Raw genomic sequence first — 57,671 nt, 5'->3', positions numbered from 1 at the left:
TATAGAGCAACAAACTGGATATAGCTTTTTTTATAAAAATGCTGATATTCAAGGAAAAGAATTGTCCTCACTGAACTTGACCAAACAACCGTTAAAAGCCGCCCTTACACAAATACTTAGTCAGCAGGGATTAGCTTTTGTTATTAAGAAGAAAACGATTTTTGTCCGCCGGGAGTTCAAGCGTCCATCTCAAAATGAAGTTGTTACGCCGGAAGTGCCACAGCAAACAACTTTAAAAGGGCATGTAACGGATAGAGCTGGCGTCGCGTTAAATGGCGTTGCTATCCTGGTAAAAGGAACCGGGAAAGGCGCAATTACGGACGGGGCAGGTAATTTTCCATACAGCTGCAAAACCCCAAAACGGCAGTTTTAGTCGTTAGTTTTATAGGGTACGTAACCAGGGAGATTTCTGTTGGTGATCAAACGGAAATTACGATCCAGTTGACTGAACAACCCCATCAGATGAATGATATCGTCGTCACCGCCCTGGGGATTAAAAGCCAGGAAAAGGCACTTGGATATGCCGTTCAGAAAGTAGGCGGTGATGAGGTTCAGACGGTAAAAGGGGTGGATATCGGGACATCACTGACCGGCCATGTTGCAGGGTTAGTTGTTCGCAACTCCACGGAGTTCAATCAGACGCCCAATATTCAATTAAGAGGAGAGAGCCCTCTTTTGGTAATTGATGGGGTGCCTTATGGAAATGTGTCTCTTAGGGATATCCCAGCTGATGATATTGCAGAAATGAGTGTGTTAAAAGGGTCCACTGCTGCTGCCTTATACGGTTCCAGAGGGTCTAACGGCGCGATTATGATCACCACTAAAAAAGGTACAAAAAATGGCGGCTTATCAGTAACGATCAACAGCAATACAATGTTTAATTTGGGTTACCTTGCCATCCCTAAAGTGCAGACATCTTATGCCCATGGCCAAAATGGCAAGATATCCACAGATTATGTGTGGGGGCCAAAACTGGATATTGGTGATTCTGCCATCCAGTGGAATCCAAAGACTAAACAGGAAGAAATGATGCCACTTGTATCAAGTGGAAAAAATAACCTGCAGAATTTTATGCAGACAGGTATAGTCACCAGTAATAATATCAGTGTTACCAAAAGCGGAGAAAATGGCTATTTTAGAGCCGGACTTAACCATGTTTATAACAAGGGACAGTTTCCTAATGAGAATTTGAATATCATTAATTATACGATGAGCGGCCAGATCAAAATGGGCGACAAATTTGATTTAGAAGGACATATGGGATATACCCGTCAGACCGCTCCGCAGATTTGGGGAAGGGGCTATAATGCGCAAGGCTATTTATACCAGATACTCGTCTGGACGGGTCCTGATTACGATATAAGAGATTACAAGGATTATTGGGTTACACCAAATGTTAAGCAGAATTGGTTGTATAAGGCCTGGTATGATAATCCATATTTGATTGCCAATGAAAAGCTCGATGGACTGGAGCAAAATAAGCTCAATGCAAGTCTGGTGGCCAACTATCATTTTACCAAGGACCTTAAATTGATGCTTCGTAATGGGTATGATTATTACAGCAACGAAGAAACCGTACGTAATCCGGCAGGGATTAATTCCACCAGAGGGGGTTCCAGTGGCGGATCGTTTTCCTGGAGTTGGAATGGCAAAGGGATGTATGGCATGAATGAAATGTGGGGATATAGTCTCAACAGTGATCTGATCCTGACCTACAATAAGAAATTCGGCGATTTTGGACTGGACGCCTTGGGTGGTGGTAGTATCTATTATTATAAGGATAGAGAATTTGGCGCTAAAACGGCCAATGGACTGCAGGAACCGGGTTGGTACTCATTGGCCAACGCTATTCCTTCTACTGCAGTCGGGGTAAACTCCATTACCAATTACTATGGAACCTGGAAAAAACAGGTGAATAGTTTGTATGGGAAAGCCTCTGTAAACTGGAAAAGTGCTGCTTTTGTTGATTTGACTGCCAGAGAGGACTGGAGCTCCACACAACCCGCTTCAGAACGATCCTATTTTTATCCTTCGGTTTCCTCCAGCCTTATTCTTTCAGAATTTTTTCATCTGCCAAGGGTGGTAAATATGTGGAAACTCCGGGGATCCTGGGCGGTAGATAAGGACATGGCAGGCGTTTATGCGACCAACCGTTTATATGGAATTGGTTCTTCTTGGGGGTTGACCAGTTCCAGCTATCCCAACTCTTTGCTTCCTTCAGATTTATTGCCCTCCTCTACCAGAACCTGGGAGTTTGGGACGGCAGCCTATTTGTTGAATAACAGACTGCACTTTGATGTTGCCTATTATAGCAAACTGTATTATAATAGACAACAATCAGTAGATATTTCACAGGCCTCTGGTTTTGAGACAACGCTGGTCAATACCGATGAGACAGTTGCACGCCGTGGATTGGAAATCACGGTAGATGGGTCAATTATCAAACATCAGAATTTTGAATGGCATTCAACCTTAAACTACTCTAAACAGCATAGATATTATGTACAACTGGATCCTGTTTATTCCTCCGATAACCTTTGGACAAAAAAAGGTGCCAGGGTGGATAGCTACCTAATCTATGACTGGTTAAGGGATCCAAAGGGCAATATCATTCACGAATCTGGATTTCCAGTAGAGAGTGATTATCAGTCTAAAATTGGCTATGGTGACCCTGATTTCTCCTTTGGATGGATCAATGATTTCCAAATAGGGCGCATTTCTATCGGATTGAATATTGATGGCCGTATTGGAGGTATCATGTATGATGATATCTGGGATGATATGTTTGAAACAGGGGCCAGTCCTGAGACCGATACCAAATGGCGTTATGACCAGGTGGTTAACGGAAAGAACAACTACGTGGGACAAGGCGTGAAAATCGTATCCGGCGAAGTGAGTTATGATAAATATGGTCGAATTACCAGTGATACCAGAAAATACGCTAAAAATGACGTAGAAGTAGGTTATCAGGACTATGAGCAATCCCTCTCAGGTGGTGGTAATCATGGTTATTTCGATGAGACCTTTGTTAAAGTAAGAGAACTCTCTATAGGATTTAAAGTCCCTACAGAAAAATGGTTTGGGAAGAAAACCGGCATTAAAAATGCTTCCTTATCCCTTACTGCACAAAACCTGTTTTTATTCACCGGGTTCAAGTACTCCGATCCTGATAATGACGGAGAAGATTTGAACGCCCCATCACAGCGCATGATTGGTGTGAATATCCGTATAGGATTCTAATCCACCATTGCCTGATTGATTATTAAACAAAGTAAAAACACAAGATGAAAACAATATTTAAATACATATCAGAAACGATATTTATATTTTTGGCCGCCGGATTACTGCTGGGTAGCTGTACCAAAAATTTTGATGAAATCAACACCAATCCGGACAAGTCAACCAGTACCAGTGCTGCTGCGCTGGCAACCAGTATGATTGCCTCTATCACGTCCTCTGACATAAGTGGGACTAAGACTTTTATGCAGCCATTTATGATGGATAAATCTATACTTTGGACCGAACAGCAGGAAGGTTCGCAATACAATAAGATTGGGAGAACAGATTTTGACAGACTGGAAGTTTTAAGAAACGTGCCGGTCATGCTGGACTATGCCGCGGATCTGACGGATGGTACACAACCCTCATATGAAGCATTGGGGCATTTTATCCGTGCCTGGGAGTTTTTTTATACGACAATGACTGTTGGAGATATTCCTTATAGCGAGGCCATTAAAGGAGAGTCAGATGGCGTCATTAAGCCGAAATATGATAGTCAGAAGGAGGTCTTTGCCGGCATTTTAAATGAGCTGGACAGTGCGAACATGTTATTTGGGAAAGGCGCTAATTTTGAAGGGGATTTTATTTACGATGGAGATGTTAGTAAGTGGCAGAAACTCACCAATAGTTTTGAACTTTATGTACTGATACAACTCTATAAACATACAGATGATCCGGATTTAAAAGTAAAGGAACGTTTTAAAACAATAGCTACTACCAGAAATCTGATGAGTTCAATTAATGATAACTTTGCAGTGACTTATCAGAATGCAGGTGGACTTTGCTATCCCTGGTCCAATACGCCGGTGCAGGTGAACTCCTTTGTGATTTATCCGGTCATTGGCAGAAATCTGATTGAACCACTGAAAACAACAAAGGATCGGCGTCTTTTTTATTTTGCAGAACCAGCTGCGGCCAAGATAGCAGGCGGGCTGGGCGCAGATGACTATAATGCTTATGTGGGAGTAGAGGCCTCTGATCCAATCAATCAGGTGAAACTTGCACATGATAATGACCTTTTTTGTGATGTCAATAATCGTTACGTGGATCTCTTTAATGCAGAGCCTGTAGGCCTGTTTAATTACTGGCAATTACAATTTGTGCTTGCAGAAGGAGCCGTCAGGGGCTGGTTACCTGCTTCAGATGCCGAAACATATTTTGAAAATGGGATTCGGGCCAACATGAACTTCCTTAAAGCAAATACAGGTGATAAGTATACGCATGGTATGCCAATAACAGATGAATATATCACTAGTTTTTTGCCAACCGTTAAATTGACAGGAACGACTGAACAGCAAATTGAACAGATTATAACCCAGGAATATATCGCTGGTTTTATGCAAGATGCGAATAACAATGGCTGGTTTGAAAACCGGCGTACCGGTTATCCAGTATTTAAACTCAATACGGCTACCAATCAAAATCAGCCAAATACAGGGTTCCCTAAAAGATGGCTGTATCCACAAAATGAACTGGACCATAATGCAGAGAATGTGGCGGCAGCCATTCAGAGTCAGTTTGGTGGCAACGATAATGTAAATAACCTGATGTGGATTTTAAAATAAACTGGCCAGAAGCGCCTTGTTAAAATTGCAGGCAAATTAATGGATAGAATGTATATTGAACGCCTTGTGAAAGCAAGGCGTTTTCTTTAAACATGGCATTTGAATAAAATATTAAAACAAACATGGATACAAGAAGAGAGTTTTTAAAAAAGGCAGGAATGCTGGGGGCGCCATTGGTGTATGGTCGGCACTTCCGGCTTCTATCAAAAGAGCCTTAGAAATAGATCCTGAAAAAGGAAGCACCTTTATGGATGCAGAACATATTGTGTTGCTCATGCAAGAAAATCGTTCTTTTGATCATCTGCTGGGCTCATTGCAGGGCGTTAGGGGTTATAATGATCCCAGAGTGGTCACTACACCTATTGGCAATAAAGTCTGGATGCAAACGGATGAAAAGGGGCAGACCTATGCACCTTTTAGATTGGATATTAAAAAGACAAGATCCACCTGGACGGGCAATTTGCCGCATTCCTGGACCAATCAAACAGATGCCCGCAATAATGGAGGTTTTGATAAATGGCTGATTGCTAAAAGATCGGGAATTAAACAATATCGCAATCTCCCCTTGACCCTTGGGCATTACACCAGAGAGGATATCCCTTTTTATTATGCACTAGCTGATGCCTTTACAGTGTGCGATCAGCATTTTTGTTCCTCCCTTACCGGCACTACGCCCAATCGTTTATTTTTCTTTACCGGCAAATTAAGAGGTGGGAAAAATAATCAGGCCAATGTGGATAATGAAAATGTAGACTACGCAAATGAAGCAGATTGGCAGACTTTCCCTGAAAGATTGGAAGAGGCCGGCATTTCCTGGAAAGTTTACCAAAATGATGTCAGTCTGGATAATGGCATGAATGGGACAGCGGATTTCTGGCTCGGTAACTTTACAGATAACCCACTGGAATGGTTTAAACAGCATGGTATCCGCTATAGCCCCGGTCATTATAACAAAGTATTGCAGGATCTAAAGACTTTGCCTGGTGAAATTGAAAAGGCGAAGGAAAAGTCAAATCAGTTATCAGGGCCTGAATTACAAAAAATGGAAAGGAAGATAGCCCAGATGGAAAGAAGTCTATCCTATGCCAAAGTGGCCGTGGAAAAATACAGCCCAGAAGCATTTAAAAAACTACCCCAAAAGCTTCAAAACCTGCATAATAAAGCCTTTACCATAAATGCTGGTGATCCCTGCTATCACCAGGTGGATACCATCCGATATACAGATAATGAAAGCGGCAAATCTAAACAAATGAAGGCACCTAAGGGAGACGTTTTTTACCAGTTCAGAAAAGATGTGCGCTCCGGGGACTTACCGGCTGTTTCCTGGCTGGTTGCCCCACAGGCATTTTCTGATCATCCCAGCTCACCCTGGTATGGCGCCTGGTATGTATCTGAGGCGATGGATATTCTAACCAGTAACCCAGAAATCTGGAAAAAGACGATTTTTATTCTGACCTATGATGAAAATGACGGGTATTATGACCATGTTCCACCTTTTGTAGCCCCCAATCCCAAAGATAAGACCACCGGCTTGGCCTCAGAAGGACTTGATATCGAAAATGAATTCGTTAGCCTGGAAGAGGATATATTAAGAGTAGGAGAGCGGCGTAAAACTTATGCCAGGCAGAGCCCCGTGGGCTTGGGGTATCGGGTGCCTCTTATGATTGCTTCACCCTGGACAAGAGGTGGTTGGGTGAACTCTCAGATTTTTGATCATACCTCTGTTTTGCAATTAATAGAATCCTGGCTATCCAAAAAGACGGGCAGAGAAATCAAGGAAGAAAATATCGGCAGCTGGCGCAGGGCTATGTGTGGCAATTTGCACTCCGTATTTCGGCCCTTTAACCGCAAAGAGAGTAAACTGCCCTTTATAGAAAGAGATGCGTTTTTAGGGAGTATTCAGCAGGCAAAGGACAAAGAGGTCCCGGACGGGTTTCACCTGATGGGAGATCAGGATATAGTAAAACTAAATCAGGAACCGCAAAGTTCACCCTACCAGCCCAAACAGGAACCTGGGATTCGTAACGCCTGTCCACTTCCCTATGAGTTGTACGCTGACCTTCATTTTAATAGAGAAGAAGGAGCCTTGATTTTAAAGATGCAGGCAGCAGACAGGCTGTTCGGTGATCAATCGGCCGGATCACCATTTGCAGCTTACTGCCAAGGAAGCCCCGAAGATTTTAAAGTACGTAATTATTCTGTAAAAGCGGCCGATCGGTTAACGGATAACTGGTCCTTGGACAACTGGCAAGGGGATCATTTTAATCTCCAGTTACATGGGCCTAACGGCTTTTTAAGGGTCTGGAAAGCAGAAAAAACAAAAGCAGCTTATCTGCCAGAAATCAGTATTGTTTACCTAAATGATGCAAAACCGGGGAAGGGCTTTGATATCAGTATTAAAAATCCAACCGAAGAAACCCTGCATTTGACATTGAAAGACAATAGTTATGGGAATCCAAGCAGACCGTTAACGCTGCTGGCAAAAGATCATGCTGTTATCCACTGGCCCGTTAAAAAGAGCTATGGTTGGTATGATTTCTCCATTCACGATCCCAAATCCGGCATCATTTGTCAGTATGCAGGCAGGGTGGAAGATGGAAAAGCCAGCAAGACAGATCCCTTAATGGGGCAGGCCCTGTAATAATTAGATCAGAAAAGGGGCCAGATTAAACTAAATAAGAAAGTGCGCCAGAAATCCTGAGTTAAGATTTTGGCGCACTTTAATTTAAAGATTATTAGTACAATGGGAAAAAGGGAAGAAGAAAAAGGAAAAAGGAAAAAGAGGAAAGACTATCCGTGAATATGTTCCTTTTTGCCATATGACTGAATCAGAACAGATTCAAACTCAAGCCACTGCTGCCATCTTTTGTCAACATCTATGTCTACGGTATATTTACGGGCAAAATTTAGAAATAAGGTATAATGCCCCGCCTCAGAAACCATCAGGTCATAATAGAACTTTGCTAATTGCGGGTCTTTAATGTTTGTGGAAAGTAATTTAAACCTTTCACAGCTCCTGGCCTCAATCATGGCAGAAAATAAGAGGCGTTCAATAAAAGAAGCATTGCGACTGCCATCTTTTTTACAAAATTTCATCAACTGGCCCACATAATCATCCTTTCTCTCTCTGCCGAGTGTATACCCTCTTTCCCAGATCAGTTGGGTGACCATCTGGAAGTGTTGTAGCTCTTCCATGGCAACCTCCGTTAATGCCTTCACCAGGTCAGGATATTCTGAGTTATTGGCAATCAAAGAAATAGCATTGGTTGCCGCCTTTTGTTCGCACCAGGCGTGGTCCGTTAATATCTCGGAAAGATTGCCTTCTGCAATATTGGCCCATCTGGGATCGGTGGTTAATTTGAGTCCTAACATCGGTTTGTTAAATAATTTGCTGCTGAGAAATGATCATTACAGCCTGCAAAATAATAAATTTTGGGTTGCGGTTAGCACATTAAGAAGCAGGGCTTTAAATCTGGCATTTGCTTAAAAACAATGACGGGTGCTATAAAGCACCCGTCATTGTTTTTAAGCAAATGAACACGACCTTGCCAGCAATGAGCTGGTTCACAAAAAAGCCTTATTGATTATTACAACCGGTAAGGCGATTGTTGCTTTTAAGCCTTTACGACCTTCAGTTTGCGCATTCTCTGATTTTCGCTAACGACAAACAGACCTATAAAAATAGGAATCAATAAGTGAAAATAACCTCCCAAGCCCAAAAGAAGATATCCTACGATCCATAGGATGACCAACATTGTTCCTGTGTTATATAATTTTTTGTACATGAATTTATTTTTTTAAGAAAGGATAAATGGTGATGCCTGCAATCTACTTCTTGCTTATGATGCCTTGATTTGCGTTCAAGTGGAGTAAAGAGAACACGAAGCTAGACTAATGCAGGGGATACGAAACGTTAATTGTGCTTTTGTGTACTATAAAAGCCTCTTATAAGCGCAATTTCAGTTAAATAGTAAGATATGAATCGTTCAACTTAGCTTTGGGCTATTGCGCAGGATGGTTTACTTAGAGAATTCCCAGGTAAAATTGTATTTTTACCTCTGGGTGCCTTAAATTGCGTTAGCTTTTACATTAAACATTCTCTCACCCCCATACCATACCATAGCAATGCATATATCCATTCCCGGAAAATACAATTACTCCAAGCTACTGGCAGCGGGCTGTCTATCCATATTGATGATTGCAGCTGGCTGCAACAACCAAAATAGTCAAACAGCTGATTCCCAGCAAAAAGATGCTAAACAAGTACCACCTCATAAGAAAGGAGAGCGGCAGTGTTATAATTTGATGGAAAGGGGAGATACGATTGTCATTTCTATTAACTGGCTGGATTCCAGCAAATTTACTGGATCAATGCGCTACCAACTGCATGAAAAAGATCGAAATATCGGCACCTTGGAGGGCGTCCTAAAGGATTCAATACTCCTGGCTGATTATCAATTTAGTGCAGAAGGAATGACTAGCAGAAGGGAAGTGGCATTTAAACCAATTGCTGATTATCTGGTGGAAGGTTATGGGGATATTACACCGGATTCAAGTGGTTTTAAGTTTGCGGACCCTTCTTCTTTAAAATATGACCTAAATCTAAAAATACATAAGGTAAACTGCTTATAATCAAGCAGGTATAAGTATTATGGATTGTTTTTTTGATTAATGTGCAGTTCATATATATAATAAGGTAGCTTTTATGTAAATTTGCACCAAGACTTAAAATACAGATATACACAGGTGTGGATATTTTCGAAGCAATATTATTTTGATAAAATTTTGAATTGTTTGAATAATATACCTACCTTTGCAATCCGTAAAAAAAATATTAAGTATTTAGAATGCCTACAATACAACAATTAGTAAGAAAAGGCCGCGAGACAATCAAAGCCAAGAGTAAATCCAGAGCATTAGACGCTTGTCCTCAACGTCGTGGTGTTTGTACACGTGTTTACACCACTACACCTAAAAAGCCGAACTCTGCCCTGCGTAAAGTAGCTAAGGTTCGTCTGACCAATAAAATTGAGGTAATCGCCTATATTCCGGGTGAAGGCCATAACCTGCAGGAGCACTCCATCGTTCTGATTCGTGGTGGAAGGGTAAAAGATCTGCCAGGTGTACGTTATCATATCGTACGCGGTAGTCTGGATACAGCTGGTGTTAAAGGCCGTAAACAGAGCCGTTCTAAATACGGTGCCAAGAAGGAAAAGGTTAAAAAATAATTGAATAACAGCAGATTTTAGATAAATAATGAGAAAATCCCAAGCCAAAAAGCTCCCATTAGCGCCCGACGCTCGTTTTAATGACAAAATGGTTACCCGTTTTGTAAACAACTTAATGTGGAGCGGTAAAAAGAGTACGGCTATCAAAATTTTTTACGATGCTGTAGATAAGGTTTCCAAAACCACTAACGAAGATGGTTATGAAATCTGGAAAAAAGCTTTAGCAAATGTTACCCCATCTGTTGAAGTTCGCAGCCGCAGAATCGGAGGTTCAACCTTCCAGATTCCAATCGAAGTTCGTCCTGATCGTAAAATTTCCCTGAGCATTAAATGGTTAATCCGTTTCAGCCGGGAAAGAAATGGTAAAACCATGGCGGATAAACTGGCCAATGAAATTATTTCTGCCAGTAAGGGTGAAGGTGCTGCTTTCAAAAAGAAAGAAGATACACACCGTATGGCTGACGCAAATAAAGCGTTCTCTCACTTCAGAATCTAATCGGATTCAAAAGTTGACTGAGATTGAACACGGAGTGACTGGATTATAGGATTATAATGAATCAGTTGGTTCTTTAAAATCAATAAGAATCGTGAATCCTTACAGAATTTCAAGACTTCGAATAATTTCAGGTAGTGATTTGTCCAATGAAAGCCTGTCCGATACCTAATATCAGATAGACATAAATAGTCATAGCAAATTAGATTTTAGAGATTAATAATAATATAAATAAGGCCCTCCAATTGGAGGGCCTTATTCATTGTTGAAAATCATTGTTGAAAGTCATTGTTCAAAGTCATTGTTCAAAGTCATCGCCAGAAGTCAGCTTAGGATGGCTTAAATTGGGCAATACGATGATGACTTAACTCAAAGCCTGAGTTTTGCACCGCAGAATTGATTGTTGTGGAAAATTGCCCCTTGTAATACCCGGTATACATTGTAAATTTGTGCCCTAATCGTTAATCATTCTTTTGGCAGCTTATCTCTATAAAAACTGCCGCAAATCAAATCATATGCAAAAAAAAATTCAGTCTGCACTGATTTCCGTTTTCTACAAAGACGGACTGGCTCCGCTTGTTCAGCAGCTGCATGAACAAAATGTCACCATTTATTCCACAGGTGGGACACAGAAATTTATTGAACAGCAAGGTATTGCCTGCGTACCGGTAGAAAACCTGACTCATTTTCCTTCTATTTTGGGTGGCCGTGTCAAGACTTTGCATCCTTGCGTATTTGGCGGCATTCTTGCCAGAAGAGATAATGAACAGGATCTTGCGGAAATGAAGGAATTTAAAATTCCGGAAATCGACTTGGTGATCGTAGACCTGTATCCCTTTGAACAGACACTAAAACAAACTAGTGAGGAAAAGCTGATTATTGAAAAAATTGATATAGGGGGGCCTTCTATGATCCGGGCTGCAGGCAAGAATTATAAGGACTTGGTGGTCATTTCTGACAAAGCAGATTATGCCGGACTGGTTGACCTATTAAAAGCACAGCAAGGTGCCACCACTTTAGAACAGCGTCGATCTTATGCGGCCAAAGCCTTTGAAGTGGCTATGAACTACGATATTGCCATCAATAATTTCTTTAATGGTACCATCCTGCAAACGCTTAATGACAAGCAGGTAATGCGTTATGGAGAGAATCCGCATCAGCAAGGTAGCTTCTATGGTAACCTGGATGAGGTATTTGAACAGTTAAATGGCAAAGCGCTTTCTTATAACAACCTGGTGGATGTTGACGGCGCGGTACAGCTGGCCCTGGAATTTAAAGAGGAAAAAGAACCAGTATTTGCTATTTTTAAGCATACCAATGTCTGTGGAATCGCTATTCGACCCACCTTAAAACAAGCCTGGGACGCTGCACTGGCTGGCGATCCCGAGAGTGCGTTTGGCGGTGTGATCATCACTAACAAAACTGTAGATAAGGCCACCGCAGACGGGATCAGTGAGATTTTCTTTGAAGTTTTGATTGCGCCAGCATTTGAACCGGAGGCGCTGGAAATATTAAAAGCAAAAAAGAACAGGATCATTTTGCAGATTAAGCCGGATGCCCCTTTAGCTAAGACATCCTTTAAATCCATACTCAACGGCACACTCGTACAAGACATCGATAAAGGCAACTTCGACAAATGGGAAGAAGTCGGTGGGCGGGAATGCACGCAGGAGGAAAAAGAAAATCTGGCATTTGCCAATCTGGTATGCAAACACCTGAAAAGCAATGCCATTGCGCTGATTAAAAATAAACAGCTTGTGGGCAAAGGCTGCGGCCAGACCAGCAGGGTAGATGCCCTTCGTCATAGTATTGAAAAAGCGAAACAGTTTGATTTTGACCTGCATGGCGCCGTTCTGGCTTCTGATGCGTTTTTTCCTTTTGATGACTGTGTTAAATTGGCGCATGCAGAAGGTATCGAAGCGATCATTCAACCAGGAGGCTCCATTCGTGATAAAGACAGTATCGCATATTGTAAGGAAAACAATCTGGCCATGGTTCTTACCGGTCAGCGTCACTTCAGGCATTAATAATAACGACCAGTTAGCCTAAGTAACGCCGTTATTTTTTAAGCTATAAGTATATAGAAAAATCCCCTACTTTAACAAGCCCTTATTCAAGGGACTTTATTAAAGTAGGGGATTTTTGTCTTTTTACGGCTTGTTATATGGGACAAATAGGCGTTTAGTCATCTAAGAAGCCACTTCGCCTATAAATGCCCTGTTATGGTTTTACATTTTTCAACATATCCGCAGTCATTTTAGCCAGGTCAAATTCAGGTTCCCAACCCCAGTCTTTTCTGGCTTCACTATCATCAATAGAAGCAGGCCAGCTGTCTGCAATCGCCTGGCGAAAATCCGGTTGGTACTCAATGGTAAATTCAGGCAGATGCTTTTTGATTTCTGCGGCAATTTCGTTGGGAGAGAAGCTGATGGCGCCCAGGTTATAAGACCTGTGGGTTTTAATGTTTTCTAATGGGGCATCCATTAGCTCCAAAGTGGCTCTGATAGCATCCTCCATATACATCATGGGCAGATAGGTATCCTGCTTTAAAAAACTAGTGTAGGTGCCTGTTTTGAGGGCACTGTGGAAGATATCAATCGCATAATCGGTGGTACCCCCTCCTGGCGCTGCCTTGTAGCTTATGATGCCAGGATAGCGGATACTGCGTACATCCACCCCGTATTTTTCAAAATAATAATTGCACCAGGATTCGCCGGCATATTTACTGATTCCATAAACCGTTGTTGGTTCTACGATGGTTTGTTGCGGACAGTTGTCTTTTGGAGAACTGGGTCCAAATACAGCAATGCTACTGGGCCAGTAGACACGTTTTAAATGCTCCTCTTTGGCAATTTCCAGTACATTTAAAAGTGCGGTCATGTTAATATTCCAAGCCATTAAGGGCTGTTTTTCTCCTACGGCCGATAATACAGCAGCCAGATGGTAGATTTGCGTTATACCATGCTCTTTTACAATTTGGTGCATGGCCTCTTTGTTTAAGGCATCCAGCGTGGTAAATGGCCCTGTTCCTTTAATCAGCGGGCTTTCCTCCCTTAAATCGGAGGCCAATACTTGCGCACCACCAAATTTCTTTCTCAATGCTAATGTCAGCTCACCGCCAATCTGTCCACCGGCTCCAATAACCAGTATCTTTTCGGTATCTATATCCATATACGAAGGTATTTTATTTTCGAACCACAAAGAAAACAAAACTTTGACGTAAGTTCGCATATCTGAACAAAATAAAACAAACGTTTGATATGGTAAATACAACCTCATTTATGGATAAGCTGGTAAGTGGCCAGCAATATCATCCTGATCATTTCTTTTTAATTGCCGGTCCTTGCGTTGTAGAAGGAGCCTCATTACTCGATGAAGTCGCTTCCAGGGTATCGGCGGTTTGCAAGCGACTGGAAATCCCCTATATTTTTAAAGCCAGCTATAGGAAGGCTAATCGCACCAGCGCAAGCTCTTTTACAGGTATAGGAGATATAGAGGCGCTGACAATGCTTAAAGCAGTATCTGAAAAGTATAAACTACCGACCGTATCTGATATCCATTCAGCGCCCGAAGCCGCTATGGCAGCTGGGTATGTGGATATGTTGCAGATTCCAGCCTTTCTTTGCCGGCAGACGGAACTTTTAGAGGCAGCTGCGAAGACAGGCAAGGTCGTAAATGTTAAAAAAGGCCAGTTTCTAAGCGGCGCTTCCATGAAATTCGCTGTAGAAAAAATTAAAGCGGCGGGCAATGACCAGGTGTTGCTGACAGAAAGAGGTACGACTTTTGGTTATCAGGATCTGGTAGTAGACTATCGTAACATCCCAGTGATGCAGCAAACTGGCGTACCAGTCGTTATGGACTGCACACATAGCTTACAACAACCCAATCAGACTACAGGTGTTACCGGCGGTAATCCGCAGATGATAGAAACCATTGCAAAGGCAGCCATTGCCGCTGGTGCCAATGGCTTATTTATTGAAACCCATCCCAACCCTGCAGTGGCTAAAAGTGATGGTGCCAATATGCTGCAGCTGGACTTATTGGAGCCTTTGCTGGAAAAACTGCTCAGAATCAGAAAAGCAATACTGTAGCATCCCTCAGCTATTGAATACGCATAAAAAAATCGCAGCCAGGAATGATATTTTCCCCGACTGCGATTTTTTTATTGCTAAATAGCGATTTATCGCATTAACTTATGCTTATTTTACTTCCTCGAACTCTGCGTCTGTCACATCATCGCCACCTGTTTGCTGACCTTGATCGGCACCTGCAGCACCCTGAGCAGCGTCAGCTCCCGGAGCTGCACCCGCTTCTTGTTGGGATTTGTAGATATCTTCACTAGCTGCGGTCCAGGCGGTATTCAGTCCTTCCATCGCTGTATTGATGGCGGCAATATCCTGGGTTTTATGTGCTTCTTTCAGGTTGTTCAGCGCCGTTTCAATCGGTGCTTTTTTCTCAGCAGGGATCTTTTCGCCAAACTCTTTTAATTGTTTTTCGGTCTGGAAAATAAGGCTGTCTGCTTTATTGATAGAATCTACCTTTTCACGTTCAGCTTTATCGGCTGCTTCGTTGGCTTTTGCCTCATTTTTCATTTTTTCGATCTCTTCTTTGCTCAGACCGCTACCGGCTTCAATACGGATCTTCTGTTCCTTACCGGTGCCTTTATCCTTCGCGCTGACATGCAGGATACCATTGGCATCTATATCAAAAGTTACTTCGATCTGCGGTACCCCTCTTGGAGCAGGGGGGATGCCGTCCAGGTTAAATACCCCCAGGCTCTTATTGTCCTTGGCCATGGAGCGTTCTCCTTGCAGGATATGGATCTGTACGCCAGGTTGATTGTCGCTGGCAGTGGAGAATACTTCTGTTTTTTTAGAAGGAATCGTAGTATTAGAAGGGATCATAGGCGTCATTACACTACCCATGGTTTCAATACCCAGGGTAAGCGGGGTGACATCTAAAAGTAATACATCTTTCACTTCTCCGGTTAAAACCGCCCCCTGAATAGCAGCACCTACCGCTACAACTTCATCAGGATTTACACCCTTATTGGGTTTTTTGCCAAAGAATTTTTCAACGATTTCCTGTACTTTAGGGATACGCGTAGAACCACCTACCAGGATGACTTCATCCACATCAGCTGCTGTATAACCAGCATCTTTTAAGGCTGCCTGACAAGGTTTCAGGCATCTTTCAAATAAACTGTCACTTAACTGCTCAAATTTGGCACGAGTCAGTTTTTTGACAAGGTGTTTGGGTACGCCATCCACTGCAGTGATATAAGGCAGGTTGATTTCTGTCTCAGAAGAAGAGGATAATTCGACTTTTGCTTTTTCAGCAGCTTCTTTTAAACGTTGCAAAGCCATTGGATCTTTACGAAGGTCGATTGCCTCATCATTTTTAAATTCATCGGCCAACCAGTCCATAATGACTTTGTCAAAGTCATCACCACCCAGGTGGGTATCACCATTGGTAGATTTTACCTCGAAGACACCATCACCCAGATCCAGGATAGAGATATCAAATGTACCACCACCTAAGTCAAATACGGCGATTTTGTGTTCTTTGCCACCTTTGTCCAGGCCATAAGCCAGGGCAGCAGCAGTAGGTTCGTTCACAATACGGCGAACATTCAATCCTGCAATCTCGCCGGCTTCTTTAGTTGCCTGACGTTGTGCGTCATTAAAATAAGCAGGAACAGTGATCACTGCTTCGCTTACTTCCTGACCTAAATAATCTTCGGCAGTCTTTTTCATTTTCTGCAAAATCATGGCAGAGATTTCCTGTGGGGTATATTGACGACCGTCAATATCAACCCTTACCGTATTGTTATCACCCTTGACCACCTTATAGCTGAAGTGAGAGATTTCATTAGAGACTTCATCAAACTTACGTCCCATAAAACGCTTCACACTCATAATTGTATTCTGCGGATTGGTGATTGCCTGGCGTTTTGCCGGATCACCTACTTTTCTTTCTCCGTTTTTCAAAAACGCAACAACGGATGGAGTCGTACGACGTCCTTCCTCATTGGCGATTACAACAGGTTCGTTCCCTTCCATTACGGCAACGCAACTGTTGGTTGTTCCTAGGTCAATTCCTATTATTTTGCCCATATTATATGATTTTTATTTTTTACTTTTTTGTTCTGTAACGGTATGTCAATCACCATGCCACCGCTTATATTATGCAAAAATGGCAGTCATGACAGAGACAGTTCACCAATTATGACATAAATTTTTAATATGGCAGTCGCCTTGTCAGCAAAGAGAATTTCTTTTCATCCAGATATATAACCGTTCATACTGATTTTGAAGGGTTATTGCTGAAGTTAACATTTTATTTGTCTACTAAAAACATATATTTGTAACTAATAAATTAGTTTTAATTGTTGGATTGGTTCGTTTAACGCAAAATAAGTACATGAGAAAAAGACTTCTGCTAATCGCATCAGGTTTGCTACTGCTTATGCAGGCATTCGCGCAATCACCTCAAAACATTACGGGCAAGGTAGTGGACACCTCGACCCATCAGGGCATGAAAAACGCCGCTGTTTTATTACTGGCAGCCAAAGATTCTATCATGAATCAGTTTGCCAGGACAGATAAGGATGGTGCGTTTTCCTTAAAAAATGTAGATACCGGTAACTATGTATTATTGGTCACTTATCCTGAATTTGCTGATTATGTAGAGAAATTGCACATTACAAACGAAAGTCCGGCAAAGATCGGGGCCATTACCTTGGTAGAAAAGGCGCATCTATTAGAAGATGTCATTGTGCGCCAGCAAATTGCTGCGATTCGTTTTAAAGGAGATACCACGGAATTCAATGCGGATAGTTTTCGTACACAGCCCAATGCGAATGTAGAAGACTTATTAAAACAATTGCCTGGTATTCAGGTGGATAAGGATGGTAAGATTACGGCTCAGGGCAAAACGGTAGAAAAAGTGCTGGTAGACGGCGAAGAATTCTTTGGAGATGACCCGACGCTGGTGACCAAAAACCTAAGGGCGGATATGGTGGATAAAGTCCAGTTATTTGATAAGACCAGTGATCAGGCCGCCATGACCGGAATTGATGACGGTCAAAAACAAAAAACCATTAATATTAAGCTTAAAGAAGATAAAAAGAACGGCTATTTTGGTAAATTATCTGCTGGTGTTGGTACAGACGATTTTTACAGTACACAGGGCATGTTTAATTACTTTAAAGGTAAACGTAAATTTGCCGCATACGGTACCTTTGCCAATACGGGTAAAATGGGATTGGGCTTCCAGGATCAGATGAAATATGGCGTATCCGGCAATAATGTCCAGATTATGGACGGTGGTGGTATTATGATCTCTGGTGGTAGTGGAGATGATGCATTGTCCTCCTGGAATGGCAATTATGATGGACACGGCATCCCAATTGTGAATTCAGGCGGTGTTCATTATGATACCAAATGGAATGAGGACAAGGACTTTTTGAACCTGAATTATAAAATAGGCGGCATGAGCGTCAAAGGAAATAATTCTACAGATTTACAAAGTAATTTGCCGGATGGCGTGCTATATACGCATACCAATGACGATTTTAAAAAGAGTCTGTTTCGTCAAAAACTAGACGCTGCCTATGAGCTTAAAATTGACTCCATGGCTACACTTAAAATCAATGCGGGAGGTAGTCTTTCCAATAACTCCACGCATGATAGTTATAGTACGGCTGCTGACAGGGGCATTGACAGAGACACGGTGGTCAATAGAGGAAATCGCAATATTAACAATGATGGACACGATAAAGCCTTTCAGATGAATGCCTTCTGGGCCCAGAAGTTCCATAAAAAAGGTAGGGCACTTACGGTCAATCTGAGTGAATACAATAAAAACAGTGATATCTCTGGTTACCTGTATTCTAAATATGATTATTATAAAGAAAATGAAATGACGGACTCAGAGATCACAGATCAGTTTAAGACCAGTCATTCAAAAAGTAATAATCTGGATATCAAGGCGACGTATACGGAACCGCTTAGTACAAAATCCTCTGTTGTTGTCAACTATGGCATCAATAGTGTGAACTCAAATTCTGACCTTAAAAGTTTTAATAAGGGGGATGCTGGATATACAGAGTTAGACGAAACTTATAGTAACCATTATTTATTTGATCAGTTTGCTCATGTCGGGGGCGCTGCCTATGCGTACAAGGATAATAAAATCCAGATCAGCGCCGGTACCAATTTGTCTGCAGTAAACTACACCCAGACAAATGAATATACGAGTGAAGAATTAAAAAGAGATTTCATCAATTGGAATCCTTCAGCGAGCTTCCAGTATAAATTCTCTTCCACAAGAACCATGAGGATCGGTTATTATGGCAGTACCACGCAACCCAGTATCACGCAGTTGCAGCCGGTGCAAAATAACAGCGATATCCAAAATGTCTATATCGGTAACCCAGATCTGAAACCATCGTTCAGGAGTTCCATTAATGCCAGTTATTTTAGTTCTAAAGTACTCAATCAGCGCTATATGGGCTTCTATGGTAATTATTCCATTGTGAGCAATCCGATCGTGTCCAATGTGACCACCGATCTGGATTCAGGAAAGAGTGTATACCAGTATCAGAATCTGAACCAAAGCACCACTAACTATAATGGTAGTATTTTCTATAGTCGAAAACTAAAATTCTGGGATATGAATCTGTCCTCCGATTTAAATATCAGTGGAAATAAATATGTCAACTATACCAATTCAGAAATGAACGTGACAAAGTCTAATAATTACTCAGCCGGACTTCGTTTAAGTAAGTACAAAGAAAAAGTATTGGATTGTTCCATCCGGTTAAGAGGCGGATACAACTCAAATTCCTCCACTTTGCAAAGTCAGATTGACAACAATTATTGGTCTTATACCATAAGCCCGGATCTGGACTTTTTCCTGCCTGCCAAATTCCAGATACATACCGACCTGAATTATGACTATCAGGGGGCAACCCAAAGCTTTGATGCGCGCAAACAAACGATCTGGAATGCCTGGTTGGGTAAGAAATTCTTAAAAGATGAGAGCCTGCTTTTAAAATTTGAGGCGAACGATCTTTTAGATCAGAACAAAGGATTCACCAGAAACGCTTACAATAACAATATTTCCCAAACCTATTACACCACCATCCATCGGTATTTTATGCTGTCCCTAACCTGGGATTTCAATAAAATGGGGGCCGGTAAAAAGGCAGAGGGCGCTGGTAGTGTGGTTAAATAATGATAAAGAGCGGAACCTTTAATGTTTAAAGCGTAAATAGAAAACAATGAAAAAGTATTTTATATATAATTTAATGGCAATAGTACTGGTAGTCCTATTATCCAGTCAGGCCATCAGTCAGAATGCCTTATTCTTAAATCAGGGCAATATCACTTTTGAAAAGACCACCAATGTGCTGGCCATAATGAAGGAGAATATGGGGGATGATAATGTCTGGGGAGCCAAAATGGTGGAAGCTTACGAAAAAAGCAGCCAGCCACATAGCGCTGTCCTTACTTTTAATCTGGCTTTTAATGGGAATAAAACCTTGTATACACCCGTAGAAACAGACGCTCCAAAGATTCCAATGATGGAGTTTTTGTTATCTGCAGCCGGTAATAATCAGATATATACCAATTTGGACAGTGCAAAATCGGTGGCTTATAAAAATATTTACGACGAGAGTTTTCTAATTGCAGATACACTTAGAAAGATTCGGTGGAAGATCACAGATGAAACCAGAAATATTGCCGGATTTCAGTGTAGAAGGGCTAATGCCATTGTAATGGACTCCATTTATGTGGTCGCTTTTTATACGGATATGATCCCCACCAGCGGAGGTCCGGAGTCTTTTACCGGTCTGCCTGGAATGATTTTGGGGCTGGCCCTTCCGCATAAGCATATGACCTGGTTTGCCACCAAGGTTTCTGTTAGCCCGGCAGTAGATCCAACGAACCTTGTAGCACCCAAGGGTAAAAGGAAAACGGAGACTATGACACGTAAGGCATTATATGAAAAGCTACATGGCCGTTTAAATGATTGGGGTAAAAACGGGCAGATGATTATCCAAAACGCCATGTTATAATAAAAAATAAAGAAAAGGAAACCCTGACTGCCCAAAGAGGGCAGTCAGGGGCTTAAATAAACAGAAAAATTAGTAGCACACAACCTTCATAATAAAAAATCAATATGAACACCTATATCCGAATACCGGACATGTGCACAAAGCACAAGTAATAAAGGGCCGTAACCTGCTGTTATTGCGAATCTGAGAAACTTGGCTTAAACCTGAATACCTAAAAAATAGCCCGCTGTCAGTCTTCTTTGACGGCGGGCTTCACTTTTTTATCATTAATTGCTCTGTGTAAAAAACTTTACACTAATGGTTATTTCAGGACAAAATTATCAGAGATATAACTGCCTTTTTTGATGACCACTATGCCGTCTTTAACAGTATAGAGCTCATGATCCTGATCTGGCAGTTCTGGTCCGCCAATAATGGTTACATTATTGCCAATATGGACGTTTTTGTCTACAATCGCATTTTCGATATGACAGTTTTCACCTATACCGGTTGGGGGCAGGCCAGATTCCTTTTGCGCATTGATCTGTGCCAGCGTGTCATAATAATCATTACCCATAATATAACATTTTTTCAATTCGGTCCCAAATCCGATACGGGAGCGGATGCCTACGATACACTGCTCAATGCTTTTACACAGGATAATACTGCCTTCTGCTATAACAGAGGATTTTACGCAACCAGAATTTAGTTTAGCCGCCGGAAGCATGCGCGGGCGGGTGTAAATCGCCATAGCGGCATCATAAAGGTTGATGGAGGGGATATCCTCGGTCAGATCCAGATTGGCTTCAAAGAAGGAGTGAATATTACCTATATCTGTCCAGTAGCCATCATATTGGTAGCTTCTGACCCTGTAATTGCCAATGGCTGCCGGTATAATTTCTTTCCCGAAGTCTTTGGCGCTTGGGTGCACATTAAGTAGTAAGCGGCCGATAATGCTTTTATTAAAGATATAGATGCCCATGGAAGCCATATAATCCCGGCCCTGTGCCTGCATTTGTGCACCAGTATCGCTGATCCAATCTGGCAGCAGGTCCGCAGTGGGCTTCTCAATAAAAGAAGTGATCGTTCCATCATGATCTGTTTTCATAATGCCGAACCCGCCGCTGTCCTTGGCATTGACAGGAATGGTGGCGATAGAGATTTCTGCGTGGTTTTCAATATGCTTTTCGATCATATCTTTGAAGTCAATCTGATAAAGCTGATCTCCACTGAGCACCAGAATATATTCATAATCCTGGTTCTGCAGGTGTCTGAGTGATTGACGCACCGCATCGGCGGTGCCCTGGAACCATTCAGAACTCTCAGGCGTTTGTTCTGCCGCCAGAATATCCACAAAGCCTTTACTGAAGGCACTAAAATGATAGGTGTTTTTAATGTGTTTATTCAGGGAGGCTGAGTTAAACTGGGTCAGTACGAACATTTTATAAATACCGGAGTTCATACAGTTACTAATGGGGATATCCACCAGCCGGTATTTACCGGCTATGGGTACAGCTGGTTTAGAGCGCGTGGCTGTCAAGGGGTACAAGCGAGAACCAGCACCGCCACCTAAAATGACGGCTACGACTTTATCGGAATCAAAGCTCATATTGGTGTGTTTTAAGGGATTTAGAAAATTATAGTTAGATTGTATTCGCCTTATTTAGCGAGATTGTTTATTTTGGTCAATCAATGATTGATAGAGGTCAATATATTGCGAGACGGTCTTTTCCCAACTGTGATCGATCTGCATCATTTTAAAACGCAGCGCCTCCATTTTTTTAGGCTGTGCATACAGATCCATGGCCCTGTTCATGGTCATCAGGATATCGCCAATACTGGCCTGATCAAAACAAAGGCCGTTGCCATTGTCTCCTATATCCGTAATGGTGTCTCTCAGCCCCCCTGTTCGTCTGACTAGCGGAACCGTGCCGTATCTGAGGGCATACATCTGATTTAGTCCGCATGGTTCCACCCGGCTGGGCATTAAGAGGAAATCTGCGCCTGCATAGAGCGCATGGCTGAGTTGTTCGCTATAGCCTTTATAGAAATCATAATTTGCCGGAAAATAGCCTTTGAGGCCCTGCAGTCCGGCTTCAATTTCCGGCTCACCACTGCCAAGAACAATGACATTAGCAGCGCCATTTTGCTCTCTGAGAAAGGCCGCCAGACTATCTGGCAATAAATCAGCCGCTTTTTCCCCTACTAATCGGCCAATAAAAGTAAATAGTGGTTTATCGGGATTCAGGCCAAAATTTTCGGATACTGCTTTTTTGTTAGCCCGTTTGCCAGCTGTTACCGTTTTGGCATGATAATGATGCTCAAGTAAGCCATCTGTTTGGGGGTTCCATAGTTCGCTGTCTATTCCATTTAATATGCCGCTGCATTTGCCCTTTTCATACTCAAACAGCGCTTCCAGCCCATTGGAATGAAAGCGGAGTTCCTGCAGATAGCTAGGGCTGACGGTGGTCACCGCCCAGGCGTTTTTAATGGCGCTGGCTAGTGGGTTAATGGTTTTATTCCATTCCAGCAGGCCGGATTTCCACTCATCAAAAGCCGGTAGCCAGCTGCTGTTACGCCAGTCCAGCCAGCCCTGGTATTCAGCGTTATGCACGGTTAAGACCGTGGGGACATTCTCCAGTCTTCTAAATCCGTAACCATGTTTAAAATAAAATGGCAGTAACCCTGTGTGGTAGTCATGCAGGTGGACAATATCAGGCAAAGATTTCCAGGACTGCAGCCAGGTGGCTACTGCCGTCTGAAAGGCGATAAAACGCTGGGGATCGTCCGGATAGCCATAGACTTTTGGGCGATCCAGCAGGCCATTAATATCTACCAGATAGAGATCAAAGCCTAGAGATTGGCCTTCCTCCCTGATAATTGTAAAGTTAAAATGATAGTCTCCAAGCGAGGCCTGTCCTTTATGGACAACAGCCCACTGATGGGTATTTAAAAATGGTGTCTTATACATCGGCATGACCAGCATTGCCGTGTGTCCCAGTTTTTTCTGGTATTTGGGTAAAGCACCCGCCACATCTCCCAGTCCTCCGACCTTTGCTACTGGATAGCATTCCGCCGTTACATGCAATATCTTCATACAAGTCTGCTGCCTTATTCCCTTATTCCCAAACAGGATTATCTCCTGGCTATAATTGGATAATATCGGATATTTAATAAAATTCTTCTCAGCCTAAATATACGGTATAATTGGCGATATTTTCGGCAAAACCTGACAGGTTTTATTAAATAATTATTGGCCGGGCCGTAAGGGTTTGGAAGTACGACCGCTTAATTTACCACTTGTTTGCTGTAGTGAGCAAGACACTTGGGTTATGTGCACACGTATAGCTGAAAGGTAAATTTAAGCAAACAGGCAGGTGCGCCCTGAGGCTTATGCTGTTTAACGGATAAATTCCAGTATTTGTGTGGCGGCATTGTCCGAGGCGTTACCGCCCGCTGATAAGATTTCTTTTAGTTGCGCATAATCCTTTTTCATCCGGCTACGAACAGCAGGATCTTCCAAAATACTGGAAAGCGCCTTCTTGAGTGACGTTTCATTAAAATCATCCTGGATCAGCTCTTCCACCACCAGGCGGTCCATAATCAGATTTACCAATGAAATATATTTTACTTTAATCAGGCGTTTGGCAATCTGGTAACTGATAGGATTGCCTTTATAGCAGACCACTTCAGGGACGCCAAACAGGGCGGTCTCTAATGTGGCAGTGCCACTGGTCACAAGTGCCGCTTCTGCCCTGAGTAGCAGTGCATAAGTCTTACCATTAACTGCCATGACATTGGGGTAGGGGCTAAAAAAGGCGCATAAAAATCTGCTTCCAGCGATGGTGCCATAGCCACTACAAACTGGCAGGCCGGAAAATAGCGGGCCATAGATAGCATGACCGGCAGCTTTTTTTGCACCTCTTGGCGGCGACTGCCGGCGAGGATTGCAACGATTTTTTTATGACCGACTACTTCCATTAGCTTATCTGGCAAAGGATGGCTTTCTTTATTGGCCTCAAAAGCCTGAATAGCCCCAACAAGAGGATGGCCTACATAGGTCACTGGCCAGTTAAATTTATTTTCAAAATAGGGCTTTTCGAAAGGCAATATAACCAGCATTTTGTCGATATTTTTTTTCATGGCGGGTACCCTGCTTTCTTTCCAGGCCCATACCTGTGGAGAAATATAATAGACCACTTTGAAGCCGGCTTTTTTCGCCCACCCTGCAATTCTTAAGTTAAATCCGGGATAATCTATCAGGATCAGTACGTCAGGTTTATATTGGGTAATATCGCTCTTGCAGAGATCCAGGTTTCTGAATATGGTTTTTAGATGCGTCAGCACCTCGACAAAACCCATAAAAGCCAGATCCCTATAATGTTTGACCAGGGTGGCGCCTGTGGCAGCCATCTTGTCGCCACCCCAACAGCGGACATCCGCTGTGGGATCCAACTGTTGTAAACTACGGATTAGGTTGCTGCCATGTAAATCCCCACTGGCTTCTCCTGCAATTATATAGTATTTCAAGGTGGATGGGATTTAGTTGAATGGATGAACGGTTAAAAATAGGGTACAATATTTGGTGAATAACGTGGTGGTTACGCTAAAAGAAAGTGACGCTTAGGTAAAAAAGATTCTGATTGTCTGGTAAAACCAGTTTCGCTTATTACCACCCGGTGCGCTGTCCAGTATATGTTGCACATGCTGGTTCTCCTCCTTAAAGCCTTGGAGCCCAAAAAGACCGGCCATATTGCCGCCGCGTATAGAAAGCTCCAGTAAGCCCGCTGAGTTAAAGCAGGCCAGGTATTCATCCTTGCTAACGCTACTGTAATTTTCCGAGATCTTATTAATCTGGTTACTGGAATAATTACGGCCAAAGGTGATCGCAAATAATCGACCCTTTCTGCATGCCTCAAACTCCTCGCGGGAGATATTCACAACGACATTCTCAAACTTATCTATGAAAATAATCTGGCCATCTATCCAATCATCTCCAAAAGTAGGTCGGATGGGGTAGCGTTCTACAAACTCGGTGAATTTTTGGCCAATCTGGATAGGGTAGCGGCCTTTGGAAAGCTGCCCCGCAGCCTTTGCAAAGGCCGCAAGTATTACCATGGTTGCATGCTCATCCACCTCTGGCAGTGGTATTTTAAAAACTTCTGCCGGGACTTGCCGGGTAATCATGGTCAGAATGCCATTATCCGGACAAATTATATATTGATTATTAAAGCGCGCTATAAGAAAATGCCTGTGCGCATATTCAAAAAGATTGGTGATAATAATATGAATGGTATCTTCCGGGTAGTATTTAAAGGCATTATTACAGATATAGGCTACCTCTGCAAAATTGGTGGAGGATAGCTGGTGCGTAATATCAATGATGCTACCGGAGGTGCCGCCCGAAAGCAACTGCCCCTTAAAAGCGCCGATGATAAAATCGCTGGTTCCAATATCTGTCGATAAGGTGATAATCGCCATTTGTTTAGACTTTTCAGATCTGGTTCTTATTTGATCAGACTACCGTCTTTAAAATAAAATTTATGAATCAATTTGTCTGCCAAAGAAGGAAACAGACGATTTAGCCACACAGCTTCCTTTCCCTGACTGGTCAGTATCAATGTTCTTTTTCTCTGTTCAATTGCCTTGAAAATATGTGATGCACACTCAGAAGAAGACATCATCTTTTCTTCTTTCATCAGTGATTCTGCCTCAGGCTTTGCATTTTTATTAAGGGCCACTTTGCGGATATTGGACGCTGTAAATCCTGGGCAGGCTGTCAATACATGAACGCCGCTATCTGAGAGTTCTGTTCTGACAGATTCCAGCCAGCCATTCAGGGCAAATTTGGAAGCAGAGTAACCTGAACGGCCAGGCAAACCCCTGAAACCGGCGATGGAAGAGATACCTGCTACACTGCCCTTGTTTTCTATAATAAAAGGTAACGCGAACTTTGTACAATATACGGCCCCCCAAAAATTAATATCCATCAACTTGCGCAAGGTTTCCAGTTCCGTTTCCTCAAATAAAGCCCGCATGGAGATTCCGGCATTATTGATCAATATATCAATGGTGCCATATACCTTGATGACCTTTTGAATAAATTGATTACAATCGCTCTCTTTGCTGACATCTGCGGTATGCGTTAACAACGCTTTGCTGGGATATAGGGTCTGTAATTGGTATAGTTTGTCAAAATTACGCCCACAGGTGGCGACTTTTGCACCATCCTGCAAATAGGCATGAACCAGTGCCTTGCCTATACCTTCTGAACCGCCGGTAATGACGACTACTTTATTTTTGAATGAAGCCATAACGCTGAATATTAGAAACACAAAAATATGCACTTGTTATAAGAGCACCCGTTTTGAAGGTAAATAATTTATGGCAGATGGAGAAATAATGGACATTTACCTCAAATTGCGGTCTTTTTGGCTATAGCGGCAGACGAGTGAAACAAAAGAGGGCCACAATTAGGCAGTAATGGGTTGTTATAGAGAAGACCTGATCTGACTTAGCCACTAAAAATAAACCAGCCGTGTTATCAGAGAATTTTCGAGCTAAAAATTAACGGATAATACGGCTGGCAGGGACTATAATTTACAATCATAAGGGCTTTGCCAACGACTTGCCTTGCTTTATTTTTCTTTTATTGCGTTTGATTTTTTGCCTCGTTCTCTTCCATACGCATTTTTTTTGCATCCTGCAGGAACTCGGAGGCAAATATAAAATTGTTCAGCTTTTCATCCTTAGAATAAATAATCTCCTTATTAGAGCCTTCCCATTGCTTATGGCCTTCGTACATGTAAATGATATGATCGCCAATCTCCATTACACTGTTCATGTCATGGGTAATCACAATGGTGGTCATATTATATTCTACAGTGATTTCTTTGATCAGCTTATCGATCAGCAGGGAAGTTTGTGGATCCAGCCCCGAGTTTGGCTCGTCACAAAAAAGATATTTAGGATTCAGGACAATGGCCCTGGCAATGCCAACTCTTTTTTTCATTCCGCCACTGATCTCAGAAGGATATTTTTTATGGGCATCTTCCAGATTTACCCGCGCCAGCACCTCATCTACCCGTTTATGCTTTTCAGCATTTGTCAGTTTAGAGAACATATCTAGCGGAAACATAATGTTTTGTTCCACTGTCATTGAATCAAAGAGTGCAGATCCCTGAAAAAGCATGCCTATTTGCTGACGAAGTTCTTTGCGGTCATTTTTTTCCATCGAGACAATATCTCTGCCTTCAAAAAGAATTTCTCCCTTTTCCGGTGTAAAAAGACCGACAATACATTTAGTCAGCACCGTCTTGCCACTACCACTGGAACCAATAATCAGGTTACATTTGCCTGCATCCAGCTTCATGGATACGCCCTTGATAATGGTTTTATCGCCAAAGCTTTTTTCTACGTCTTTTAATTCAATCATACTACTATTTTCAAACAGGTGGTTACGGTTCGTCTGATAAAAGTAACCGCTTAATGATTAAAGATAATCCGGGCAGCTTAGATAACCATAATCCGCCTTAGAAATTACCGTTAAATCCCTTAAAGGTGCCAGGTAGAAATGGCCACTGTGCTAAACTGCCTGCCTTAAATTACAGTAATCTGGCCACGCAACAGATCCTCATATTCATCTCTTTTACGGATCAGTTGGGCTTTGCCGTCTATGACCATTACCTCGGCCGGTCTGAGCCTGGAATTAAAGTTACTGCTCATTTCAAAACCATAAGCACCGGCGTTATAAAAACACAGCAGGTCGCCTTCATGGGTTTCGATAATCTTGCGATCCCAGGCAAAGGTATCGGTTTCACAGATATTGCCTACTACTGTATAGATTCTTTCATCCCCTGCAGGCCGGCTGATATTTTCTACACGGTGATAGGCTTCATAGAACATAGGACGGATCAGGTGGTTAAAACCAGAATCTACGCCAATAAACACCGTGGCAGTTGTTTGCTTAATAAGATTGGCTTTAACGACAAAATAACCAGATTCACTGACCAGGAATTTGCCCGGTTCAAACCAGATCTGATGTTTTTTGCCCATTTCCTTATCGTATTTAGCGAAGGCTTCGCCCACTTTTTGTCCCAGGAGTTCAACATCCGTGGAACCATCGCCCTCTTTATATGGGACCTTAAAGCCGCTGCCCAGATCCAAAAATTCCACTTGCGGAAAGTGCCGGGCAATGTCCAACATGACATCCAATCCATTTAAAAAGATGTCAATGTCTTTGATTTCACTGCCAGTATGCAGGTGCAGCCCTTTAACGTGCAATCCTGTAGACTGTACAACACGTTCAATATGGCGCATCTGGTGAATAGAAATCCCAAATTTACTGTCCACATGGCCAGTGGAAATTTTATAGTTGCCACCAGCCATAATATGCGGGTTTAACCGAATACTGATTGGATAACTCCCGCCGTATTTATTGCCAAATCGCTCTAAAAGGAAATATTGTCAATATTGATATTTACCCCCAGGTTTTTACCTTCTTCTAGTTCTGAGAAAGCCACACTGTTTGGTGTAAACATAATTTGCTTGGGTTTAAAACCAGCAGCCAATCCCAACTTCACTTCATTGATGCTGACACAATCCAGGTTGGTGCCCAGATTTTTCATGAACTTCAGGATATTGATATTGGTCAGCGCCTTACAGGCATAGAAAAACCGGGCATTAACACCTTTGAAGGCGTTTTGCAGCCGGTTATACTGACTGGAAATTTGCTCTGCATTATAAATATAGAGCGGGGTGCCATATTGTTGGGCAATCCCTAGTAACTGCTCGTGAGAAAGTTCCATTTTTAGCTTACTTAATTTAACGAATGAACGATTTTGTTGGTTTTAAAATAAACGATGCACGAAATTAAGAAACAAACGCTTCTTTGCGCAGTTTTAGCCTAAATCTTTAGGGATAATGTTAGAGATAAAATTAGCATTTGACCATAATAGCATATAAAGTGGATTGCTGCGCGGCTAAAATGTATAAAAGCGAACCGTTGTTTGCATAAAAATTAGGCGATTTTTGGGCAATGTGACTGCTTAATACCTTAGTAATCAGCGCTGGCCTTGTTCGGTTTTTAAAGGCTTTTTATCAGGTGGGGCAAAAAACAGCGGCGGACCTTCCTTTTTTTGGAATGTCCGCCGCTGGTATTTTTAAGAGGTTTTGCGGGTTGGTCCAGAAAAGACGAACCCCTGAATATTACAAGATCACATAACCAATACCCAGCTGGATCTGCTGATTGGTCCATTTGGACTTATCGGTGACATCACTAACTCTTGTATCGGACAGTCCGATATTATAGCGACCATATACTTTAAAGCCACCCAGATTCAGCTGTGCACCTAAATCAATGGCAAAATCGCCACTTTTAAAGGCCTCTTTGCCATTGTCTACCAGGCTGTTGTCTTTATTCATCAGGATACCAAATTGTGGACCTGCTTGTATAGTCAGGATCTTGGCCGGTTTAAAGTTTAATAAAATCGGGATACTGAGATAGTTCAGATGGCCTTTAGTGCCTTGGTTTAAGACATCTCCTACATCTGAACTGCTTCTCACCTGTGTCTTTGTCTGATTAAAGAGGACTTCGGGTTGGATACCCCATTTCTCCCCAATGCCCAGATCGGCAAAGAAACCAGCATGAACACCCAGATTATAACCATCCTTAAAGGGCTGGCCGTCGATTTTGCCCAAGGTAGCGCCAGCTTTAACGCCTAAATTCAGGCTCTGAGCACTTGCCCCAGTCGCCATCAGCAATAATGCTGCTGCCAAAAATAATGTGATCTTCTTCATAAATTTTGTTTTTTAATGAAATGCCCCGCTAGAAGGCATAGAATAAAATACCGAAAAACAAATCCTATTTTGAGACAAAAGTAAGGCAATACAGTTTAATTTTCCTGCAATAAGACCAAAACAAATGGGAGAAAGCCTGCACCAAAATAATGACCTTTTTTTTACTAGTTTTTTTGATCTTTGTATCCAATCAATCAAATTTCAGTACCGTCATGGAGGCCACTTATTACATCAGAGAAACTCGTTATGGGGATTTGCCCGCTATTTTAGAAATTATGAATGAATCTATCCGCAACAGTACAGCCATCTACGAAGAGGAACCCAGAAATTTGGCCTATGTGGAACACTGGCTGGAAGCGCAAAAAAAGAGTGGTATGCCTGTTTTTAGTTGCCTGCATAATGAAGCCACGGTAGGTTATGGTACCTATGGACAGTTCCGGCCAAAATATGGGTATCGGTTTAGCGTGGAACACTCTGTTTATGTAGATGAGTTTCACCGGGGCGCTGGCATCGGACAGTTGCTTTTAACAGCCCTGATTGACAGAGCAAAAGCAGACGGGCTGCACAGGATGATCGCCGGCATAGATGCCGATAATCATGGCAGTATAAGGTTTCATGAGAAAAACGGATTTGTCAAGTCAGGCCACTTAAAAGAAGTAGGCTTTAAATTTGGCCGGTTTTAGATCTGGTTTTTTACAGTTGGATCTGAGTGCCTCCCACAGGCAACAAGGTTGAACAAGGCTGAACAAGGCAAAATGTGTTGGGATAAAAATGGCCTTGTAGCTGAGCTGGCTGCTAATCAAAAAAGTATTATTTTTTAAAATTAAGCTCACTGCCGACAGGCAATTCATAGGGCTGCTTATCCCTTTCAAAGATCAGCGCCGGCTGACTGCCTTCAAGGGTGATATGTTGGCCCATGACCTGGATCCAGCTGCCCTCCGGTAGTCCTACAACAGGGGTATCGTTCTGGGTCAAAAATTCAGCGATCCTGGTTTCTCTGGTCTCACCCATATGCTGAGGAGCTGCTCTTCCAGAAATAAAATGCGGATTGATGTTAAAACCAACCAGACCCAGTGTTGCAAAGGAAGCAGGATAGACAATAGGCATATCATTGGTCGTACCCATACTGATGCCCCCTATGTTGGCGCCGGCACTGGTACCTAGATAAGGAGCGCCCTCAAGTACCCGTTGTTTTAGGGCACTCATCAGTCCTAGCTGGTGCAGTTGCTGGACCAGCACGAAAGTATTGCCGCCGCCAGTAAAGATGGCCTCGGCATTTTTGATGGCGAGAGCCGGGTCCTTAGCCGCAGCAAGGTTATCTACTGCTATACCTAAGGTCTCAAAAAAATTGGCTGCACTGGCGGTATATTGTGCATGATCTATGCCACCAGGTCTGGCATAAGGCACAAAAAGTAAACGTTTTATTCCCGCAAAATGGTTTTCCAATACGGGTCTGAGGTATTGCAGGTAGGTTTGTCCAGAAAGGGTAGAGGTGCTGCCAAGGATTATTTTTGGGATGATGCCAGTCATGTTATTAAAGTTATTTAATTGGGCTATTTGAGCTACTACTCCGTTTGTTATTCAACAAAAATAATTTTTATTTTTTAATGCCTGCGCAATTTTACGGGGTATTTGCGAAGAAAGTCCACTGCGCATATAGACGAGGCTATGATACTTAATAAATAGGAGGCCTGAAAACTTAAAATTCATTTTTAAGTTTCCAGGCCTCCTAGGATACCATGTGTTGCTTTAGCAAACAGCAACACATGGTATGCATTTTAAATTCAATAAAAATTATTTGCTCAGAGAGTCTAAAATCGGAGCTGCTGCTGAATCAACTGCGGCTTCACTTTCTCCCAGGCTATCTCCACCTTGGCCCTGCATGGCAGCACCATAGTTTTCCATAACTCTTTTGATGGTTCCTTCCAGGTCAATTTTCCAATCACCTTTTACTTTTTTCAGTACATAGGTATTGGTTGTTTCTTTCTGACCCATTACTTCTTGTTTGAAAACAGTTTTCACGTCTACGGTAGCCGTAGTATCATTTTCCATTTTCTCATTAGAGGCGGTGATTACGGCACCATCCAAAATGGCCTTGATGGAATCAGGAGCCGGATTGGATTTAGTCATCTCTTCTCCTTGGTCCAACATTGGTTGATCTTTTGTTGTTACCAGTGTTTTACCCTTGGTAAAATCATTGTGGAGCATTGCTGTTTCAAATGATTTTGCTATCTCAGAAGGGGAAGTGGATGATTTACAAGAGTACACAGTCACTGCCAACATGCAAAGGGCGCCCAGCCAAATAGATTTTTTCATTATTTTTTACATTTTCTTATGAACCTGCAAAGATTATGCATTTTTTTCTTTTACAGCGTTTTTATGGCTGAAAAAATGCTGCTCGCCGGTTTCTACCTCATCTGCCTTATTATATGCCTTGATAATTTGTTTTACCAAACGGTGGCGGACGACATCCTCCTCGTTGAGCTCAATATGGGCAATTCCGTCAATTTGACGCAGTATGGAAACGGCTTTCCAGAGCCCACTGCGTTGATTCTTAGGTAAATCGATCTGTGTTGGATCCCCCGTGATAATAGCCTTTGCATTGGCGCCAATACGGGTAAGAAACATTTTTAACTGCAGATCATTGGCATTTTGGGATTCATCCAGAATAATAAAGGCATTATCCAGGGTTCTGCCCCTCATATAAGCCAAAGGTGCAATTTCAATGGTTCGGTTACTCATATAATAACCCAGCTTATCGGCCGGAATCATGTCATCCAGGGCATCATAAAGGGGCCTTAGGTATGGATCGATCTTTTCTTTTAAATCCCCCGGTAAAAATCCTAGGCTTTCCCCCGCTTCCACTGCGGGACGGGTCAGTATGATTTTTTTGACAATTTTGTTTTTTAAGGCACGAACAGCAATAGCTACAGCTGTATAGGTCTTACCCGTACCAGCGGGTCCGATGGCAAAAACAATATCATTGTTATCTGCAGCCTGTACCATCATTTTCTGATTGGCTGTTCGGGCCCGGATCGTTTTTCCATTGGGGCCGAATACCAGTACATCGTTGGGATGTTTTTCCAGAAAATGATCCACTTTGCCTTCATCTACGCTGCCCAGAATCTCCTCAAAGTAAGCGTCACTGAGATCTCCGCTGCGCTCCATGTATTTTAGGATCAGGTTGATCTTTTCTTTGGCCTCTTCTACATATTCAGCGGCACCGCTAAGTTTGATCTGTGTACCTCTGGAAAGGATTTTTAAAAGGGGGAATCTTTTTTTGAGCAGATTTAATTTTGCATTATTGACGCCAAAAAACTCAATGGGGTTTAGTGTGTCGAGGTGTATGATGGTGTCTGTCAAAATAAAAAAATTAAAGGTTAATAATATTGTCCGACTGTCCTACTGCACATGGTAATTTGCCTGTAGCATATGAGATAGTGAACATTTTCCAAATCCAATAAAAGGCGCGGGTCGTTAAAATTAAAATAGTCGCGCCATTTTTCAATCGTCATCACAAAAGCATATGGTTGTTTTTCCTCCTTTCATTGCAATTTACGAATCTCGTGCCAGGATAAATCTTATAAGTTATTAACAGATGTGGTAAAATAATTGAAAAATTTACTGAAAAGGTCAACTGCGAAGTTACTGTCCATTGGTTGCTTTATTGAACGCGCTGATTTGATGGTATTCTTGTGGACTATTTGTTAAAAATTGCATTATGCCCTGCAAAAGACTAAATAACCGGGCCCCTTTGTGCTGGGCCAATGGTTTTGTTTGCAAGTTTAAGCTAGCTATTCAAGATGGGTGTTTAAGCGGGATCTTCCTGCTTTTTTGTATCTGTCGGTGCGACATTTAATGGCTGATCTGCTTTTTGTTCCACTGTTTGGATCCAGACCGCATAATCATTGGGATAGATCATCCGACCTTTTATTCTTGCATTGGCCCTTGTATAGGCTGCCCCAAAATACAGGATAATGGCAGAATAATACACCCAGGAAAGGATGATTATGATGGAACCAGCGGCCCCGAAGGTATTGCCAATACTACTATGCTGCAGGTAATAGCCTATCAGGAATTTACCGACCATAAATAAAAGTGCCGTGGTAAAGGCGCCGTTCCAGACGTCCTTCCATTTGACTTTGGCATCTGGCAGGACTTTAAAGATAATGGCAAATAAACTGGTAATGGTTAAAAAGGTAAGCGCTATATTGATGATATAGGAGGTGAATACTTCTGTCTGGGGGAAAATATCCGTAAACCGAGTCATAATTGCCGCAATTATAGCGTTTACGAGCAGGGAAACCAGCAAGATAAAACCCAGACCGATGACGATGGAAAAGCTGAGTAGTCTGTTGAGCAGCAGTTTAAGCCAGCCTTTTCTGGGTTTGGCTTTTACACGCCAAATGACATTGATGGAATCCTGAATCTCTGTAAATATACCGGTTGCGGAAACAATCAGCGCCACTATGCCCACAATCTGCATTAAAGTACCGTTATTTTGAGTCAGCACATTTTGAATCATCTGATGCACCTGTTGGGCAGCACTGGGCCCTAAAAGTTCATTGAGTTGATTGAACACATAACCGGCTGGTTTTTTACGGACAAAAATGGAAGAAAGTGAAAGAACGATAATGATCATGGGAGCCAGGCCGAAAATGGTGTAATAGGCCAAAGCGGCACTCATGCGCATGATGTTAATCTCCGCAAAATCGCTGATTGTCTGTTTGAGGGCTTTGAAGATATGTTTAATTCTTTTAATCATAATAGTTGGGCTGTTTGGGCCGGGGAGGCAATAGAGTATGCTATTTAAGACTTGGCATCTAAAGAGAGTGCGGGATTGTTTTTATGTCGATCCTGATCCCTGCTGGATTTTTTGGCAAAGTTTTTTTGCAGTGCCAGCGTTAAATCTACACCGGTCTGGTTGGCCAGGCATAAAAGCACCCAGAGTACATCGGCCAACTCATCACTAAGCGCCTCTTTGTTATTAAGGTGGGCCTCTTTTTGTTTAAAGGATTGTTCCCCGAACTGTCTAACCATTAACCTGGACAGTTCTCCGACTTCTTCCATCAGAATGCCCAGATTGGTCAGTTCATTAAAATAACGGACACCAACGGTAGTGATCCACTGATCCACCTGGGCTTGAGCCGATTTAAGTGTGATGTCCGTTTGTATTGCTGTAGTCGCTGACTGTGCCTTTTGTTTTTCTTCTATTGCCATTTTATTAGTCATTTAAATAAGTTAAATAATTGCAGATCCTTTAATCAGTATTATTGTCGCTTAAGCGTAGTTGCTACTTCTATACGTATTAGGTCAAAAATAAAACTATTTTGTCCTACGGTTGTTATCATAGCACCTCCTTCGTTCAAACGTGGCTATATTGCCTTTGTTTTGTTTTAAAAAATTATTGCCGGTCCCTGGAATCCATCCAAATGGTTACCGGGCCATCATTAACCAGTGCGACCTGCATATCGGCACCAAAGCTACCTGTTGCAATTTCTTTGCCTAATTTGGTTGAAAGTGCTTGAATCATGGCTTCATACAGGCCAGTAGCAATCTCAGGGCGGGCAGCCTTGATGTAGGAAGGACGGTTACCCTTTTTAATACTGGCATGTAGGGTGAACTGACTGACTAGCAGGATATCACCCCCCGTTTCCAGGATATCTTTATTCATAACACCGTTCAGGTCATTAAACAGGCGCATCCTGACCACTTTGCCGGCCAGCCATTCAATATCGTCAGGACCGTCCTGGGCCTCAATGCCCAAAAATAATAAAAAACCGGGCCCGATTTTACTAATACATTGATTTTCAATCGTAACGCTTGCTTTTTGAACTCTTTGTAATAGGATACGCATAATCTTTAATATCTTTATAATTTTGCACATGCAAAAGGTTGCCGGCCATGTTGGACAGGTAACCATTATGCTGTACTTACTTTTAATCAATTGAATAATGGCAAACATAGATATATCTGCTGAAATTTCCTTTAAAACCGCCCGTAGTGGTGGTAAGGGAGGGCAGAATGTCAATAAGGTAGAAACGATGGTAGAAGGTCGCTTTGATATCCAAAACTCCGCCTTGTTGACAGAAAAACAAATGGATACCCTAATGAAAGTCTTAGCTGGCCGTTTGACCGCTGCTGGTGTTTTATTGGTAAAATCCCAGTCCGAGCGTACACAGCTCGGCAATAAGCAGGAGGTTATCTATAAAATGAACAGGCTCATTAATCAGGCGCTTATTCCCAAAAAGTCCCGCATTGCCACCAAGCCTTCAAATGCCGCCAAAAAAAAGCGGCTGGATAATAAAAAGCGGCAGTCACTGAAAAAGCAGTGGCGATCTGCCACAGGGTTGGAATAAGTTGCATTGTTGCTGCCATTGCCATGTAAGGATAAGAAATTTCAGGTACTTATGTGTGACAGTAAGTTGAACTTGATTACATTTGTTGCACCTATCATCGTAGGGATATGTATCATAAAAGGGCACTATTTTGAGTGGGATCAAACAATTAGCGGGACAGACCGTCTGGTATGGGCTCAGTAATATCGGCGGCAGATTCCTGAGTTATCTGACAACGCCAATTATTACCTATCTGGTCGGCACAAGAGCCGGTCAGGCGGAGATGGGCACCTATACCATACTTTATGGGTATATTGCCTTACTCAATATTGTGTTTACTTATGGTTTTGAGACGGCCTATTTTCGGTTTTCCAATAAGGAAGGCATCTCCCAAAGATCTTTGTTTCAGACGGCTTTTACCTCTCATATTATCAGTACCTGTTGTTTTGTTTTTTTGATATCTCTATTCAGGGTATCAATCGGGGACTTCGTTGGCGTAGAAGGTCATTATTCCTATATTGAATGGTGTTTATCAATTATTGCTTTTGACACGTTTTGCGTAATCCCCTGGCAAAGCTCAGAAAAGAGGCCCGGCCCAAAAATATGCCTTTGTCAATCTGGCAGGCATTGCGGTTTATGTCTTTCTGATTATTTATTTTCTGGCCTATTTGCCGGATGCGGCAGCTAAGTCTACCGGTTGGCTTCATAACTGGTATCTGCAGCAAACCAAAACCGGATTACTGTTAAAAGCTAACCTGGCCCAGGCGGTGGTGACCTTTATTCTTTTGTTTAAGGAATGGCGGACCATTCGTTTTGAACTGGAGAAAAATCTTTGGCGACAGCTATGGCGCTATAGCTCTCCTATGATTATCGGCGGGCTGGCCGGTATGGTCAATGAAGTAATTGACAGGCAAATGCTCGGTAAACTTTATAATGGCAGTGAGCAGGAGTCCAATATCCAGGTCGCTATATATGGCTATTGCTACAAGCTCTCTATTATTATTACCCTGTTCATTTCTGCATTCAAGATGGCCGCAGAGCCTTTCTTTTTTAATAAAAGTCAGGACAAGGATGCGGGTAAAGTCTATGCCCGGGTGATGAAATGGTTTGTTATTACCCTGGCCATTGCATTTTTGTTTACCGCCCTGTTTTTAGATATCTGGAAATATATTGTGGGCCCGGCCTATCGCAGTGGCGTGGGTGTAGTCCCGGTTTTACTGGCGGCCAATCTATGCCTGGGGATTTATTACAATCTTTCTATCTGGTATAAACTGGCCGATAAACTGCGCATTGGTATGTATATTGCCTTATTTGGGGCGGCTATTACCTTCTTAGGTAATTATTATTTTATACCGGTTTTCGGTTATTATGCCTGTGCCTGGACCACTTTTAGCTGTTATTTTCTGATGATGATTATCTGCTATAAGGTTGGACAACGGATGTATCCCATTCCCTATAATGTTAAGAAAATTGCTGCCTATCTGGTGGCCATGCTATTGCTTTATTTTATACACGTGGGCGTAGGAGCGATTACCGGCAACCTGGTTATCCGAGTATTGGCCGGCATGATCCTGATGGGACTCTTTTTGATGTTGGTCCTCTTTGCGGAGAAAAAAGAACTGGAGAGAATGCCTTTTATCGGCCCTTATGTGACTAAATGGATGGAAAAAAGGGCCGTAGCGTAAAATGGGCGTTATAGGGAGACTGTTTCTGGCTGCTTGTGAATACTTTCCAAATAGACACTGGTTTGAAGATAAACCTGACAAAAAAACGCTAAATTGATCGTTGAAGTGGCGGGAAAACTGTAGTTAGGTTACTTATGGCTGCAAAGCGATAAGTTCACTTTTAATACCAGTCCCTTTGGGGGAAGTTTTTAGAAAAAAAGCACGCATGAAAAAATATACCATTTTGATATCTGCTGTAGCTGCTATAGGCGGCCTGCTGTTTGGATTTGATACGGCCGTTATTGCCGGAACCATCCCTGCATTACGCAGCTATTTTACCTTAGATGATAATGCCATCGGTCTGGTAGTGGCAGCAGCCTCCATCGGTTGTATTCCAGGTGCTTTATTTGCCGGCAATCTGGCCAATCGATATGGCAGAAAGCTGATGATGCTGGTAACCGCTGTATTATACGTAATCGCTGCGCTTGGCAGTGGGATGGCTGGTAGTTTTGAATCGCTGGTGCTTTACCGCTTTATAGGCGGACTAGCCATTGGTATGGCCTCCACATTGGCCCCGATTTATATTTCTGAGGTGGCGCCGGCCCAATATAGAGGCAGACTGGGTATGAGCCAGCAGCTAGCCATCGTGGTGGGTATTTTGCTGGCCTTTATTTCCAATTATTTTATCGATAGTGCGGGCTGGACATTTTTGACGCCTGAAAATACCTGGCGTTATATGTTGGCTGCTGCCGTTATTCCCTCTGTTGTTTTCTTTATTTTGTTATTACTGGTTCCTGAAAGCCCACGCTGGCTGATTCAAAGGGAACGCCACGACCATGCCCACCGGATATTTGGCCGGATCTATGATGCACCTAAAGCTAAAGAGGAACTAGAAACGGTTAGGCAGGATATTGCCTCCAGTAAGCAGGGACTGCGTTTTATGGAAATCTTTCTCCTAAATACAGAAAAGTAGTCTGGATAGGGGTGGTTTTTGCCGCCATTGCGCAGTTAACAGGTATCAATATTATTTTCTATTATGCTCCTTTGATCTTTGAAAAGACCCATGTAGGCGGCAGTGTGCTGTTTCAGACAGTGCTGACAGGTGTTGTCAACCTTATTTTTACAATTGTGGCTTTTTGGCTGATAGACCGGATTGGCAGAAAAAAACTCCTGCTTGCCGGTTCAGCAGTTATGGGAACCTGTATGGTGATCGTCGGAATTCTTTTCTATACAGATAACCTGGATAATTATTTGGTGCTGGCAGCTATTTTTGTGTATATCGCAGCTTTTGCCTGTACCTGGGGCGCAGTACTATGGGTGTATGTTGCGGAAATCTTTTCCAATAAGATCAGGGGTAGTGCGACATCCTTTGCCATCTTTGGGAACTGGACCGCGAATGCCATTGTCTCCTGGACCTTCCCTGTTATGCTTTCCGGAATGGGCGCGCCGGTGACTTTCTTTATTTATGGGGTGATTAATTTTCTGATGATTGCCTTTGTCGCCAAATATGTTTTTGAAACCAAAGGGGTGTCTTTGGAGAAGGTGGAATCGATGTATGCGAACTTGTAACCCAAGGATTTAAGGCGTATTTGAGCGTTCTTATTGAAAACAGGCAAAATATAAAACTAAAAAGCCATTAAGTGCTACTCTTTAAAGAGGCACTTAATGGCTTTGTTGCAATAAATCGCTAATCTGCTAAGTCTGCACAATATGCTATTTCCAGCCTAATTCAGGAGCTACATATTTAAGAATGGATTCCAGTACATGTACATTGTATGCGACACCAAGGGTATTGGGTATGGTCAGCAGTAAAGTGTCTGCCTCCTGAATCGCTTCGTCTTTTGCCAGTTCTTTTACCAACTGCTCCGGTTCAGCTGCATAACTTCTGCCAAAAATAGCCCGCATATTATCTATTTGTCCAACCTGATCACGGCGGTCATTTTCATGACCAAAGTACATCCGGTCCATGTCATTGGTAATGGCAAATATAGAACGGCTGACAGAAATTCTGGGGGTACGTGCATGACCTGCTTTTTCCCAGGCATTTTTAAATAACCTGATTTGTTCTGCCTGTTGAATATGAAAAGGCTTGCCACTCTCATCTTCCTTTAGCGTAGAACTCTGCAGATTCATGCCTTGCTGCGCGGCCCAAATGGCTGTGGCATTAGAGCCCGCACCCCACCAGATACGCTCCTTTAAACCTGGAGAATAGGGCTCTAATCTAAGTAGCCCCGGGGGATTGGGAAACATGGGTCTGGGGTTTGGCTGGGCAAATCCCACGCCATCCAGGTGTTGGAAAAACACCTGGCCTTTACGTCTTCCCATGTCTGCATCTGTTTCTCCTGCTTCAGGTAGATAACCCAGGTGGCGCCAGCCATCGATCACTTGTTCTGGAGACCCTCTGCTGATGCCCAGCTGTAGTCGGCCGCCAGCAATTAAATCCGCGGCACTGGCATCTTCCACCATATAAAGTGGATTCTCGTAACGCATATCAATGACGCCCGTGCCGATTTCTATTTTATCCGTTTTGGCGCCAATGGCTGCTAGTAAGGGAAAGGGGGAGGCCAGTTGAGCTGCATAGTGATGCACCCTGAAATAAGCGCCATCTACGCCAATTTTTCTGCTTCTACTGCCAGATCAATGGATTGTAACAGGGCGTCGCTGGCCGTTTTTACACTATAGCCAGGATGCCCTCCCCAATGGCCAAATGATAAAAAACCTATCTTTTTCATGTGTGTGGTTGATTTTAAGGATGGAAAATACAGTGATTGGAGTGGGAGACGACTTTTTTGGGATGCCTTACTTTATCTAGAAAGGGTTGTTTTTGGTCGGTTGAACAGCAGAGCGTCCAGACTGAATTTACCGCCTCCTCTGATGAGTAGAATAATCAGCAACGCGAATAGTAAAATAAAAAACTCCAACCCTTCGCCTCTACCTGCTTCACCTTTCCAGTTCATAAAATAGCCGCTATGGATGGTGACCGTAAAGACGATACCCAAAAAATTAATAAAAACAGCTGCGGCCGAAATTCTGGTCAGAAAACCAATCAGCAAAAATAAAGTAGCAATGGATTCGATAATGATCACTAAAATACAATAAACATCGGCAGACCCGCCCCTTTGGACAGCCCCTCCATGGTGGCACTGAAGCCGGCGCCGCCGAACCAGCCAAATAATTTTTGCGCTCCATGGGGAAATATCGATAAAAAAATAGCCAGACGGGCAAATAAGGGTACCCAGTTACGGGTATTGGTTCTTTCTATCAGCATAAAATTTAAGTATATAATTTGAAAGTTAATCGAGATGGGTGCGTAAAACCATCTCATTGTTATAGCCCATACCTTGTACAGCCTGCATTTGTTTTGATATTAGGTTATTCAGTTATTAGGGCTATTATAAAAAGCAAACCGGAGAAGAGAGAAAAGAGAAAAGATGGCTCACTTAACTATACGACTTATTTCCATTTTAGGATGATAAATAGATGATAAATAGATGGTAAATAAAGGCGCCTCTCCGGTCTGACAGCTTATATGTTCTTGAAATTGTATTTAAAAAGACTGACTTTCTTTTGATCGGCATCTAAAAAACCGCCAACGGTTAGCATGCAGATCATTTTTATTATTCAGCGGATTTAATCAGTTGGATTTCTCCTAGAATCTTTACTTCATCGCTGATCATAACGCCACCTGCTTCCAGAGGGGCATTATAAGTCAAACCCCAATCCTTACGGCTGATTTTACCATCAATACTAAAGGCTGCTTTTGTATTACCCCAGGGATCAACGGCTGTGCCACCATATTCCAGTTTGAGCGATACAGGTTTTGTCACACCTTTGATGGTTAATGCGCCATCCAGTTCATAATCCTCATCACCTGTTTTGACGATTTTGCTGGATGTGAAATCCATAGTCGGATTGGCCTCAGTATCAAAGAAATCACCAGATTTAAGGTGCTTATCCCGATCAGCCTGCCCGGTAACGACTGAGTCTAATTGTACTTTAGCCGTGATTTGCGCACTTTGGAAGTCATCGTCCTGGGTTTCTGCCTGCACGGTAAAGTCTGTAAAACTACCGGTAATTTTACTAATCATCAGGTGTTTTACTTTAAACTGAAGTTCACTGTGCGTTGGATCGGAGATCCATTTTTGTGTTGCCATAATTTTAATTTTTTAAAATTTTAATTTTGTTTTTGTTTAATTCTATTTTCTGAAATTACCTTAAAAGCGTGCCTTGAAAGTGTTTTGATAGATAAAGTTTTGTTATCCACGCAGTGTATCCAGCAAATCGCTGAGATTCGCTGCCTGGTCTTCTGTTATGTTTTGCTGAATCCTGCGAGTAAAAGCCTCCATAGGTTCATTTAATACTTCTAACAGTTGCAGGCCTTTATCTGTGATACTGATATCCATTTTTCGACGGTTGGATGGGCATAAATTGCGTTTTACAAGTTCCTTTTTTTCCAATTTGTCAATCAGCCTGGTAAGATCCCCGGCCTTGTCGATCAATACCTCTTTGATCTCCTTTGGGGCAATAGGTCCGGGGATGCTTCCCCGGATAATGCGTAGCACATTAAAGTGCTGCGGTAACAGATCATGTTGTTTAAAAATTTTCATTTGTTCATCACGCAGCCAATTGCCTGTATACATCAGATTGATCAGCATCTTATGATAGTTACTGGTAAAACTGGATTGTTTGATGGCATTTTCTATTTTCATAATGCAAAGATAAGGCAACAATATTTGTTGCAACAAATAAATAATGTAAAAGAAATGCTAAAGTGATGCTAGAAGGGTGAGCGTCGGCATGGGCGTTTTCTTATTAGAGCAGCTAAAAGCTTTATTTATAAGAGGTTAACAATGTAAAATGCCGCATTTGAACCTAGTAGAGATATCAATAGTTGAAATAAATAGTATAAATAGCAGTACCCCATTAAAAGTAATAAAGAAGCCTCCCAATCATTAAATTAATAACTGGGAGGCTTTGACTGAAACCTGTATTTAGTGTTTTTTGGTGAAAAGGCCAGTAAGACGAAGAAGGCAGGGCTGAAGACGCACATGTCGCTTATGGAGACATCGTCCTTTATATAGTGAATTGCGGCTTGACTACCCAAAAGTGAATAATGCTTACTCAGATCAAAGAGATCAGCTCTGCAATCCGGTTAGAAATACCCACTTCGTTGTCATACCAGGCCACGATTTTGACTAGTTTGCCGATGGCTTTAGTCATGGAGCCGTCCACAATAGAAGAATGGGTATTGCCTATGATATCTGCAGATACAAAAGGCTCCTTGGTAAACTCAAGGACGGTTTTTAAGTCGCCCTGGGCATAACTTGCTATAGCGGCATTAATTTGATCAGCGCTCACTTCTTTATGCAGATTTATAGACAGATCTACAATCGAGCCATCAATGACTGGAACCCGGTAAGAGTAGCCATCTAATTTGCCCTGCAGATTAGGAAGTACATGGCCAATGGCTTTGGCTGCTCCGGTAGTAGTGGGGATAATAGAATAAGCTGCTGCGCGTGCACGGCGCAGATCTCTGTGGGGGGCATCCTGTAAATTTTGATCCGCTGTATAGGAGTGCACGGTGACCATATAACCGGACTCAACGGCAAATTCCTTATCCAGAATATATAAAATAGGTGCAATACAACCCGTCGTACAGGAGGCGGTGGAATAGATTTTTTCATCACCAATAATTTCATTATTGATGCCCTGGACGATTGTTTTTACACCGCCTGAAGCGGGTGCGGTTATAAGGACCTTTTGAGCACCGGCAATGATATGGGCCTCGGCAGCAGTTTTGTCCGTAAAACGGCCGGTGGATTCTATCACGGCGTCAACCTTTAATGCCGACCAGGGTAATTGCGAAGGGTCTTTTTGTTGCAGCATTTGTATGGCCTGTCCATTCACAATCAGATGCGTTTCATCTGTTTGAATATCCCCGGTGAATTTACCATGCGCGGAATCATATTTGAATAAATGCGCCAGTGTTTTTATATCCGTCAGGTCGTTAATGGCGACCACTTCTACTTCAGCTTGTTGCTGCAAGGCTCTAAGTGTCATCCGGCCAATCCGGCCAAATCCATTAATTGCAATTTTCTTTTTCATGATGTTTAATTTTTGAAGTTGATTTGATTAGGTTTGTTTTGATTGAAATGCGTATGTTTATGTCTCAAACAATACATCTTCCATAGCCGGGTCTTTTAGTGCTGTTCGGAAAACACGACGGTAATCGGAGGGGGTTACTGAAAGATGTCGTAAAAACACCCTACGCATGGATACCAGATTGCCTAAACCACATTTTTCAGCAATTCTTTCCAGTGGTGTATTGGTTTGTTCTAAAAACCTGCGAGCAGCCTCTACCCTTAATTTTTCAACAAACTTTGCCGGAGGCATGCCTGTCTCTTTATGGAAAACACGGGTAAAGTTGCGTGTGCTCATATTTACCTTAGCTGCGATACGGGCGACTTCCAAAGACTCATGCAAATGCTCCTGAAGCCATTTTTGTATTTTGCCGGCAATATTTACGCTTTCATAAACTGGAAGTAGGCGGCCAAACTGCGCCTGAAATCCCGGTCGGCTCAGATAGAATACCAACTTTCTGGCCACATGAATGGCTGTTTCTTTGCCAAAATCCTGCTCAACCAAAGCCAGGGCGAGGTCAATGCCGGAGCTAACTCCAGCCGAGGTATAAATATTACCGTCATTTACAAAAAACTGATTGGCATGCACCTGAATGTCGGGATAAGATCTTTTTAATTTTTCGCTCAGCTCCCAGTGGGTGGTGGCTTTTTTGCCTTCCAACAACCCCGCCTTTGCAAGAACAAAGGCACCTCCACAAATGGAGGCGATACGCCTGACGCTTTGCTTTTTATAAGTGGCCGTGAGCCACTTATAAAAAGGTTCCAGCGCGCTGTCATTATTCTGGTTAAAATTATTACCTGCAATAATTATGGTATCGACGGGAAAATTAATTTCCATCGCATGATAAGGACAATGGATTTCAACGCCTGTTTGGGTTTTGATCGTTCGGTCCATGGTGGGCGCAGTGATTAATACCTCATAGCCTGATGGCGTGGCCTCATGCGCTGCTGATTGCATTAAATAACTGTCGGCCTGGGTAAATACGTCCGAGGGACCCGCAAAATCGACTAACATATTGCCCGTCATAACAATAATGACAATTTTCTTTTTTGAACTGGAAGTTTCCATTGTTCAAAAGTACTCACTTTGATTGGTGGCGCAAAGGACATAAATTATACAATTTAGGCCAAGTAGAAAAGGCTTTTCATTAGTTCTCAGCAATTACCCCGGCTGATTTAGCGTTCTTGACATTTGTGCTGTCCGATTTGCTTGCTTAATAGGCCACGAACCATTAGTAGTTGCCTTTCTCCCGGGAGTATTTCTAAGGGTTGAACTTAACAGTGCCTTGTATTGCAGTTCAGAAGGCCCATTTGCGCTGTTGGAAAAATTACGGTTATTCGATATTTTTGTTATCTTGTATTGGTTACGCTTTGATGGTAACTCTACTTAATGATTAAAAATAGCCTACTCCATGACCTTTATACTGGTATTTCTTTGTATTGCAGTCCTGATCATTTTAATCTCATGGGTAAAATTAAATGCCTTTCTTTCATTTTTGCTGGTGTCCATTATGGCTGGTTTTTTATTCGGATTACCATTAACGGCCATCATCCCCTCTATAGAGAAAGGTATCGGCTCTATGATGGGGTCGTTAATCATTATTATTACCCTGGGCGCTATGTTTGGAAAAATCATTGCAGAAAGTGGCGCAGTAGAGCAAATAGCCAGTCAGCTGATCAAATATTTTGGAACCAAATATGTGCATTGGGCGCTGATGATTACTGGATTTGTAATGGGAATTTCGCTGTTTTATGGAGTGGGTTTTGTATTGGTGGTGCCACTGATCTTTTCAGTAACCTATCAATATAAATTACCGGCTGTGGCCACCGGGCTGCCTATGCTGGCTGCCCTATCCGTTACACACGGATTTTTGCCGCCACATCCGGCACCCACGGCGCTGGTTCATGCGCTGCAAGGCAGTATTACCACGACCTTACTCTATGGATGTATCCTGGCCGTGCCGGCTCTATTATTAGCCGGCCCTTTTTTTTGCAGATACCTGCGCAAAATACCTTCTAGTCCGCTTGAAAGTTTTATCCCAAAACCTATTGGAGCAGGCAAGATGCCAGGTAAGTTTAATAGTATTATCACTGCATTATTGCCAGTCCTAATGCTCATGGCAGGCGCCTGGTTAAAATGGAAATTCCCTGAGGCCGCCTGGACGCAATTTATCAGCAATGCTTCTTTGGTGATGATTTTTTGCATTCTTGTCGCCACCTTATCCCTTGGTTATTTTCAGGGAATATCCATGCGTAAAGTAGGGGCGTTTTATGGTGCAGCAATTAAGGACATCGCTGTTATCTTACTGGTCATTGCAGGCGCCGGTGCTTTAAATCAGGTCCTGGCCGACAGCGGCGTAAGTGCCGACATCGCTGCCAGTATTCATCACTGGCCCATTCATCCGCTGGTGCTGGGTTGGTTAATGGCAGCGATCATTCGATTAGCTGTTGGTTCTGCCACAATTGCCGGCTTGACTGCAGCTGGATTTATGGCGCCATTAACCCTGCATAGTGATATTGATCCCAACCTTATGGTGTTGTCCATTGGTGCGGGAAGCCTTTTCTTCTCCCATGTTAATGACTCAGGGTTCTGGTTATTTAAAGAATATTTTAATTTAAGCATGAAAGACACTTTTAAATCCTGGTCTGTCATGGAAACCATCGTATCAGTGACGGGACTGTTGGGCGTATTTATATTGCATCTCATCGTTAAATAATCCTAAGTTCGTAGGATTAGATAGGTCAGCCAGGGTAAATAGGTTAAATTTGACATCTAGTCAAAGGATCAATTATTTAGAATAATTTAAAATGCATGATATGTCTTTATCTAATAACAATGCCGAGGCGGGCGCCATGGATGCCGAGGCAAATTTTGCCGCTACCGGTCTTATTTTGCCACCAGCGCCTCAGCCGCTAGGTGTCTATAAACCCAGTTTAATCGTGGGTGACTTTTTATACCTTTCCGGTCATGGGACCGTGCAGGAAGATGGTAGCCTGATCATTGGACGGGTAGGAGAGAATATGGATATCGAACAAGGCGTACTGGCGGCCAGGCAAGTAGGCCTTGCTATGCTTGCTACCATCATAAAAACCCTGGGTAGTCTAAATCATGTTAAACGCGTGATTAAGGTTTTAGGTATGGTCAATGCCACGCCTGGCTTTACCAGGCATCCTTATGTAATCAATGGCTGCAGCGAACTCTTTAGGACGGTATGGGGACAGGACGCTGGCGTTGGTGTACGCAGTGCGGTTGGCATGGGTTCATTGCCTGATAATATACCTGTAGAAATAGAAGCTGTCTTTGAAATAGCCTCCTCATTCAAATAGCAAGCTATGGTAAACGATACAGATGAGCATCCTTGGTATGTCATTAAAGAAACCAGGGCCCTGGAAACCCCCGCGCTGGTTATCTATTATGACCGCCTGCTAGCGAACATCAGGCGAATTAAAAAGATGGTCGGCGATGACAGCAGAATCCGGCCGCATGTAAAAACCAGTAAAATGCCCGAAGTCTGCCGGCTATTGCAACAGCATTATATTACACGGTTTAAATGCGCCACAATAGCTGAAGCAGAGATGCTGGCGCAGATAAACGCATCTGATGTATTATTAGCCTATCCATTAATCGGTCCTGATCTGGACAGGTGGCTGCAACTGGTTCAACGCTACCCTAAAACCGCTTTCAGTTTTCTGGTGTCTAACCAACAAAATGCGGAAGTGATTAACAAGCGGGCCTTGGCCGCTAAAACACAATTACTGGTGTTTATCGATATTGATGCAGGTATGCACCGCACTGGTATTGCGGTGGAAAAAGTGGCCGCACTCTATCAGGCGATGAGTAAAATGCGCGGTCTGGAGGTGGTTGGTTTGCATGTCTATGACGGACATTTAAAGATGACAGACCCTGAGCAAAGGCAAAAACGAAGTGATCAAATATTTGCGCCCATTGAGGCCCTGCGCAATCAATTGTCACAAAAGCGTCCAAAGTCTTTAAAGCTGGTGATAGGAGGGTCTCCTTCCTTTTCTACCCATATAAAAAGAATCGATACAGAGCTCAGTCCCGGAACTTTTGTTTTCTGGGATATGGGCTATGGAACAAGTTTCCCGGATTTGCCTTTTGAACCGGCGGCGCTGGTCATCACCAGAGTCATTGATGTATTGGATAACGGTACTTGTACGCTTGATTTGGGAACCAAGGCCCTGGCCTCAGAAATGCCTTTTCCAAGAGTTAAATTTTTGAACTATCCTGATCTGAGCGAAGTGTTTCATAGCGAAGAACATCTTAATGTTCGGCTAAAAGAGGGGAGCCAGGGCAGGTTGCCCGAGGTAGGGGAATTGCTCTACGGAGTTCCTTATCATATCTGTCCAACGGTTGCGCTTTATGATCATGGTTGGGTCGTGGTAGATGGAAAGATTACTGAACAGTGGCAGGTACAAGCCAGAAGAAGAAAGATTAATTTTTAAGCGTTTTTATATTAAAATAGAACATGTTTACGATAGACGCACACCTGGATCTGGCCATGAATGCCATGGAATGGAACCGGGATTTAAGGCTGACAATTGCACAGTTACGCGCATCCGAAAAGGGTCTTTGCGATTTACCGGACAGGGCAAAAGGAACAGTTAGTTTCCCGGCGCTGCGTAGCGGGCAGATCGGACTGGTTGTCGCTACGCAAATAGCGCGTTTTGTAGAAAAAGGCAGTGTACTACCAGGATGGCATTCTCCGGAGCAGGCATGGGCACAGACCCAGGGGCAGCTGGCCTGGTACCGGGAGATGGAAGCTGCTGGTGAGTTAAAAGCGGTTACAAATCTTAAAACACTAGATGAAATCCTCTTACTATGGCAGCGCAGTGGTGAACAGCAAAGTGGGGAAACGCTGTCAACGGATCACTTACCCATTGGTTATATCCGCAGTCTGGAAGGAGCAGACTCTCTGGTAACACTGGCTCATTTGCACCGCAGTTATGAGGATGGCCTAAGGGCCCTGGGGCCGGCACATTATGGACCAGGTCGATACGCTTTTGGAACAGATAGTGATGCGCCATTAAGTAAAGCGGGTAAGGATTTGCTTAGGGAAATGGCTGGACTTGATATGATTTTAGATGTGACACATTTGTGTGATCAGGCCTTTTGGCAGGCGTTGGAATTATATCAGGGTCCTGTTTGGGCGAGTCATAATAATTGCAGAGCACTGGTGGATCACAACCGCCAATTCTCCGATGATATGATCCGGGCGCTTATTGAAAGGGGAGCGGTCATTGGCGGTGCGTTGGACGGCTGGATGATGGTGCCTGGCTGGCAAAGAGGGATATCTACGCCTGAAAAAATGCGCCTCAGCCTGCAGTCTTTATTTGAGCATATGGACCATATTTGTCAATTAGCGGGCAATGCGAACCACATTGGTATTGGTTCTGATCTGGATGGTGCTTTTGGCAAAGAGCAGACCGCCTATGATCTGGAAGATATTGCGGATCTGTCCAAATTGCCCGATATTTTTGAAAAGGCTGGATATAATCCATCAGACATTAAAAGTATCATGCATGGCAACTGGCTTCGATTTTTAAGAAATTGTTGGTCATAAAACTGGTTTTTTTAATAAAATTAAATTTATTACATAAACCATGTGCGATCATTAAACGTTTATAAGTACTTGATAGTTATACTAAATTTTAGATTTTAGTTATTTGTTTAGAAGGGCGGCTTTTGATAAAAAGTCATACATAATTTTATTTTCCCCCATTAATTTATTTATCTTTATTCCCACAATTTTAATAACGGGTTTGGAAAGGCTTTGCATTGACTGGCCGGCAGGAAAGGTTTTGACTTTATAACCTGTGGGCTTCAAATGTTGAGTCAGACATCTCCAATAAGTTTGGAACTTTTATGAATAAATTTTTAATCGCATTTCTTTGTCTTTTGTTAGTCTCTACTGGCAAAATAATGGCTCAATCCAACACCCATGCTCGCCCCAATATTTTGATTATCGTATCTGATGATCATGCTTATCAGTCCATTGGCGCTTATGGCTCGCCTTATGGCGCTACCCCCAATATTGATAGGCTAGCACGTCAGGGAGCTGTTTATCAAAATGCATTTGTGACCAATTCTCTTTGCGGGCCGAGCAGGGCCTGTCTTTTAACCAGTAAATACAGCAATCTTAATGGTTTTAAAGATAACTTTTCCAGGTTTGATCCAGCGCAACCGACATTTGCCAGTCATTTAACTGAGGCCGGTTATCAGACAGCGTGGATTGGCAAATGGCACCTGGGTAGTCTACCCCTACATTTTTCCTATTTTAAAATTGTGCCTGAGCAGGGCTTTTATTATAATCCAGATTTTATTAATATGGATAATGATACGTCTCGTATTGATGGATATGTAACCAATGTTATAACGGATCTCAGCGAAAACTGGTTGAAAAACAGAGATACCACAAAGCCCTTTTGTCTGGTCATCGGAGAAAAAGCAACGCACAGAACCTGGATACCGGACACGGCTGATTTTGGAGCATTTGATCACGTCCATTTTCCGTTACCAGATGATTTCTATGATAGCTTTCCGGGCAGGTATGCAGGCAAGGTCAATAATATGAATATTGCCCATACCATGCGCCTTGGCTATGATCTGAAAATGAAAGCGGATACTGGTTTTGGAAAAGATAATTATACCAGATTTACCCCTTCGCAGAAAAAATATTTTGATGATTATTATGATTCGATTTATCAGGATTTTAAAAGCAGACACCTGACTGGCAAGGCGTTGACTGAATGGAAATTTCAGCGGTATATGCGCGATTATTACGCGACCGTATTGAGTCTGGATAGAAATGTCGGCAGGATTGTGGATTATATTGACAAAAGCGGTCTTGGTGATAATACGATTGTGATCTACACCTCCGATCAGGGCATGTATTTAGGGGAACATGGTTGGTTTGATAAACGCTTTATTTATGATCAGTCCATGAAAACGCCATTGGTTATCCGGTATCCCAAAATGATTCAGCCACGGACTAAAGATAGTTCTATGGTCATGCTCTTGGATATTGCCCCTACTTTTATGCAACTGGCCGGTTTAAAGGTGCCTTCTGACATGCAAGGCCAATCACTGATTCCTGTTTTCAAGGGAAAAGACAAAGAGTTTCGAAACGCCGTTTTCTATCACTATTATGAATATCCAAATGAGCACAATGCATTACCCCATTTTGGCATCAGAACAAAAAGATATGTACTGGTCAGATTTTATAAGCCCAGTGAAGCCTGGAAAAATAAAATGGTAAATGAAGGTAGTCTGATTATTGATACCTATAACCCTAAGGATTATTGGGAATTTTATGATCTAAAGGCTGATCCGGAACAGCTGCATAATATGTATGAGGAAAATAAACATTCTGCTGTCGTAAAAAGATTAAAAGCAGAATTGAATAAGTTGATCAAACAATATAAGCAACAAGATGCAGCCGCTATTTTAGCGGGCAAAATGAAATAAGGATTGCTTCTAAGTAATAACAAGTGTAAATTGATTGCATTACAAAAATGCTTTGTTATTACGAACTTAGTAAGAGATACAACGCTGCAGCAATTGCTGATCCAACCATGGGCCCTACAATCGGTACCCAGGCGTATTGCCAGTCGGCCTTGTTCTTGTTTTTTAAAGGAAGCAATGTGTGCGTGATTCTGGGTCCTAGATCTCTGACAGGATTAATTGCGTACCCCGTTGTGCCACCCAAAGACAGCCCAATAGCCCATACGATAAAAGCCACAGGAATAGCGCCAATAGAACCAAGCCCAATAGGCGTCTTGGCTTCCCCGAATTCCCCACCGGTAATATAGAACACCGCCAAAATCAAAACAAATGTGCCTAATACTTCACTTAGGATATTCAGTCTAGGGTTTTTAATAGCCGGACTGGTATAAAAACAGGCTGCTTCAAGACCAGGAACTTTTGTTACCCTAAAATGATCCTTATACATCATATAAACCAAAAAAGCACCTGTCATCGCACCTAATAATTGTGCCAATATAAAACCAGGCACTTGTGCCCAGGCAAATTTACCGGCAATTGCTAGTCCAAGGGTGACCGCCGGGTTCAGGTGCGCGCCACTATAAGGCCCCGCGATAATCACACCTGCAAAGACGGCCAGTGCCCAGCCGGTAGTAATCACGATCCAGCCGCTGTTATTGCCTTTGGTATCCTTCAGGAGCACGTTTGCCACGACGCCATTACCCAAAAGGATTAAAATCATGGTACCAATAAATTCCGCGACAATAGGATTCATAAAGTGTATTTAAAAAAAGAAATGAATAAAGTCAGATAAGTTATACATATAGAAAATAGCGTTGGATGATACCGCTTTTCTATTCCAGACTCGTCCAGGCTTTCACTGCCGTAACCGCTCTTTGCCATCCCTTAATCTTTTCCTCGGTATCCTTACCTTCAGGCTGAAAACTGCGATTGACCTGCCACTGTTTTTCGATCGCTTCCATATTCTCCCAGAAACCCACTGCCAGCCCGGCCAGATAGGCTGCACCGATGGCGGTGATTTCGGTGATATTAGGACGGAGCACTTCAGTTTTCAGGATATCTGCCTGAAACTGCAGTAAAAGGTTGTTACTGGTCGCTCCGCCATCCACCCGTAGTTGGCGGATTTCAAGGCCCGCATCATTTTGCATGGCCGTCAATACATCCATGGTCTGGTAAGCAATGCTCTCCAGGGCCGCACGGCAAAAATGGTCTTTATTAGCACCTCTGGTAATACCAAAAATAGCACCTCTTGCATCCTGATTCCAATGCGGTGCGCCCAGGCCTGCAAAAGCGGGTACCATGTAAACGCCTGCTGTGTCTGGTACTGCCGATGCAAATTTTTCTATTTCAGCGGCTGTTACAATCATTTTTAATTCATCTCGTAGCCATTGCACCACAGCTCCTGCAATAAAAATGCTCCCTTCAAGTGCGTATTGAACTTCATTTCCGATTTGCCAGGCAATGGTTGTAATCAGGTTGTTTTTAGAAAGGGTCGGTTTTGACCCAATATTCATCAGCATAAAGCAACCTGTACCATACGTGTTTTTTACCATGCCTGGTTTATTGCACATATGCCCGAAAAGTGCAGATTGCTGATCGCCTGCAATACCAGCAATGGGTACCTGGGTCCCTAATAAGCTGCCTGAGGTCAGCCCGTACACTTCACTGGATGATTTAACTTCAGGAAGCATGGCGGCCGGGATATCCAGTAATGATAGTAAGGTCTCGTCCCATTTAAGGGTATGGATATTAAAAAGCATGGTTCTGGAGGCATTGGTTACATCGGTTATATGGAGTTTGCCCCCAGTTAGATTCCAAATCAGCCAACTGTCCACAGTGCCAAAAGCCAGTTCCCCTTTTTCTGCCTTGGACCTCGCCCCGGCAACATTATCTAAAATCCACTTAATTTTAGTGCCCGAAAAATAGGCATCCACGATGAGTCCCGTTTTTTCCTGAATTAGATCTGCCTTGCCTTTCGCTTTAAGCGCATCACAGACCGCTGCGGTTCTTCTATCTTGCCATACAATAGCGTTATATACGGGAGCGCCTGTCTGTCTATCCCAAACAATGGTGGTTTCTCGTTGGTTAGTGATGCCGATAGCTGCCAGTTGACCGCGATCAACCCCTTTTTGCAATACAGCCTCTGTGATGACACTGGCCTGAGAGGACCAGATTTCCATAGGATCATGTTCAACCCAACCTGGCTTTGGATATATCTGGGTAAATTCCTTTTGTGCCAGGGAGACAATAGCCCCAATATGGTTAAATAAGATGGCTCTGGAGCTGGTCGTTCCTTGATCAAGGGTCAGGATATATTTTTCCATTTTTTACTGGGTTTTAAGTACTGAGCAGGTGTTAAGCATGCGACCATTGGTTTAGGAGACCGGCCAAGCTTGCCTACTTTCATTTACAGGTTAAGTGAAAAGAAACGAAACATATCAAACGCAAATTAACCTATCTGAAATAATAAAAAAAGGAAAAAGTGAAAATAAATTAAAAAATATTAACAAATAAAAGGTTGTCAATGGGTTGCAAAGGCGGGTTGGTTCCAATCGATACAAGTAGAATGGATCAAATGGCTTTGAAAAGCCTAAAAATGAATAGGATCGGCCACTAGTAAAATTTGGGCAGGCAAGGGGAGAGGTAGGGTCTCAGGATACCGTGATTTGCGTGTCAGAAATCCCCCCTTGTTGTATTTGTTTAGTTTTAATCTGCAATGGTGATCTTAATGCCCAGCCTTTGACACTGGTCGACAATAGCAGGTGAAATACCTTTATCTGTGATTATTTCATCGATATCCTGCAATCCGCAAATCCGGCTAAATCCTCTTTTACCAAATTTAGTATGATCCGCTAGTACGATGACTCTTTGGACAACACCAAGCATAGATTTATTAAGCTGGGCTTCCATGGAGTTACTAGTGGTAATGCCAAACTCAAAATCAATACCATCCACCCCTAAATATAATTTACTGCAGAAAAAATCCTGTAGGATCTCTTCCGCATAACGCCCTACTACAGAGGAAGAAGATTGCCTGACAATTCCGCCTAACTGCATAATATCTACATTGTTGTGTTTGATTAGTTCGCTCGCAACCTGTAGGGCTGCTGTAATCACAATGAGCTTTTGTTGGGGTTGAATCTCCCTTGCCAGGGCAAGCATTGTCGTGCCGGAGGCGATGATAATAGAATCGTCCTGCGTAATATAAGTAGCTGCTTTTTTTCCAATGGCCTTTTTTTCTGCCGTTTGCATTGTTTCTTTTTCGTTCACAGGACGGTCAGTGATAAAAGGGTTGGTATTAGAGGCGCCACCATGGGTTCTATAAAGTTTGCCTGCTTTTTCAAGGAATTTAAGGTCCTTTCGTATTGTAACAGCAGATACCTTCATCGTCTTACAAAGGTTGGATACACTTTCATAACCTTTTTGCTGGACGATGTCGATGATTTGCTGATGTCGCTCTAAACTAGCCATGGTTGTAGTTTTGTGACCAAAGTTACTGAATGACCTGCAATTGTCTTTATTCAAATAGTAATTCCTTCAGTTACGAGGGCCGGTGAAAAATATCGTTCTGGTTATGAGTGCAATATAATTTTATTTAAGGATTTTTTGTAGATTTTTTGTGATTTCTGAAAGTTTATCTTTAATTTCGTTTTATTGTGTAAATAGTATAAAAGAAAATAAAGGAAACTTTATTTGATTAAATGTGAAACTAAATTGTTTTGTTTGAGGCTGTTGCGACTGAAAAACACCTAAATTTTCCCAGCACCTGCCTTAAAGCAAACATAGACGCGACAAATGGAATCATTCGATAGAAATTCATTACTGAAAAAGCTGGATGCAAAAATAATCTGGGACCTGGTCATCATCGGTGGTGGCGCCACGGGACTGGGCATTGCGGTGGACGCCGCGACCAGAGGATATAAGACCTTACTCGTAGAACAATCTGATTTTGCCAAGGGGACTTCCAGTAGAAGCACAAAGTTGGTCCATGGTGGGGTGCGTTATCTGGCACAAGGTGATATTGGCCTGGTCAGAGAAGCTTTGAAAGAAAGAGGCAGGCTCCTGCAAAATGCACCTCATCTTACAAAAAATGAATCTATTATTATTCCCTGCTATAGCTATCTGAGTGCCGCAAAATATGTTGCAGGTTTAAAGCTCTATGACTGGCTGTCAGCAGGGCTTAGTTTTGGTGCGTCCAGACTGATTAAAAAAAATACGCTGAAGACCAAATTACCCACCATCGCCAAAAAAGGGCTTAAATGTGGCGTCCTCTATCATGATGGAACTTTTGATGATGCAAGACTGGCGTTAAATCTGGCACAGACCGCTGTGGAACACGGCGCTGTCTGCCTAAATTATGTCAAAGCCACTGCACTGCATAAAAATTCAGATGGACGGATAAATGGAGTTGATATCCTGGATAAGCTATCAAACGTTGCCTATCAGATTAGTGCCAGTAGCGTAGTGAATGCCACCGGGGTTTTTGCTGATGAGATCCTGCATATGGATAATCAGCTGGCCAAATCTACCATTCGGCCCAGTCAGGGGATTCATCTGGTACTGGACCGAAAATTCTTAAACAGCCCGGACGGTATAATGATTCCCAAAACTGACGATGGTCGGGTCTTATTTGTATTGCCTTGGTATGATAAAGTGCTGATGGGGACAACAGATACGCCGCTGGATAAACATGATCTTGAACCACGGGCACTGGAAACTGAAATTCAATTTGTGCTAAAAACGGCTGGCAAATATTTAGACCAGGTGCCTGCCCGTAAGGATGTACTGAGTGTCTATGCCGGTCTTAGACCGCTGGCAGCTACAGGGGATAAGAACGATAAAACAAAAGAAATTTCCAGAAGTCATAAAGTACTTGTGACCAAAAGCGGGTTGGTCTCTGTAATTGGCGGAAAATGGACAACTTATAGGAAAATGGCCGAAGATACCCTGGATAAAATGATCCAGCAAGGATTACTGATTAAGGCCACCTGCAAAACGGTCAATTTATCCATTCATGGAGGCGCTCAGTTCCGTAAACCTGAAGCCGGCTTTGAATTAAAGTCGGCTGTATTCGCTGACCCCCTTGCTATATACGGTTCGGATAAACATTTAATGGAAGCTTTAATGCAAAGCAATCTGGAACTAGCCAGGCCGGTGGGTGGTTACAAAAGGCTTTTGGCCATCCAAGTCGTCTGGGCTGTTCGATTTGAAATGGCACAGACAGTAGAAGATGTCCTGGCTCGCCGTATTCGCATACTATTCACAGATGCGAAAAAGGCTATAGAATTAGCCTTACCGGTGGCTGCCATCATGGCCGCAGAATTGGGGCTGGATGCGCAGTGGCAACAGCGCCAGGTAGAAGATTTTACCCGCCTTGCAGAGGGGTATTTAATAACAGGATTCTAAAAGGATTCTAACATGTCAAGTGTTCCAGTTCATAAAGACTATAAATTAGTTTTGAAATGGGCGTTGAACTTACTTATAGAGAAAATATGTGTATTGATTTTTTTTAAATGGCAGAGAAGATTTACGCGCTTGTAAAGTAGATTGAAAAACAAAGACAGTTGCGAAGAGCGGCACT

The 57,671-nt window shown here is 42.7% G+C and carries 52 protein-coding genes and 1 pseudogene (1 of these 53 running past the window's edge); 23 read left to right on the top strand and 30 right to left on the bottom strand.

Annotation, left to right across the window (positions count from 1 at the left end; genetic code table 11):
- The 4 genes from FSB73_RS23630 to FSB73_RS01060 all read left to right on the top strand — a co-directional run.
- Positions 1-373, top strand: partial view of an STN domain-containing protein gene (locus FSB73_RS23630; protein WP_225974345.1) — the 3' portion only. It extends 227 nt beyond the left edge of the window; 373 of the gene's 600 nt are visible here — the last part of the coding sequence; its start codon lies beyond the left edge, outside the window; the stop codon is at positions 371-373.
- Positions 340-3,240 (top strand): SusC/RagA family TonB-linked outer membrane protein, encoded by a 2,901-nt coding sequence (locus FSB73_RS01070; protein WP_225974733.1) that lies wholly within the window; start codon positions 340-342, stop codon positions 3,238-3,240. Before FSB73_RS23630 ends, FSB73_RS01070 begins: the two co-directional genes overlap by 34 nt.
- Positions 3,241-3,284: 44 nt before the next feature.
- A complete protein-coding gene (locus tag FSB73_RS01065) occupies positions 3,285-4,844 on the top strand; it encodes a SusD/RagB family nutrient-binding outer membrane lipoprotein (RefSeq protein WP_146779768.1) in 1,560 nt (519 codons plus the stop codon).
- Between the two features lie 172 nt (positions 4,845-5,016).
- Positions 5,017-7,485 (top strand): phosphocholine-specific phospholipase C, encoded by a 2,469-nt coding sequence (locus FSB73_RS01060; protein WP_225974732.1) that lies wholly within the window; start codon positions 5,017-5,019, stop codon positions 7,483-7,485.
- Between the two features lie 149 nt (positions 7,486-7,634).
- On the opposite strand, the gene miaE is transcribed toward FSB73_RS01060, so the two are convergent.
- Positions 7,635-8,216, bottom strand: a complete 582-nt coding sequence (gene miaE / locus FSB73_RS01055) for a tRNA-(ms[2]io[6]A)-hydroxylase (protein WP_146779767.1) — start codon at positions 8,214-8,216, stop codon at positions 7,635-7,637.
- A gap of 753 nt (positions 8,217-8,969) precedes the next feature.
- Here miaE and FSB73_RS01050 point away from each other — a divergent pair.
- The 4 genes from FSB73_RS01050 to purH all read left to right on the top strand — a co-directional run bounded on the left by FSB73_RS01050 (position 8,970) and on the right by purH (position 12,592).
- On the top strand, positions 8,970-9,476 hold the full coding sequence (locus FSB73_RS01050) for a hypothetical protein (RefSeq protein WP_146779766.1): 507 nt from the start codon (positions 8,970-8,972) through the stop codon (positions 9,474-9,476).
- Positions 9,477-9,691: 215 nt separating this feature from the next.
- Positions 9,692-10,072, top strand: coding sequence for a 30S ribosomal protein S12 (gene rpsL / locus FSB73_RS01045; protein WP_091400239.1), 381 nt, complete (start codon positions 9,692-9,694; stop codon positions 10,070-10,072).
- 28 nt (positions 10,073-10,100) lie between these two features.
- On the top strand, positions 10,101-10,568 hold the full coding sequence (rpsG, locus tag FSB73_RS01040) for a 30S ribosomal protein S7 (protein WP_146779765.1): 468 nt from the start codon (positions 10,101-10,103) through the stop codon (positions 10,566-10,568).
- Positions 10,569-11,080: 512 nt separating this feature from the next.
- Positions 11,081-12,592: a bifunctional phosphoribosylaminoimidazolecarboxamide formyltransferase/IMP cyclohydrolase gene (gene purH, locus FSB73_RS01035; RefSeq protein WP_146779764.1), complete on the top strand. Its 1,512-nt coding sequence runs from the start codon at positions 11,081-11,083 to the stop codon at positions 12,590-12,592.
- 193 nt (positions 12,593-12,785) lie between these two features.
- On the opposite strand, the gene FSB73_RS01030 is transcribed toward purH, so the two are convergent.
- Entirely contained in the window at positions 12,786-13,736 is a 951-nt protein-coding gene (locus FSB73_RS01030) for an NAD-dependent epimerase/dehydratase family protein (protein ID WP_146779763.1), read from the bottom strand.
- Positions 13,737-13,825: 89 nt separating this feature from the next.
- Between FSB73_RS01030 and kdsA the strand changes: the two genes are divergently transcribed.
- Entirely contained in the window at positions 13,826-14,656 is an 831-nt protein-coding gene (kdsA, locus tag FSB73_RS01025) for a 3-deoxy-8-phosphooctulonate synthase (protein ID WP_146779762.1), read from the top strand.
- A 108-nt stretch (positions 14,657-14,764) separates the two neighbouring features.
- Here kdsA and dnaK read toward each other — a convergent pair whose 3' ends face one another.
- Complete coding sequence (gene dnaK, locus FSB73_RS01020) at positions 14,765-16,681, bottom strand: molecular chaperone DnaK (protein ID WP_146779761.1); 1,917 nt, start codon at positions 16,679-16,681, stop codon at positions 14,765-14,767.
- 307 nt (positions 16,682-16,988) lie between these two features.
- Between dnaK and FSB73_RS01015 the strand changes: the two genes are divergently transcribed.
- Positions 16,989-19,805: an outer membrane beta-barrel family protein gene (locus FSB73_RS01015; protein ID WP_146779760.1), complete on the top strand. Its 2,817-nt coding sequence runs from the start codon at positions 16,989-16,991 to the stop codon at positions 19,803-19,805.
- A 46-nt stretch (positions 19,806-19,851) separates the two neighbouring features.
- Positions 19,852-20,649: a GLPGLI family protein gene (locus FSB73_RS01010; protein WP_225974344.1), complete on the top strand. Its 798-nt coding sequence runs from the start codon at positions 19,852-19,854 to the stop codon at positions 20,647-20,649.
- Positions 20,650-20,950: 301 nt separating this feature from the next.
- On the opposite strand, the gene FSB73_RS01005 is transcribed toward FSB73_RS01010, so the two are convergent.
- From FSB73_RS01005 to FSB73_RS00970, 10 genes are all read right to left on the bottom strand, one after another.
- Positions 20,951-22,237 carry a glucose-1-phosphate adenylyltransferase gene (locus tag FSB73_RS01005; RefSeq protein WP_146779759.1) on the bottom strand — a complete coding sequence of 429 codons (1,287 nt, stop codon included), beginning with the start codon at positions 22,235-22,237 and terminating at the stop codon, positions 20,951-20,953.
- A gap of 54 nt (positions 22,238-22,291) precedes the next feature.
- Complete coding sequence (locus tag FSB73_RS01000) at positions 22,292-23,725, bottom strand: glycogen synthase (RefSeq protein ID WP_146779758.1); 1,434 nt, start codon at positions 23,723-23,725, stop codon at positions 22,292-22,294.
- A 303-nt stretch (positions 23,726-24,028) separates the two neighbouring features.
- A complete protein-coding gene (locus tag FSB73_RS26140) occupies positions 24,029-24,421 on the bottom strand; it encodes a glycosyltransferase family protein (RefSeq protein ID WP_262712452.1) in 393 nt (130 codons plus the stop codon).
- Complete coding sequence (locus tag FSB73_RS00995; protein ID WP_262712451.1) at positions 24,364-25,158, bottom strand: lipid-A-disaccharide synthase; 795 nt, start codon at positions 25,156-25,158, stop codon at positions 24,364-24,366. The genes FSB73_RS26140 and FSB73_RS00995 overlap by 58 nt, the downstream gene beginning before the upstream one ends.
- A gap of 93 nt (positions 25,159-25,251) precedes the next feature.
- Entirely contained in the window at positions 25,252-26,109 is an 858-nt protein-coding gene (locus tag FSB73_RS00990; protein ID WP_146779757.1) for an SAM hydrolase/SAM-dependent halogenase family protein, read from the bottom strand.
- Positions 26,110-26,135: 26 nt separating this feature from the next.
- Positions 26,136-26,942 (bottom strand): SDR family oxidoreductase, encoded by an 807-nt coding sequence (locus FSB73_RS00985; protein ID WP_146779756.1) that lies wholly within the window; start codon positions 26,940-26,942, stop codon positions 26,136-26,138.
- A 335-nt stretch (positions 26,943-27,277) separates the two neighbouring features.
- A complete protein-coding gene (locus tag FSB73_RS00980; RefSeq protein ID WP_146779755.1) occupies positions 27,278-28,063 on the bottom strand; it encodes an ABC transporter ATP-binding protein in 786 nt (261 codons plus the stop codon).
- Between the two features lie 164 nt (positions 28,064-28,227).
- Entirely contained in the window at positions 28,228-29,016 is a 789-nt protein-coding gene (locus FSB73_RS00975; protein WP_262712450.1) for a diaminopimelate decarboxylase family protein, read from the bottom strand.
- 62 nt (positions 29,017-29,078) lie between these two features.
- Positions 29,079-29,435, bottom strand: a complete 357-nt coding sequence (locus FSB73_RS26135) for a type III PLP-dependent enzyme domain-containing protein (protein ID WP_262712449.1) — start codon at positions 29,433-29,435, stop codon at positions 29,079-29,081.
- Between the two features lie 400 nt (positions 29,436-29,835).
- A complete protein-coding gene (locus FSB73_RS00970) occupies positions 29,836-30,426 on the bottom strand; it encodes a porin family protein (protein WP_146779754.1) in 591 nt (196 codons plus the stop codon).
- 149 nt (positions 30,427-30,575) lie between these two features.
- On the opposite strand from FSB73_RS00970, the gene FSB73_RS00965 reads away from it, so the two are divergent.
- Positions 30,576-31,109 (top strand): GNAT family N-acetyltransferase, encoded by a 534-nt coding sequence (locus tag FSB73_RS00965; protein ID WP_225974343.1) that lies wholly within the window; start codon positions 30,576-30,578, stop codon positions 31,107-31,109.
- Positions 31,110-31,236: 127 nt separating this feature from the next.
- Here FSB73_RS00965 and pepE read toward each other — a convergent pair whose 3' ends face one another.
- The 6 genes from pepE to dtd form a co-directional block, all read right to left on the bottom strand.
- Positions 31,237-31,956 (bottom strand): dipeptidase PepE, encoded by a 720-nt coding sequence (gene pepE, locus FSB73_RS00960; RefSeq protein WP_146779752.1) that lies wholly within the window; start codon positions 31,954-31,956, stop codon positions 31,237-31,239.
- A gap of 264 nt (positions 31,957-32,220) precedes the next feature.
- Positions 32,221-32,742 carry a hypothetical protein gene (locus FSB73_RS00955; protein WP_146779751.1) on the bottom strand — a complete coding sequence of 174 codons (522 nt, stop codon included), beginning with the start codon at positions 32,740-32,742 and terminating at the stop codon, positions 32,221-32,223.
- Between the two features lie 33 nt (positions 32,743-32,775).
- The gene (locus tag FSB73_RS00950; RefSeq protein ID WP_146779750.1) at positions 32,776-33,789 is read right to left on the bottom strand and encodes a PhoH family protein; all 1,014 of its coding nucleotides are present in this window, start codon (positions 33,787-33,789) and stop codon (positions 32,776-32,778) included.
- 448 nt (positions 33,790-34,237) lie between these two features.
- Positions 34,238-35,191 carry a YihY/virulence factor BrkB family protein gene (locus FSB73_RS00945; protein ID WP_146779749.1) on the bottom strand — a complete coding sequence of 318 codons (954 nt, stop codon included), beginning with the start codon at positions 35,189-35,191 and terminating at the stop codon, positions 34,238-34,240.
- A 44-nt stretch (positions 35,192-35,235) separates the two neighbouring features.
- On the bottom strand, positions 35,236-35,646 hold the full coding sequence (locus FSB73_RS00940; RefSeq protein ID WP_192904085.1) for a nucleotide pyrophosphohydrolase: 411 nt from the start codon (positions 35,644-35,646) through the stop codon (positions 35,236-35,238).
- Between the two features lie 184 nt (positions 35,647-35,830).
- Entirely contained in the window at positions 35,831-36,283 is a 453-nt protein-coding gene (gene dtd, locus FSB73_RS00935; RefSeq protein ID WP_146779748.1) for a D-aminoacyl-tRNA deacylase, read from the bottom strand.
- A 106-nt stretch (positions 36,284-36,389) separates the two neighbouring features.
- On the opposite strand from dtd, the pseudogene arfB reads away from it, so the two are divergent.
- The 5 genes and pseudogenes from arfB to FSB73_RS26125 all read left to right on the top strand — a co-directional run.
- A pseudogene (gene arfB, locus FSB73_RS00930) lies at positions 36,390-36,785 on the top strand (alternative ribosome rescue aminoacyl-tRNA hydrolase ArfB); the annotation flags it as partial.
- A 130-nt stretch (positions 36,786-36,915) separates the two neighbouring features.
- Entirely contained in the window at positions 36,916-37,452 is a 537-nt protein-coding gene (locus tag FSB73_RS00925) for a lipopolysaccharide biosynthesis protein (RefSeq protein WP_158639365.1), read from the top strand.
- Positions 37,433-38,449 carry an oligosaccharide flippase family protein gene (locus FSB73_RS00920; protein ID WP_146779745.1) on the top strand — a complete coding sequence of 339 codons (1,017 nt, stop codon included), beginning with the start codon at positions 37,433-37,435 and terminating at the stop codon, positions 38,447-38,449. Before FSB73_RS00925 ends, FSB73_RS00920 begins: the two co-directional genes overlap by 20 nt.
- Positions 38,450-38,654: 205 nt before the next feature.
- Complete coding sequence (locus tag FSB73_RS26130) at positions 38,655-39,401, top strand: MFS transporter (RefSeq protein ID WP_146779744.1); 747 nt, start codon at positions 38,655-38,657, stop codon at positions 39,399-39,401.
- An 11-nt stretch (positions 39,402-39,412) separates the two neighbouring features.
- Positions 39,413-39,997 (top strand): MFS transporter, encoded by a 585-nt coding sequence (locus FSB73_RS26125; RefSeq protein ID WP_158639364.1) that lies wholly within the window; start codon positions 39,413-39,415, stop codon positions 39,995-39,997.
- Positions 39,998-40,141: 144 nt separating this feature from the next.
- Here FSB73_RS26125 and FSB73_RS00905 read toward each other — a convergent pair whose 3' ends face one another.
- The 8 genes from FSB73_RS00905 to FSB73_RS00880 all read right to left on the bottom strand — a co-directional run bounded on the left by FSB73_RS00905 (position 40,142) and on the right by FSB73_RS00880 (position 45,637).
- The gene (locus FSB73_RS00905; RefSeq protein ID WP_262712447.1) at positions 40,142-41,017 is read right to left on the bottom strand and encodes an LLM class flavin-dependent oxidoreductase; all 876 of its coding nucleotides are present in this window, start codon (positions 41,015-41,017) and stop codon (positions 40,142-40,144) included.
- Between the two features lie 17 nt (positions 41,018-41,034).
- Complete coding sequence (locus FSB73_RS26120; RefSeq protein WP_262712446.1) at positions 41,035-41,160, bottom strand: hypothetical protein; 126 nt, start codon at positions 41,158-41,160, stop codon at positions 41,035-41,037.
- A 72-nt stretch (positions 41,161-41,232) separates the two neighbouring features.
- Complete coding sequence (locus FSB73_RS23620) at positions 41,233-41,514, bottom strand: DoxX family protein (protein ID WP_262712445.1); 282 nt, start codon at positions 41,512-41,514, stop codon at positions 41,233-41,235.
- Positions 41,514-41,696: a DoxX family membrane protein gene (locus FSB73_RS23615; protein WP_225974342.1), complete on the bottom strand. Its 183-nt coding sequence runs from the start codon at positions 41,694-41,696 to the stop codon at positions 41,514-41,516. The genes FSB73_RS23620 and FSB73_RS23615 overlap by 1 nt, the downstream gene beginning before the upstream one ends.
- A gap of 349 nt (positions 41,697-42,045) precedes the next feature.
- Positions 42,046-42,582, bottom strand: coding sequence for a YceI family protein (locus FSB73_RS00895; protein WP_146779742.1), 537 nt, complete (start codon positions 42,580-42,582; stop codon positions 42,046-42,048).
- Positions 42,583-42,684: 102 nt separating this feature from the next.
- Complete coding sequence (locus FSB73_RS00890; RefSeq protein ID WP_146779741.1) at positions 42,685-43,137, bottom strand: MarR family winged helix-turn-helix transcriptional regulator; 453 nt, start codon at positions 43,135-43,137, stop codon at positions 42,685-42,687.
- Between the two features lie 412 nt (positions 43,138-43,549).
- The gene (gene gap, locus FSB73_RS00885; RefSeq protein WP_225974341.1) at positions 43,550-44,533 is read right to left on the bottom strand and encodes a type I glyceraldehyde-3-phosphate dehydrogenase; all 984 of its coding nucleotides are present in this window, start codon (positions 44,531-44,533) and stop codon (positions 43,550-43,552) included.
- A 57-nt stretch (positions 44,534-44,590) separates the two neighbouring features.
- Positions 44,591-45,637, bottom strand: a complete 1,047-nt coding sequence (locus FSB73_RS00880) for a GlxA family transcriptional regulator (protein WP_146779739.1) — start codon at positions 45,635-45,637, stop codon at positions 44,591-44,593.
- A gap of 343 nt (positions 45,638-45,980) precedes the next feature.
- Between FSB73_RS00880 and FSB73_RS00875 the strand changes: the two genes are divergently transcribed.
- The 5 genes from FSB73_RS00875 (at position 45,981) to FSB73_RS00855 (ending at position 52,054) form a co-directional block, all read left to right on the top strand.
- Positions 45,981-47,285 carry a GntP family permease gene (locus FSB73_RS00875; RefSeq protein WP_146779738.1) on the top strand — a complete coding sequence of 435 codons (1,305 nt, stop codon included), beginning with the start codon at positions 45,981-45,983 and terminating at the stop codon, positions 47,283-47,285.
- A 100-nt stretch (positions 47,286-47,385) separates the two neighbouring features.
- Positions 47,386-47,895, top strand: a complete 510-nt coding sequence (locus FSB73_RS00870) for a RidA family protein (RefSeq protein WP_225974340.1) — start codon at positions 47,386-47,388, stop codon at positions 47,893-47,895.
- A 6-nt stretch (positions 47,896-47,901) separates the two neighbouring features.
- Complete coding sequence (locus tag FSB73_RS00865) at positions 47,902-49,032, top strand: D-TA family PLP-dependent enzyme (RefSeq protein WP_146779737.1); 1,131 nt, start codon at positions 47,902-47,904, stop codon at positions 49,030-49,032.
- A 23-nt stretch (positions 49,033-49,055) separates the two neighbouring features.
- A complete protein-coding gene (locus FSB73_RS00860; protein WP_146779736.1) occupies positions 49,056-50,150 on the top strand; it encodes a dipeptidase in 1,095 nt (364 codons plus the stop codon).
- Positions 50,151-50,509: 359 nt separating this feature from the next.
- On the top strand, positions 50,510-52,054 hold the full coding sequence (locus FSB73_RS00855; protein WP_225974339.1) for a sulfatase family protein: 1,545 nt from the start codon (positions 50,510-50,512) through the stop codon (positions 52,052-52,054).
- A gap of 58 nt (positions 52,055-52,112) precedes the next feature.
- Here the strand turns inward: FSB73_RS00855 and FSB73_RS00850 are convergent, their stop codons facing one another.
- From FSB73_RS00850 to FSB73_RS00840, 3 genes are all read right to left on the bottom strand, one after another.
- Positions 52,113-52,844, bottom strand: a complete 732-nt coding sequence (locus tag FSB73_RS00850) for an MIP/aquaporin family protein (protein ID WP_146779734.1) — start codon at positions 52,842-52,844, stop codon at positions 52,113-52,115.
- A 79-nt stretch (positions 52,845-52,923) separates the two neighbouring features.
- Positions 52,924-54,414: a glycerol kinase GlpK gene (gene glpK, locus FSB73_RS00845; RefSeq protein ID WP_146779733.1), complete on the bottom strand. Its 1,491-nt coding sequence runs from the start codon at positions 54,412-54,414 to the stop codon at positions 52,924-52,926.
- Between the two features lie 382 nt (positions 54,415-54,796).
- Complete coding sequence (locus tag FSB73_RS00840; protein ID WP_146779732.1) at positions 54,797-55,561, bottom strand: DeoR/GlpR family DNA-binding transcription regulator; 765 nt, start codon at positions 55,559-55,561, stop codon at positions 54,797-54,799.
- 324 nt (positions 55,562-55,885) lie between these two features.
- Here FSB73_RS00840 and FSB73_RS00835 point away from each other — a divergent pair, with 324 nt between their 5' ends.
- Entirely contained in the window at positions 55,886-57,496 is a 1,611-nt protein-coding gene (locus tag FSB73_RS00835; RefSeq protein WP_146779731.1) for a glycerol-3-phosphate dehydrogenase/oxidase, read from the top strand.
- Positions 57,497-57,671 lie beyond the last annotated feature (175 nt).

This window comes from Arachidicoccus ginsenosidivorans (assembly GCF_007971385.1).
In the GTDB taxonomy this organism is placed as follows: Bacteria; Bacteroidota; Bacteroidia; order Chitinophagales; family Chitinophagaceae; genus Arachidicoccus; species Arachidicoccus ginsenosidivorans.
Note: the sequence above shows the minus strand (reverse complement) of the source record. Positions and strands in the feature narration are given on the sequence as shown.

Coding starts and splice junctions, on each gene's coding strand:
- FSB73_RS01065 (WP_146779768.1), top strand. CDS start 3,285: ATGAAAACAATATTTAAATACATATCAGAAACGATATTTATATTTTTG.
- miaE (WP_146779767.1), bottom strand. CDS start 8,216: ATGTTAGGACTCAAATTAACCACCGATCCCAGATGGGCCAATATTGCA.
- FSB73_RS01050 (WP_146779766.1), top strand. CDS start 8,970: ATGCATATATCCATTCCCGGAAAATACAATTACTCCAAGCTACTGGCA.
- rpsL (WP_091400239.1), top strand. CDS start 9,692: ATGCCTACAATACAACAATTAGTAAGAAAAGGCCGCGAGACAATCAAA.
- rpsG (WP_146779765.1), top strand. CDS start 10,101: ATGAGAAAATCCCAAGCCAAAAAGCTCCCATTAGCGCCCGACGCTCGT.
- purH (WP_146779764.1), top strand. CDS start 11,081: ATGCAAAAAAAAATTCAGTCTGCACTGATTTCCGTTTTCTACAAAGAC.
- FSB73_RS01030 (WP_146779763.1), bottom strand. CDS start 13,736: ATGGATATAGATACCGAAAAGATACTGGTTATTGGAGCCGGTGGACAG.
- kdsA (WP_146779762.1), top strand. CDS start 13,826: ATGGTAAATACAACCTCATTTATGGATAAGCTGGTAAGTGGCCAGCAA.
- dnaK (WP_146779761.1), bottom strand. CDS start 16,681: ATGGGCAAAATAATAGGAATTGACCTAGGAACAACCAACAGTTGCGTT.
- FSB73_RS01015 (WP_146779760.1), top strand. CDS start 16,989: ATGAGAAAAAGACTTCTGCTAATCGCATCAGGTTTGCTACTGCTTATG.
- FSB73_RS01010 (WP_225974344.1), top strand. CDS start 19,852: ATGAAAAAGTATTTTATATATAATTTAATGGCAATAGTACTGGTAGTC.
- FSB73_RS01005 (WP_146779759.1), bottom strand. CDS start 22,237: ATGAGCTTTGATTCCGATAAAGTCGTAGCCGTCATTTTAGGTGGCGGT.
- FSB73_RS01000 (WP_146779758.1), bottom strand. CDS start 23,725: ATGAAGATATTGCATGTAACGGCGGAATGCTATCCAGTAGCAAAGGTC.
- FSB73_RS26140 (WP_262712452.1), bottom strand. CDS start 24,421: ATGGCAGTTAATGGTAAGACTTATGCACTGCTACTCAGGGCAGAAGCG.
- FSB73_RS00990 (WP_146779757.1), bottom strand. CDS start 26,109: ATGGCGATTATCACCTTATCGACAGATATTGGAACCAGCGATTTTATC.
- FSB73_RS00985 (WP_146779756.1), bottom strand. CDS start 26,942: ATGGCTTCATTCAAAAATAAAGTAGTCGTCATTACCGGCGGTTCAGAA.
- FSB73_RS00980 (WP_146779755.1), bottom strand. CDS start 28,063: ATGATTGAATTAAAAGACGTAGAAAAAAGCTTTGGCGATAAAACCATT.
- FSB73_RS00975 (WP_262712450.1), bottom strand. CDS start 29,016: ATGGCTGGTGGCAACTATAAAATTTCCACTGGCCATGTGGACAGTAAA.
- FSB73_RS26135 (WP_262712449.1), bottom strand. CDS start 29,435: ATGGAACTTTCTCACGAGCAGTTACTAGGGATTGCCCAACAATATGGC.
- FSB73_RS00970 (WP_146779754.1), bottom strand. CDS start 30,426: ATGAAGAAGATCACATTATTTTTGGCAGCAGCATTATTGCTGATGGCG.
- FSB73_RS00965 (WP_225974343.1), top strand. CDS start 30,576: ATGACCTTTTTTTTACTAGTTTTTTTGATCTTTGTATCCAATCAATCA.
- pepE (WP_146779752.1), bottom strand. CDS start 31,956: ATGACTGGCATCATCCCAAAAATAATCCTTGGCAGCACCTCTACCCTT.
- FSB73_RS00955 (WP_146779751.1), bottom strand. CDS start 32,742: ATGAAAAAATCTATTTGGCTGGGCGCCCTTTGCATGTTGGCAGTGACT.
- FSB73_RS00945 (WP_146779749.1), bottom strand. CDS start 35,191: ATGATTAAAAGAATTAAACATATCTTCAAAGCCCTCAAACAGACAATC.
- FSB73_RS00940 (WP_192904085.1), bottom strand. CDS start 35,646: ATGGCAATAGAAGAAAAACAAAAGGCACAGTCAGCGACTACAGCAATA.
- dtd (WP_146779748.1), bottom strand. CDS start 36,283: ATGCGTATCCTATTACAAAGAGTTCAAAAAGCAAGCGTTACGATTGAA.
- FSB73_RS26130 (WP_146779744.1), top strand. CDS start 38,655: ATGAAAAAATATACCATTTTGATATCTGCTGTAGCTGCTATAGGCGGC.
- FSB73_RS26120 (WP_262712446.1), bottom strand. CDS start 41,160: ATGAAAAAGATAGGTTTTTTATCATTTGGCCATTGGGGAGGGCATCCT.
- FSB73_RS23615 (WP_225974342.1), bottom strand. CDS start 41,696: ATGCTGATAGAAAGAACCAATACCCGTAACTGGGTACCCTTATTTGCC.
- FSB73_RS00895 (WP_146779742.1), bottom strand. CDS start 42,582: ATGGCAACACAAAAATGGATCTCCGATCCAACGCACAGTGAACTTCAG.
- FSB73_RS00890 (WP_146779741.1), bottom strand. CDS start 43,137: ATGAAAATAGAAAATGCCATCAAACAATCCAGTTTTACCAGTAACTAT.
- gap (WP_225974341.1), bottom strand. CDS start 44,533: ATGAAAAAGAAAATTGCAATTAATGGATTTGGCCGGATTGGCCGGATG.
- FSB73_RS00880 (WP_146779739.1), bottom strand. CDS start 45,637: ATGGAAACTTCCAGTTCAAAAAAGAAAATTGTCATTATTGTTATGACG.
- FSB73_RS00875 (WP_146779738.1), top strand. CDS start 45,981: ATGACCTTTATACTGGTATTTCTTTGTATTGCAGTCCTGATCATTTTA.
- FSB73_RS00870 (WP_225974340.1), top strand. CDS start 47,386: ATGTCTTTATCTAATAACAATGCCGAGGCGGGCGCCATGGATGCCGAG.
- FSB73_RS00865 (WP_146779737.1), top strand. CDS start 47,902: ATGGTAAACGATACAGATGAGCATCCTTGGTATGTCATTAAAGAAACC.
- FSB73_RS00860 (WP_146779736.1), top strand. CDS start 49,056: ATGTTTACGATAGACGCACACCTGGATCTGGCCATGAATGCCATGGAA.
- FSB73_RS00855 (WP_225974339.1), top strand. CDS start 50,510: ATGGCTCAATCCAACACCCATGCTCGCCCCAATATTTTGATTATCGTA.
- FSB73_RS00850 (WP_146779734.1), bottom strand. CDS start 52,844: ATGAATCCTATTGTCGCGGAATTTATTGGTACCATGATTTTAATCCTT.
- glpK (WP_146779733.1), bottom strand. CDS start 54,414: ATGGAAAAATATATCCTGACCCTTGATCAAGGAACGACCAGCTCCAGA.
- FSB73_RS00840 (WP_146779732.1), bottom strand. CDS start 55,561: ATGGCTAGTTTAGAGCGACATCAGCAAATCATCGACATCGTCCAGCAA.
- FSB73_RS00835 (WP_146779731.1), top strand. CDS start 55,886: ATGGAATCATTCGATAGAAATTCATTACTGAAAAAGCTGGATGCAAAA.